General features: G+C 67.8%; 55 protein-coding genes and 1 pseudogene (2 of these 56 running past the window's edge). 14 read left to right on the top strand and 42 right to left on the bottom strand.

Annotation, left to right across the window (positions count from 1 at the left end):
- A protein-coding gene (gene gnd, locus ACAM42_RS11740) for a decarboxylating NADP(+)-dependent phosphogluconate dehydrogenase (RefSeq protein WP_369632110.1) crosses the window boundary here: on the bottom strand, positions 1-66 show its 5' portion. It extends 1356 nt beyond the left edge of the window; 66 of the gene's 1422 nt are visible here — the first part of the coding sequence; it begins with the start codon at positions 64-66; the stop codon falls past the left edge of the window.
- Positions 67-194: 128 nt separating this feature from the next.
- Between gnd and ACAM42_RS11745 the strand changes: the two genes are divergently transcribed.
- On the top strand, positions 195-1193 hold the full coding sequence (locus ACAM42_RS11745; RefSeq protein ID WP_369632111.1) for a helix-turn-helix domain-containing protein: 999 nt from the start codon (positions 195-197) through the stop codon (positions 1191-1193).
- Between the two features lie 7 nt (positions 1194-1200).
- Here the strand turns inward: ACAM42_RS11745 and ACAM42_RS11750 are convergent, their stop codons facing one another.
- From ACAM42_RS11750 to ACAM42_RS11775, 6 genes are read right to left on the bottom strand one after another with little or no spacing between them, the layout of a single operon-like run.
- Complete coding sequence (locus tag ACAM42_RS11750; protein WP_369632112.1) at positions 1201-1986, bottom strand: SDR family oxidoreductase; 786 nt, start codon at positions 1984-1986, stop codon at positions 1201-1203.
- The gene (locus tag ACAM42_RS11755; protein ID WP_369632113.1) at positions 1983-2576 is read right to left on the bottom strand and encodes a cysteine hydrolase family protein; all 594 of its coding nucleotides are present in this window, start codon (positions 2574-2576) and stop codon (positions 1983-1985) included. Before ACAM42_RS11755 ends, ACAM42_RS11750 begins: the two co-directional genes overlap by 4 nt.
- Entirely contained in the window at positions 2573-3058 is a 486-nt protein-coding gene (locus ACAM42_RS11760; RefSeq protein WP_369632114.1) for an aromatic-ring-hydroxylating dioxygenase subunit beta, read from the bottom strand. The genes ACAM42_RS11755 and ACAM42_RS11760 overlap by 4 nt, the downstream gene beginning before the upstream one ends.
- On the bottom strand, positions 3055-4410 hold the full coding sequence (locus tag ACAM42_RS11765) for an aromatic ring-hydroxylating dioxygenase subunit alpha (RefSeq protein ID WP_369632115.1): 1356 nt from the start codon (positions 4408-4410) through the stop codon (positions 3055-3057). Before ACAM42_RS11765 ends, ACAM42_RS11760 begins: the two co-directional genes overlap by 4 nt.
- A 23-nt stretch (positions 4411-4433) precedes the next feature.
- The gene (locus tag ACAM42_RS11770) at positions 4434-5399 is read right to left on the bottom strand and encodes a 2Fe-2S iron-sulfur cluster-binding protein (protein ID WP_369632116.1); all 966 of its coding nucleotides are present in this window, start codon (positions 5397-5399) and stop codon (positions 4434-4436) included.
- Positions 5396-6658, bottom strand: coding sequence for a dienelactone hydrolase family protein (locus ACAM42_RS11775; RefSeq protein WP_369632117.1), 1263 nt, complete (start codon positions 6656-6658; stop codon positions 5396-5398). The genes ACAM42_RS11770 and ACAM42_RS11775 overlap by 4 nt, the downstream gene beginning before the upstream one ends.
- 189 nt (positions 6659-6847) lie before the next feature.
- Here ACAM42_RS11775 and ACAM42_RS11780 point away from each other — a divergent pair, with 189 nt between their 5' ends.
- Positions 6848-8044 carry an ABC transporter substrate-binding protein gene (locus ACAM42_RS11780; protein WP_369632118.1) on the top strand — a complete coding sequence of 399 codons (1197 nt, stop codon included), beginning with the start codon at positions 6848-6850 and terminating at the stop codon, positions 8042-8044.
- Between the two features lie 10 nt (positions 8045-8054).
- On the opposite strand, the gene ACAM42_RS11785 is transcribed toward ACAM42_RS11780, so the two are convergent.
- The 5 genes from ACAM42_RS11785 to ACAM42_RS11805 all read right to left on the bottom strand — a co-directional run bounded on the left by ACAM42_RS11785 (position 8055) and on the right by ACAM42_RS11805 (position 12307).
- On the bottom strand, positions 8055-9080 hold the full coding sequence (locus ACAM42_RS11785; RefSeq protein WP_369632119.1) for an AraC family transcriptional regulator: 1026 nt from the start codon (positions 9078-9080) through the stop codon (positions 8055-8057).
- A 147-nt stretch (positions 9081-9227) separates the two neighbouring features.
- Complete coding sequence (gene arsH / locus ACAM42_RS11790; RefSeq protein WP_369632120.1) at positions 9228-9947, bottom strand: arsenical resistance protein ArsH; 720 nt, start codon at positions 9945-9947, stop codon at positions 9228-9230.
- Positions 9931-10362, bottom strand: a complete 432-nt coding sequence (gene arsC, locus ACAM42_RS11795) for an arsenate reductase (glutaredoxin) (protein ID WP_369632121.1) — start codon at positions 10360-10362, stop codon at positions 9931-9933. The genes arsH and arsC overlap by 17 nt, the downstream gene beginning before the upstream one ends.
- Before the next feature lie 36 nt (positions 10363-10398).
- Positions 10399-11685 carry an arsenic transporter gene (locus ACAM42_RS11800; RefSeq protein WP_369632122.1) on the bottom strand — a complete coding sequence of 429 codons (1287 nt, stop codon included), beginning with the start codon at positions 11683-11685 and terminating at the stop codon, positions 10399-10401.
- Positions 11686-11989: 304 nt separating this feature from the next.
- Positions 11990-12307: an ArsR/SmtB family transcription factor gene (locus tag ACAM42_RS11805; RefSeq protein ID WP_369632123.1), complete on the bottom strand. Its 318-nt coding sequence runs from the start codon at positions 12305-12307 to the stop codon at positions 11990-11992.
- A gap of 168 nt (positions 12308-12475) precedes the next feature.
- Here ACAM42_RS11805 and ACAM42_RS11810 point away from each other — a divergent pair, with 168 nt between their 5' ends.
- A complete protein-coding gene (locus tag ACAM42_RS11810) occupies positions 12476-13204 on the top strand; it encodes an alpha/beta fold hydrolase (protein ID WP_369632124.1) in 729 nt (242 codons plus the stop codon).
- 10 nt (positions 13205-13214) lie between these two features.
- On the opposite strand, the gene ACAM42_RS11815 is transcribed toward ACAM42_RS11810, so the two are convergent.
- From ACAM42_RS11815 to ACAM42_RS11860, 10 genes are read right to left on the bottom strand one after another with little or no spacing between them, the layout of a single operon-like run.
- Positions 13215-13835, bottom strand: a complete 621-nt coding sequence (locus ACAM42_RS11815; protein WP_369632125.1) for a 3'-5' exonuclease — start codon at positions 13833-13835, stop codon at positions 13215-13217.
- Positions 13832-14218: a TfoX/Sxy family protein gene (locus ACAM42_RS11820; RefSeq protein WP_369632126.1), complete on the bottom strand. Its 387-nt coding sequence runs from the start codon at positions 14216-14218 to the stop codon at positions 13832-13834. Before ACAM42_RS11820 ends, ACAM42_RS11815 begins: the two co-directional genes overlap by 4 nt.
- Positions 14215-14610, bottom strand: coding sequence for a VOC family protein (locus tag ACAM42_RS11825; RefSeq protein ID WP_235926677.1), 396 nt, complete (start codon positions 14608-14610; stop codon positions 14215-14217). The genes ACAM42_RS11820 and ACAM42_RS11825 overlap by 4 nt, the downstream gene beginning before the upstream one ends.
- 26 nt (positions 14611-14636) lie before the next feature.
- Positions 14637-15131: a GNAT family N-acetyltransferase gene (locus ACAM42_RS11830; protein WP_369632127.1), complete on the bottom strand. Its 495-nt coding sequence runs from the start codon at positions 15129-15131 to the stop codon at positions 14637-14639.
- 46 nt (positions 15132-15177) lie between these two features.
- Positions 15178-16056 carry an S-formylglutathione hydrolase gene (fghA, locus tag ACAM42_RS11835; protein ID WP_369632128.1) on the bottom strand — a complete coding sequence of 293 codons (879 nt, stop codon included), beginning with the start codon at positions 16054-16056 and terminating at the stop codon, positions 15178-15180.
- Positions 16053-16979: an alpha/beta fold hydrolase gene (locus tag ACAM42_RS11840; protein ID WP_369632129.1), complete on the bottom strand. Its 927-nt coding sequence runs from the start codon at positions 16977-16979 to the stop codon at positions 16053-16055. Before ACAM42_RS11840 ends, fghA begins: the two co-directional genes overlap by 4 nt.
- 19 nt (positions 16980-16998) lie before the next feature.
- Positions 16999-18105, bottom strand: coding sequence for an S-(hydroxymethyl)glutathione dehydrogenase/class III alcohol dehydrogenase (locus tag ACAM42_RS11845; protein WP_070059685.1), 1107 nt, complete (start codon positions 18103-18105; stop codon positions 16999-17001).
- 52 nt (positions 18106-18157) lie between these two features.
- Positions 18158-18808: a glutathione S-transferase family protein gene (locus ACAM42_RS11850; RefSeq protein WP_369632130.1), complete on the bottom strand. Its 651-nt coding sequence runs from the start codon at positions 18806-18808 to the stop codon at positions 18158-18160.
- Positions 18805-19650, bottom strand: a complete 846-nt coding sequence (locus ACAM42_RS11855) for an aromatic ring-hydroxylating dioxygenase subunit alpha (protein ID WP_369632131.1) — start codon at positions 19648-19650, stop codon at positions 18805-18807. Before ACAM42_RS11855 ends, ACAM42_RS11850 begins: the two co-directional genes overlap by 4 nt.
- Before the next feature lie 19 nt (positions 19651-19669).
- On the bottom strand, positions 19670-20344 hold the full coding sequence (locus ACAM42_RS11860) for a Rieske 2Fe-2S domain-containing protein (protein WP_369632132.1): 675 nt from the start codon (positions 20342-20344) through the stop codon (positions 19670-19672).
- 170 nt (positions 20345-20514) lie between these two features.
- Between ACAM42_RS11860 and ACAM42_RS11865 the strand changes: the two genes are divergently transcribed.
- Both ACAM42_RS11865 and aroQ read left to right on the top strand, forming a co-directional pair.
- Positions 20515-21507, top strand: coding sequence for a LysR family transcriptional regulator (locus ACAM42_RS11865; RefSeq protein WP_369632759.1), 993 nt, complete (start codon positions 20515-20517; stop codon positions 21505-21507).
- A 47-nt stretch (positions 21508-21554) separates the two neighbouring features.
- Positions 21555-21995 carry a type II 3-dehydroquinate dehydratase gene (gene aroQ / locus ACAM42_RS11870; RefSeq protein ID WP_062470706.1) on the top strand — a complete coding sequence of 147 codons (441 nt, stop codon included), beginning with the start codon at positions 21555-21557 and terminating at the stop codon, positions 21993-21995.
- Between the two features lie 164 nt (positions 21996-22159).
- Here aroQ and ACAM42_RS11875 read toward each other — a convergent pair whose 3' ends face one another.
- The 18 genes and pseudogenes from ACAM42_RS11875 to ACAM42_RS11960 form a co-directional block, all read right to left on the bottom strand.
- On the bottom strand, positions 22160-23737 hold the full coding sequence (locus tag ACAM42_RS11875; RefSeq protein ID WP_369632133.1) for a SpoVR family protein: 1578 nt from the start codon (positions 23735-23737) through the stop codon (positions 22160-22162).
- Positions 23734-25026, bottom strand: coding sequence for a YeaH/YhbH family protein (locus ACAM42_RS11880; RefSeq protein WP_070059680.1), 1293 nt, complete (start codon positions 25024-25026; stop codon positions 23734-23736). The genes ACAM42_RS11875 and ACAM42_RS11880 overlap by 4 nt, the downstream gene beginning before the upstream one ends.
- A gap of 81 nt (positions 25027-25107) precedes the next feature.
- Entirely contained in the window at positions 25108-27030 is a 1923-nt protein-coding gene (locus ACAM42_RS11885) for a PrkA family serine protein kinase (RefSeq protein WP_062470701.1), read from the bottom strand.
- A 656-nt stretch (positions 27031-27686) separates the two neighbouring features.
- Positions 27687-28823 (bottom strand): molecular chaperone DnaJ, encoded by a 1137-nt coding sequence (gene dnaJ / locus ACAM42_RS11890; protein WP_062470698.1) that lies wholly within the window; start codon positions 28821-28823, stop codon positions 27687-27689.
- 103 nt (positions 28824-28926) lie between these two features.
- Positions 28927-30864: a molecular chaperone DnaK gene (gene dnaK / locus ACAM42_RS11895; protein ID WP_369632134.1), complete on the bottom strand. Its 1938-nt coding sequence runs from the start codon at positions 30862-30864 to the stop codon at positions 28927-28929.
- A 114-nt stretch (positions 30865-30978) separates the two neighbouring features.
- Positions 30979-31515 carry a nucleotide exchange factor GrpE gene (grpE, locus tag ACAM42_RS11900; protein ID WP_062470693.1) on the bottom strand — a complete coding sequence of 179 codons (537 nt, stop codon included), beginning with the start codon at positions 31513-31515 and terminating at the stop codon, positions 30979-30981.
- Between the two features lie 259 nt (positions 31516-31774).
- Complete coding sequence (locus ACAM42_RS11905) at positions 31775-32125, bottom strand: FKBP-type peptidyl-prolyl cis-trans isomerase (RefSeq protein WP_101492111.1); 351 nt, start codon at positions 32123-32125, stop codon at positions 31775-31777.
- 213 nt (positions 32126-32338) lie between these two features.
- Positions 32339-32641: pseudogene (locus ACAM42_RS11910) on the bottom strand (winged helix-turn-helix transcriptional regulator); the annotation flags it as partial.
- 189 nt (positions 32642-32830) lie between these two features.
- The gene (asd, locus tag ACAM42_RS11915; RefSeq protein ID WP_070059678.1) at positions 32831-33676 is read right to left on the bottom strand and encodes an archaetidylserine decarboxylase; all 846 of its coding nucleotides are present in this window, start codon (positions 33674-33676) and stop codon (positions 32831-32833) included.
- A gap of 348 nt (positions 33677-34024) precedes the next feature.
- Entirely contained in the window at positions 34025-35020 is a 996-nt protein-coding gene (locus ACAM42_RS11920; RefSeq protein WP_369632135.1) for a Bug family tripartite tricarboxylate transporter substrate binding protein, read from the bottom strand.
- 26 nt (positions 35021-35046) lie between these two features.
- Positions 35047-36027, bottom strand: coding sequence for a tripartite tricarboxylate transporter substrate binding protein (locus ACAM42_RS11925; RefSeq protein WP_139706642.1), 981 nt, complete (start codon positions 36025-36027; stop codon positions 35047-35049).
- 53 nt (positions 36028-36080) lie between these two features.
- The gene (locus tag ACAM42_RS11930) at positions 36081-36842 is read right to left on the bottom strand and encodes an SDR family NAD(P)-dependent oxidoreductase (RefSeq protein ID WP_369632136.1); all 762 of its coding nucleotides are present in this window, start codon (positions 36840-36842) and stop codon (positions 36081-36083) included.
- Positions 36843-36868: 26 nt separating this feature from the next.
- Positions 36869-38440 (bottom strand): galactarate dehydratase, encoded by a 1572-nt coding sequence (gene garD, locus ACAM42_RS11935; protein WP_369632137.1) that lies wholly within the window; start codon positions 38438-38440, stop codon positions 36869-36871.
- A gap of 22 nt (positions 38441-38462) precedes the next feature.
- Positions 38463-39758 (bottom strand): TRAP transporter large permease, encoded by a 1296-nt coding sequence (locus ACAM42_RS11940; RefSeq protein WP_369632138.1) that lies wholly within the window; start codon positions 39756-39758, stop codon positions 38463-38465.
- Between the two features lie 8 nt (positions 39759-39766).
- The gene (locus ACAM42_RS11945) at positions 39767-40255 is read right to left on the bottom strand and encodes a TRAP transporter small permease (RefSeq protein ID WP_062470671.1); all 489 of its coding nucleotides are present in this window, start codon (positions 40253-40255) and stop codon (positions 39767-39769) included.
- A 96-nt stretch (positions 40256-40351) separates the two neighbouring features.
- A complete protein-coding gene (locus tag ACAM42_RS11950; protein WP_070059672.1) occupies positions 40352-41329 on the bottom strand; it encodes a TRAP transporter substrate-binding protein in 978 nt (325 codons plus the stop codon).
- 45 nt (positions 41330-41374) lie between these two features.
- Positions 41375-42265, bottom strand: coding sequence for an SMP-30/gluconolactonase/LRE family protein (locus ACAM42_RS11955; protein ID WP_369632139.1), 891 nt, complete (start codon positions 42263-42265; stop codon positions 41375-41377).
- A 14-nt stretch (positions 42266-42279) separates the two neighbouring features.
- Positions 42280-43104 (bottom strand): NAD-dependent epimerase/dehydratase family protein, encoded by an 825-nt coding sequence (locus ACAM42_RS11960; RefSeq protein WP_369632140.1) that lies wholly within the window; start codon positions 43102-43104, stop codon positions 42280-42282.
- Between the two features lie 108 nt (positions 43105-43212).
- Between ACAM42_RS11960 and ACAM42_RS11965 the strand changes: the two genes are divergently transcribed.
- The 8 genes from ACAM42_RS11965 to ACAM42_RS12000 all read left to right on the top strand — a co-directional run bounded on the left by ACAM42_RS11965 (position 43213) and on the right by ACAM42_RS12000 (position 51686).
- Positions 43213-44073, top strand: coding sequence for a FadR/GntR family transcriptional regulator (locus ACAM42_RS11965; RefSeq protein WP_062470783.1), 861 nt, complete (start codon positions 43213-43215; stop codon positions 44071-44073).
- Between the two features lie 123 nt (positions 44074-44196).
- Complete coding sequence (locus tag ACAM42_RS11970) at positions 44197-45186, top strand: tripartite tricarboxylate transporter substrate binding protein (RefSeq protein WP_307585986.1); 990 nt, start codon at positions 44197-44199, stop codon at positions 45184-45186.
- A gap of 58 nt (positions 45187-45244) precedes the next feature.
- Entirely contained in the window at positions 45245-46156 is a 912-nt protein-coding gene (gene kdgD / locus ACAM42_RS11975; protein WP_369632141.1) for a 5-dehydro-4-deoxyglucarate dehydratase, read from the top strand.
- Between the two features lie 52 nt (positions 46157-46208).
- Positions 46209-46667, top strand: coding sequence for a nuclear transport factor 2 family protein (locus ACAM42_RS11980; protein WP_139706626.1), 459 nt, complete (start codon positions 46209-46211; stop codon positions 46665-46667).
- A gap of 14 nt (positions 46668-46681) precedes the next feature.
- On the top strand, positions 46682-47671 hold the full coding sequence (locus ACAM42_RS11985) for a Bug family tripartite tricarboxylate transporter substrate binding protein (protein WP_369632142.1): 990 nt from the start codon (positions 46682-46684) through the stop codon (positions 47669-47671).
- Between the two features lie 16 nt (positions 47672-47687).
- Positions 47688-49049: a glucarate dehydratase gene (gene gudD / locus ACAM42_RS11990; RefSeq protein WP_369632143.1), complete on the top strand. Its 1362-nt coding sequence runs from the start codon at positions 47688-47690 to the stop codon at positions 49047-49049.
- 49 nt (positions 49050-49098) lie between these two features.
- Entirely contained in the window at positions 49099-50196 is a 1098-nt protein-coding gene (locus ACAM42_RS11995) for an SMP-30/gluconolactonase/LRE family protein (RefSeq protein WP_139706622.1), read from the top strand.
- 53 nt (positions 50197-50249) lie between these two features.
- On the top strand, positions 50250-51686 hold the full coding sequence (locus tag ACAM42_RS12000; protein ID WP_139706619.1) for an aldehyde dehydrogenase family protein: 1437 nt from the start codon (positions 50250-50252) through the stop codon (positions 51684-51686).
- Positions 51687-52004: 318 nt separating this feature from the next.
- Here the strand turns inward: ACAM42_RS12000 and ACAM42_RS12005 are convergent, their stop codons facing one another.
- Positions 52005-53546: a glycine betaine ABC transporter substrate-binding protein gene (locus ACAM42_RS12005; RefSeq protein WP_369632144.1), complete on the bottom strand. Its 1542-nt coding sequence runs from the start codon at positions 53544-53546 to the stop codon at positions 52005-52007.
- A gap of 110 nt (positions 53547-53656) precedes the next feature.
- Between ACAM42_RS12005 and ACAM42_RS12010 the strand changes: the two genes are divergently transcribed.
- Positions 53657-54715: an ROK family protein gene (locus ACAM42_RS12010; protein WP_369632145.1), complete on the top strand. Its 1059-nt coding sequence runs from the start codon at positions 53657-53659 to the stop codon at positions 54713-54715.
- A 13-nt stretch (positions 54716-54728) separates the two neighbouring features.
- On the opposite strand, the gene ACAM42_RS12015 is transcribed toward ACAM42_RS12010, so the two are convergent.
- Positions 54729-54937, bottom strand: partial view of an Ig-like domain-containing protein gene (locus ACAM42_RS12015; RefSeq protein WP_369632146.1) — the final stretch only. It continues 1555 nt past the right edge of the window; only the last 209 of its 1764 coding nucleotides appear in the window; its start codon lies off the right edge, out of view — the gene reads right to left on this strand; its stop codon occupies positions 54729-54731.

Raw genomic sequence — 54937 nt, forward strand, 5'->3', positions numbered from 1 at the left:
GTTCAGCACCAGGTTCTGTCCCATCACGGCCAGGCCGATCAATCCGAAATCGCTTTGCTTGCTCATGTGTGCCGGGCCCTTCGTGCGTGTGCGGTGAATGAAGCGGGCCATTGTGCCGGGCACCCGCGCGCCGCGGCGTCGGAGGGCGTCTATACCCGCTTGGCAAACGGGCCCGGGCTGGCTATGTTGGCGGGATGACTTCCGCCGCCATGCCCGCAGCCCCTGCTGCGATCCACACCTGGTCGACCGACACCGTGCCGCCGCCGCAGCGGCTGGACTACTGGATCGGCGCGGTCTGCGAAGGCTTTCTCGAGATGGACGTGACCAGCCCGCTGGCCGGTGGCTTCGGCGCCTCGCTCGAATCCGCGCCGCTGGGGCCGCTGCACGTGAACCGGGTGCGCGGCAGCGCACAGGACGTGTACCGCACGCGCCGCGCCATCGCCCACAGCCGCCACAACTTCTACTACCTGCTGTGCAAGGCCGACTCGCCCTGGGTCGCGGTGCAGGAAGAGCGCTCGGCGCGCCTGCTGCCCGGCGACGCGGTGCTGGTCGATTCGCGGCGCTGCTACGCCTTCCACCTGCAGCAGTCGGCCGACACGGTGTCGATCGAGCTGCCGACCGCGTGGGTCGAGTCGTGGCTGCCCGACGCCGGCGACCACGTGGCACGCCGCATCGACGGCCACAGCGGCTGGGGGGCGGCGCTCAGCGGCTTCGCGCAGGCGCTGTCGCCCGAGGTGGCCCTGCGGCCGCCGCTGCCGGCGGCGCTGCTGGCCGACCAGCTCGGCGGGCTGCTGGCCCTGGCGCTCGGCCCGACCGGCGGCGCGGCCATGCCCGACCCGTGTGGCCGCGCCGCCTTGCGCCAGCGCGTGCTCGACGCCACCCGCGAGCGCCATGCCGAGCCGGGCCTCACGGCCGCGGCCGTGGCGCAGGGGCTCGGCATCTCGGAGCGCAGCCTGCACCGCTGCCTGGCCGAAGGCGGCGGGGCAGGGCACAGCGCCACCACCTTCGCCAACGCGCTGGCCGCCTGCCGCATGCAGGTGGCGCAGCGCATGCTGGCCGATGCGCGCTTCGACCGCCTGAGCGTGGCGCAGATCGGCCTGCGCGTCGGGCTGGCCGACGCCTCGCATTTCGTGCGCCTGTGCCGCCGCCACCTGGGCGGCACGCCGGGCGCGCTGCGGCAGTCGCGCGGCTGAACGGCGGCTACGCCCCGAACCAGTCGCGCGCCGAGCGGCCCTGGTCGGGCCCCAGCATCGAGAAGCCGCCGTCGACCGGGATGTCGGCGCCGGTGACGAAGCGCGCCGCGTCCGAGCACAGGAACAGCACCACCTGCGCCACGTCGTCGCCGTCGCCCACGCGGCCCAGCGGGTGCATCGGCGCGCCGACGCGGTCGGCCCGTGCGCGGTCGCCGTTCGTCATGCGCGACAGCGCGTCCGACCAGGTCCAGCCCGGCGACACCGAGTTCACCCGCACGCCCCGCGGCGCCAGCGTGGCGGCCTGGTTGCGCGTGAGCTGCAGGATGGCGGCCTTGGCCGCGGGGTACAGTGCGCGGCCCGCCGCGCCGAACTTGCCGCCGACGCTGCCCATGTTCACGATGGCGCCGCCGTGCGCGGCCAGCGCGTCGGCGGTCTTCTGCACCAGCATCGCGCCGGAGACGAGGTTGATGTTCAGCGCGCCCAGCCAGTCGGCGCGCGCGGCGTTCAACCCCGCGTCGCCGTAGACCACGGCGTTGTTGATGAGAAAGTCGATGCGGCCTTCGGTGCGCAGCGTGCCGGCCACGAGCGCATCGAGCGCGTCGTCCGAGGCGATGTCGCAGGCGACGAAACGGCAGCCCGCGCCCACATCGGCAGCCAGTGCGGCGCCGCGCGCCGTGTCGATGTCGACCGCCACCACGCGCGCGCCGGCCTGCACGAAGGCCCGCACGATGGCGCTGCCCAGCAGCGCGGCGGCGCCGGTCACGATCGCGACCTGGCCTTGCAGCGTCGTCATGGCCGGCCTCCCATCTGCGCGACGGCGTCGTCCACGCGCACCACGTCCGCAAGCATCGCCAGGGTTTCCAGGCTCGCCGCCTGCAGGTGCGCCTGTGCGGTGCTGCAGGCGTCGGCGACCACGGCCACGTCGTAGCCCAGGTCGCTCGCATGGCGCGCGCCGTGTTCGACCACATGGTTGGTGGCGATCCCAGCCACGTACAGGCGGCTGGCGCCGGTGGCGCGCACCGCCTCTTCGAGCCCGCTGGCCCAGAAGGGGTTGTTGCGCTTGTGGGTGACCACGGCTTCGCCCGGCAAGGGTGCGAGCTCGTCGTAGAACCCGGCGCCCCAGCTGCCTTCCTGCACCGCGCCGCTTTCGGCCACGCGGCGGAACAGCGTGCAGTTGCGCAGGCAGTCGGCGTAGTCGGGCGCGAAGGCGATGCGCACGAAGATCACCGGCACGCCGTTCGCGCGCGCCCCGGCGATGAGCCGCGCGGCCGAGGCGATGAGGCGCGGGCGCGCCGGGTCGTCGGCGGCCACGCCCACGCGCACCTTGCCGTCGACGTGCAGCACGTCGTTCTGGTAGTGCATCGCCAGCAGCGCGGCCTTCACAGGAACACCTGCAGGGCTTCGTGCGGCGCGTCGCAGTTGACGAGGTCGATGCGCTTGGTCTGGATGCGCCAGCCGTCGTCGGCGCGGCGCAGCGTGTGCAGCACGCTGCCGCCGAAGGTGCGCTGCTCGGTCTTGCGCCACTCCAGCAGCAGGAAGGTCGAGCGCACGGTGCAGCCTACTTCGTCGCGTGCTTCGAGCGCGATGTTGCCCAGCACGTGCACGGTGCGCGTGGGCGGCTGCTGCGAGTAGGCGCGGGCCTGCTCGAGCCGCCGCGCGCGCATCGAGCGCAGCAGGGCGTCCTCGCAGAACAGCGACGCATGGTTGAGGTGGTCGGCCTGGCCGTGCACCAGCGGCACCCAGTACAGGCCGTCGGGCGTGAAGAGCTTCTGCCATTCGTCCCAGCGGTGCTCGTCGAGCAGGCGCGCCTCGTGGTGCAGGAACTGCGTGAGGTCCTGCTGTTCGTTCCAGTCGCGGAAGTTCATTCGGCGCTCCCGGTCTGTGCACCCGTGTCGACGCCCATGTACCCGGCCCACGCCGCGAACATGTTGCGCGAAGGCATCTCGCTGTTGCCGTTGGACGCGCGCCCGCCCGGCAGCGGCTGGTCGCGCTCGGCGGCGCGGTGCATGCTGACCCAGTCGCCGCCGTCCGAGCCCAGGCCTTCCTGCACGCGGTTGTAGGCCTCCAGGTCGTCGGGCATCACGTTCGACGAGGGCGAGTTGACGATGTTGGTGTACTTGAGCGTGCGCTGGAAGGTGGCCTCGGGCGCACCCTTCAGGCGGAAGCTGAAGATCTCGACCAGCGTGCGGTCCACCGACAGCGGCCGGATCACGCGGATCTGCTGGAACGAGGTGTGCGGCGAGCAGCTCGGGTACACGATGGTGTTGTGCCGGTTCACGCGCAGGATCGCGTCGGCCTCTTCGGCGCCCTTCGCGGCCTCGAGCGAGGCCACGTAGGCCAGGCTCACCGGGTCGGTGGGCGGCACGAAGATGCCTTCCATGAAGCCGTGGCCGTGGTCGTAGCCCTTGAGCTCCAGCTTCTCCCAGAACTCCAGCGGCTCGCCGTTGCCGTCGACGATCACCACCTCGAAGGGCTTGGGCGTGCCGGCCGGCATGGCCTCGTGCTCTTCCTTGGCCGCGCGCCACGACGACTCGTGCGTGGCCACGGCGTGGATGGTGTCGTGCAGGTTCTCGAAGAAGATCTTCCAGTTGTTGCGCTGGATCACGCGCTGAACGCCACCGGCCACTTCCACTTCGCCCTCGGGCGCACGGTCGCAGAAGTTGTCGAGCGACGTGGCCACGCCGCCCAGGAACTCCTTCAGCTCGGGCCCGTCTTCCGACAGGCTGGCGAACACGAAGCCGCGGTGCGTGGCCACGCGCGCCACCTTGCGCACGCCGTACTGCGGGTCCTTCAGGTCGAGCGCGGTGCATTCGTAGCCGCTGCGCAGCGGCACCGACAGCAGGCTGCCGTCGCACTTGAAGGTCCAGCCGTGGTACAGGCAGCGCAGGAACTTGCCGGCGCTGCCGCTGCCGTCGGGCACGAGCTTGGCGCCCTTGTGCGGGCAGCGGTTGAACATCACGTGCACCTGGCCGTCGGTGTGGCGCACCATCACCACGGGCTCGCGGCCCAGGCGGGTGGTGAAGTAGTCGCCGGGCTTGGGCACCTGGCTTTCGTGGCCGATGTAGATCCAGGCCTGGCCGAACACGCGGTCCATTTCCAGCTCGAAGATGGCGGGATCGGTGTAGACGCGCTTGTGCACGCGGTCGGGCTGCACGAGCGACTGGACGTCGATCGGGTTTGTCGCCGCGATGGGGATGATGGGGATCACGGAATTCATCGGGTGGGTCTCCTGAAACGTCATCAGATGTCGAGCACCAGGTGCGGCGTCTTCGCGCGCGACACGCAGGTGCACAGGGTCTTGCCGTCCGCCTTCTCGCGCGGACTGAGGTTGTGGTCGCGGTGGTCGGGCACGCCCTCGACCACGTCCACCACGCACACGCCGCAGTCGCCCTGGCGGCAGTCGTACAGCGGGTCCAGGCCGGCGGCGATGAGCACGTCGAGCAGGCTCTGGTCGGGCGCCACGGTCAGCGTCTTGCCCGAGCGCAGCGTGCGCACCTCGAAGGGCGCATCGCCTGCTTGCTCGATGGCACCCGCGAAGAGTTCGAAGTGCACGTGGTCCTCGGGCCAGCCGAGCGCGCGGGCGGTGTCGACCACGGCCTGCACCATGCCGCGCGGGCCGCACACATGCAGGTGGCGACCGGGCACGGGCGCGGCGAGCAGCGCGCGCAGGTCGATGCCGCGTGACGGGTCGCCACCGTCGTGCACCACCGTGCCGCCGAGCGCGCGCACCTCGTGCAGGTAGGCCGTGGCTTCTTCGCTGCGCGTGGCGTAGACGAACTCGAAGGGGCGCGCTTCGGCCGCGAGCGAGCGCGCCATGCACAGCAGCGGCGTGATGCCGATGCCGCCGGCGATGAGCAGCGGCGGCGCGCTGCCCGCATGCAGTGCGAAGTCGTTGCGCGGTGCGTGCGCGGCCAGCGCGGCGCCGGGTTGCAGCGCGTGCATCCAGGCCGAGCCACCCGCACCCTGCGGCTCGCACAGCACGGCGATCTCGCAGCGGTCGGAGCCGTCGTGCGGCCTGGCGAGCGAGTAGGCGCGTTGCCCCGGATGGCCGTTGGCCTGCACCACCTGCACGCCCAGGTGCGCGCCCGGCGTGAACGGCGGCAGGGGCTCGCTATTCGCCGAGCGCAGCACGAAGGCCTTGATGGCCGGTGTGAGCGGCGTGACCGAGTCCACGACCAACGCCAGCATGTCGGCGGCGCCGCTCATCCCAGGGGCAGCGCCGGGTCGGCGATGGTGAGCGCGGCCGATTTCTTCCAGCGCGGCATCAGCGTGTTCGACGGCTGTGTTTCGTCGACCAGCTTGCGCGCCGTCTCGGCGCCGGCCACGGGCAGGCCCTTCGGATCAAGCAGGCCGATCTGCACCAGCACGCTGGCCTGGTCCCAGTAGATGTGCTCGTGGTAGAGCTTGTCGCCGCGGAACTTCACGATGGCCACGAGCGGAATCTCCACCGGCTTGCCGGTGGGCGCGATGCCCGGCAGCAGCCAGTCGATCTCGACCGTGTGGGTGAAGCTGAACAGCATCTCGTCCACGATCTGCGTGGCGCCCACGGTGCGCGAGATGGGCGTGAGCCGCGTGTCGGGTGGCGTGCTCGGAATGAAGTGGTGCTTGTAGAAGCGCGACAGCTCCTTGGCGCCCACGCCGCCCGTCATGGTCGGGATGTGGTTCACGTAGGGCTCGCTCACCATCGTGGCCATGGTGGCGACCACGTCGCGCGTGGCGAATTCGTACTCGCAGTGCTTGTCCCACAGCGCCGAGAGGTCGTACACCGGGCCGATCGCCTCCTTGAACAGCGCCATCGAGCGCTGGTGCGCCATGAGCGTGGAGGGCTTGTCGAAATGGTCGCCGCCAGTGCGCGCAAACGCATGGTCGACGCCGGGGTAGACATGCATCTGCGCATCGGGCTGGCCGGCGAAGGCTTCGAGCACCTGGGCGCGGGCCTCGGGTGGGCAGAACTGGTCGAGCTCCGCAAAGTGCAGGGCGATCGGGCATTCGATTTGCGGCACGAGGTCGAGCGCGCCTTCGATGCCCACGCCGTAGTAGCCCACGGCCGCGTCCACGCCCGAATGCGCGGCGGCCAGGTAGGCCAGCTTGCCGCCGAGGCAGAAGCCCAGCGCGCCGACCTTGCCGGTGCAGGCCGGGTGCGCGCGCAGCGCCTTCACGCTCGCCGTGACGTCGGCCACGCCGGCCTCGATGTCGAACTTCTGGAAGAAGCCGAAGGCGCGCTGCCAGTCTTCGGGCGAATCGCCCAGCTCGACGCCGGGCTCCATGCGCCAGAACAGGTCGGGCGCGAGCACCACGTAGCCTTCCTGCGCATAGAGGTCGGCCACCTCGCGCACGTAGGCATTGACGCCGAAGATCTCCTGGCACAGCACGATGCCGGGGCCGCGCCCCGAAGCCGGCAGGGCCAGGTAGCCGCGAAAGGTCTGGGTGCCGTCGCCGGCCGGGATGTCGATGGTGTCGCTCATCGGTTCGTCTCTTGAAGTGGTGGGGTCGGCGGCGATTCTGGGGAGCGCGCCGGGGCGTTGTCTGTCCATTTCGTGCAGCGGCTTGCGCCGCACGAAACGGATAGCGGGGCGCCGCCACCGCACAGAGACTGCGCCCTGCATTTGCTGCAGCCCCCCACGTTCAACGAACTCACCCCGAGGAGACCTTTCATGTCGCAGGCCACGCCCCGATCCGTCTTGTGCGCGCTCACCGTCCTGGTGGGTGCGCTGGCTTTACCCGCGCAGGCGCAGACCGCGCAGACCGTGAAAGTCGGCCTGGCGATGGACCTGTCCGGCCCGTTTGCCGTCGGCGGCGCCGAGGCCAAGGCCGGCTTCGCCGTGGCGATGAAGCAGCTGAGCGGCAAGCTCGGCGGTGTGCCGGTGGAGTTCGTCGAGGCCGACACGGCCGGCAACCCCGAGATGGCACGGCAGGTGGTCGAGCGCATGCTGCTGCGCGACAAGATCGACCTGTTCACCGGGCCCGTCGGCTCGTCGGTCGCGCTGGCCGTCGGCCCGCCGCTCTTCGCCGCCAAGGTGCCTTATCTGTCGAGCAACACCGGCCCGAGCGACTATTCGGGCGCGCGCTGCAACCCGTACTTCTTCGGCGCCTCGTACCCGAACGACGCGTACTACGAGTCGGCCGGCAAGTTCGCGAGCGACAAGGGCTTCAAGAAGGTCGCGATGATCGCGCCCAGCTACCCGGGCGGCAAGGACGCCATCAACGGCTTCAAGCACACCTTCAAGGGCGCCGTGGGCGACGAGCTGTACACCAAGCTCGGGCAGCTGGACTACTCGGCGGAGCTGGCGCAGATCCGTGCGTCGAAGCCCGATGCGCTGTACTTCTTCCTGCCCGGCGCGATGGGCGTGAGCTTCATCAAGCAGTTCGTCGGTGCGGGGTTGTCGAAAGACGTGGCGCTGATCTCTACCGCCTTCTCGGCCGACGAGGACATGATCCCCGCCGTCGGCGAGCCGATGCTCGGCCTCTTCAACACCGCGCACTGGTCGTTCGACCTCGACAACCCGGCCAACCAGCGCTTCGTATCCGCGTTCCGTCAGCAGAACAACGGGCGCAACCCGTCGTTCTATGCCGGCCAGGCCTACGACGTGCTGATGGCGATGGATGCGGCCGTGCGCGACGTCGGCGGCAAGGTGGCCGACAAGCCCGCGCTGCTCAAGGCGATCAAGGCGGCCAACTACAAGTCGGTGCGGGGCGATTTCCGCTACGGCCCCAACAACTTCCCGATCCAGAACTACTACCTGCGCGTGGTCGCCAAGGACGGCAGCGGGCGCATCGCCAACAAGGTGATCGGTACCGTGCTGGAGCGCTACCAGGACCGCACCGCCGTGCAGTGCGCGATGAAGTCCTGAGGATGTGTGTTCAGTGCCGCGCGGCAGGCAGCCGCGCGGGGTCGCGCGAGGTGTCGCGCGGCAGCTGCCCGAAGCGCTCGCGGTAGCAGGCGGCAAAGCGGCTCAGGTGCGAGAAGCCGCAGTTCAGCGCCACCTCGGTGACGCTGGCGCCGTCGTGCCGCGTCAGCAGCGCGTGCGCGGCATCGAGCCGCATGTTGCGCAGCACCTCGCCGGGCGACAGGTCGCGGTGGCGCCTGAAGAGCAGGGCGAGGCCACGGCGCGTGACGCCCGCGGCCTGCGCCACGTCTTCGAGCGAGAGCAGCGAGTCGAGCCGCTCGCGCATGAACTCTTCGGCCCGGCGCAGCTGCCGCAGGCTGGTTTCTTCGGTGCCGCGCTGCGCGTCGGCATGCCGCTGCAGCACCGAATTCGGCCGGTGGCACAGCAGGTAGAGCATGAGGTTGTCTTCGCAGTGCGCGAGCCAGCGCGGGTCGTAGCGCTCGAACTCGGTGGGCGGCAGCAGCGAAGCCAGGCTTGCCACCATGCGGCACCACTGCGTGCCCGCCGCATCGTCGAGCTGAAGGGGCATGTCGAAATCGATCTCCCCGACGGTGTCGCCACCGCGCAGCGCGAAGGCATGGCGCGCCACCTCCTGCAGGCGGCTGAGCTCGATCTTCAGCATCAGCTGCTCGCAGTCGGCATGCCAGCGCAGGCGCACCGGCTTGTGGGCCGAAATGATGGCGCCCTGGCCGGGGTGGATCTGCAGCGTCTGTCCGCCGGTGTGAATGTCGGCACGGCCGCGCAGCGGCATCTGCACCAGCACGAAGTTGCCGAGCGCGTCGGGCTCGATGTCGACATCGCAGCCATAGCGCAGGATGCACAGCGACAGTGCGCTCATCTCGGCGCGGCAGAAGATCGCGTCGACATCGCCCGAGCGCCACACGCTGCGGTGCGGCTTCAGCTCATGGGCCACGCGCGCGTGCGTCTCTTCGGCCTCGCGCGAGCGGAAGACCTCGCGCCTGTACAGCGGGGACAGTTGCTGACTCGACCATGCGTCCATGGACACTCCTGCGGGGCCAAAGTGGGGAAAGCGACGGAAACGGACGCTTTTTTCTACGCTGGAATCTACGTGGGTGCGCCGCGCGCCGCCATGGGAGTTGCCCGGGCAACGGGCGTCCCCGTTGCAAGAAGCTTGCCGGCCCTGTGTCTAAATGCTGCGCAGGTTGACCCGCTTGGACAGGGCCTCCGCGCTCTCGCGCCGCTCGCTGTAGCGGTCGACCAGGTGGTCCGCGCAGTCGCGCGTGAGCAGCGTGAACTTCACCAGCTCTTCCATCACGTCCACCACGCGCTCGTAGTAGGGCGAGGGCTTCATGCGGCCCGCATCGTCGAACTCGAGAAAGGCCTTGGCCACCGACGACTGGTTGGGGATGGTGATCATGCGCATCCATCGGCCCAGCACGCGCAGCTGGTTCACCGCGTTGAACGACTGCGAGCCGCCCGACACTTCCATCACCGCGAGAGTCTTGCCCTGCGTGGGCCGCACCGAGCCGACGGCCAGCGGAATCCAGTCGATCTGCGCCTTCATGATCCCGGTCATTGCGCCGTGGCGCTCCGGCGAGGTCCACACCATGCCCTCGGCCCACTGCGCGAGATCGCGCAGCTCCTGCACTTTCGGATGGTTTTCGGGTTCGCCGTCGGGCAGCGGCAGGCCGCGCGGGTCGTAGATGCGGGGCTCGGCGCCCATCGCGCGCAGCAGGCGCGCGGCTTCTTCGGTCAGCAGGCGGCTGTAGGAGCGCTCGCGCAGCGAGCCGTACAGCAGCAGGATGCGTGGTGCATGGGTGGCGCGTGCCGTGGGAAGCAACTCCTGCAGGCGGGGGACACGGAACGCGTCGGCGTCGAGCTGCGGGAGATCAGGGCTTGACGACACGCTGGCCTTTCGCGTCGATCACGGCTTCGCCGTCTTCCTTGGCGAACGCGCCTTGCTGCGGCTTGGGCAGGATGTTGAGCACGGCCTCCGAAGGGCGGCACAGGCGCGTGCCCAGCGGCGTGACGACGATGGGGCGGTTGATGAGGATCGGGTGCTGCAGCATGAAGTCGATGAGCTGTTCGTCGCGCCACTTGGGATCGCCCAGGCCCAGTTCGTCGTACGGCGTGCCTTTCTGGCGCAGCACCTCGCGCACGGGCACGCCCATCGCCGCGATCAGCTGCGCGAGCGTGGCGCGGTCGGGCGGGGTCTTCAGGTACTCGATGACGGTGGGCTCGTCGCCCGTGTTGCGGATCAGCGCGAGCACGTTGCGCGAGGTGCCGCAGGCGGGGTTGTGATAGATCGTGATGTCGCTCATGGCAGGCTCGTTGAGAGAAGAAGAAAGAAGAATGGATCAGCCCAGGCTGAGGCGCAGCGCCAGCGCGGCGAGCGTCGCGGCCAGCACGGGCAGGGTCAGCACGATGCCGATGCGGAAGTAGTGGCCCCAGGTGATGGTCATGCCCTTCTTCGCGAGCACGTGCAGCCACAGCAGCGTGGCGAGGCTGCCGATGGGCGTGATCTTCGGGCCGAGGTCGCAGCCGATCACGTTGGCATAGACCATGGCCTCCTTCACGAGGCCCACCGCGCCCGAGGCCTCGATCGACAGCGCACCGACCAGCACGGTCGGCATGTTGTTCATGACCGAGGAGAGCACCGCCGCGAGAAAGCCGGTGCCCATGGCCGCGCCCCAGACGCCGCCTTGCGCGAACAGGTTCAGCAGCGTGGCGATCTGGCCGGTGAGCCCGGCGTTGCGCAGCCCGTAGACCACGAGGTACATGCCCAGCGAGAAGACGACGATCTGCCAGGGCGCGCCGCGCAGCACCTGGCGCGTGCCGATCACCGGGCCGCGCGCCGCCACCGCGAGCAGGATCACGGCGCCAAAGGCGGCCACCGCGCTCACCGGCACGCCCAGCGGCTCCAGGCCGAAGAAGCCCACGAGCAGCAGCGCGAGCACGACCCAGCCGGCGCGGAAGGTGTCGCGGTCGCGGATCGCGTCGGCGGGTTGCTTGAGGCGGGCCATGTCGTAGTGCGCGGGAATGTCGCGCCGGAAGCACCACAGCAGCACGCCCAGGCTCGCGAGCACGGCCGCGACGTTGACCGGCACCATCACCGAGGCGTATGCGTTGAAGCCGATGCCGAAGAAGTCGGCCGACACGATGTTCACGAGGTTCGACACGATCAGCGGCAGGCTGGCCGTGTCGGCGATGAAGCCCGCCGCCATGACGAAGGCCAGGGTGGTCGCCGGCGTGAAGCCGAGCGCCACGAGCATCGCCATCACGATGGGCGTGAGGATCAGCGCCGCGCCGTCGTTGGCAAAGAGGGCCGAGACCGCGGCGCCCAGCAGCACGATGAAGGCGAACAGCCGCCGGCCGTTGCCGCGCCCCCAACGGGCCACGTGCAGCGCGGCCCACTCGAAGAAGCCGGCCTCGTCGAGCAGCAGGCTGATGAGGATGACCGCGATGAAGGTCGCGGTGGCGTTCCAGACGATGGCCCAGACGACGGGGATGTCGGTGAGCTGCACCACGCCGAAGAGCAGGGCGATGACGGCGCCCAGGGAGGCGCTCCAGCCGATGCCGAGGCCGCGGGGTTGCCAGATGACGAGCAGCAATGTGCCGGCGAAGATGAGGAGGGCGGTGGTCATGTTCTTCTGTTCAGGGCGTGTGCACAGGCCACCGGGTACTTCCCTCCGCGAATGTCCCCCGGCCTGCGGCCTCCTCCTTGATTTCGCTGCGGGAAGCACCCAGTGTCCTGCGCACGGGACGCGGCGGTTGTGTGCAGGCGATCAACGACCGCTCTGAACACGCTCACGTCGATGGGGTGCCTTGCGCAGCGAAATAAAGGAGGAGGGGCGAAGCCCCGGGGGACATTCGCGGAGCAAGGTGCCCCGTCGGCGGGAGCACGCCAGAGCACACGCGCCCGGCGTGCAACAGCACAAGCTTTCATGGTCAGCAGTCGCAGGTGGTCGCCGGAAGACAGGGCTCGCCTTGGCAGCAGTTCTCGGTGAGGTAGCCGAGCAGGCCGTTCATCCGGTCGAACGACGCGCGGTAGATGAGGTTGCGCCCCTGGCGCTCCTGCGAGACGAGGCTCGCGTTCACCAGCTCCTTGAGGTGAAAGGACAGCCCCGTCGCCGAGACCGCCAGCGCTTCGGTCAGCGCACCCGGCGTCAGCCCGTCGGGCCCCGCCACCACCAAGGCGCGGAACACCCGCAGGCGCACGGGTTGCGCGAGTGCGCCCAAGGCGCGGACCACATCGTTTTCTTCCATTATTCAAGTATCTTTGAATTATTGAATCGAGGCAACCCGCGACCACAAAAGACCGGTGGCACGAATCGGCCATCGCCCTGGCAGGCAGCGGCCATCCGCGACGCAACGCTTTTTCTACAGTCGCCCTCGGTCCATCCCCCAACGCAGCATCCAACGAAGGAGACACCCATGTCCGACACCTATGTTCTGGTTCACGGCGCCTGGCACACCGGCGCCGAAATGGAGGCCGTGGCCGACGGCCTGCGCGCGGCCGGCCACACCGTGCATTGCCCTACCGTGGCAGGCAATAACCCCGGCGACGACCGCGCGGGCACCGGCCTGGCCGAGGCCATCGCGTCGGTGGTCCGTTTCATCGAGGGCAAGGACCTCACCCAGGTGCGGCTCGTGGGCCACAGCTACGGCGGCATGGTGATCTCGGGTGTGGCCGACCGCATCGCGGCGCGGCTGCGGCGGCTGGTCTACATCAACGCCTTCGTGCCGCTCGATGGCGAGGCGCTCAACGACATGGTGCCGCCGCATTACGTGACCATGTTCGACGCGGTGGCGGCCGCCAACAAGAACGCCGTGATGCTGCCCTTCGAGATCTGGCGCGAGGCCTTCATCAACGACGCCGACCTCGCCCTGGCGCAGTCCGCCTACGACAAGCTCAACCCGCACCCGTACCGCACCTTCACCGACAAGATCCAGCTGAAGCAGCCGCTGGCGGCGCTAGCGCTGGGCAAGTCGTACGTCAACTGCCAGCAGGACACGGCGCTGCCGCACAGCCTGCCGTGGCATCCGCGGCTGTCGGAGCGGCTGGGGTTGTTCCGGCTCGTGGAGTGCCCCGGCAGCCACGAGATGTTCTTCTCGAACCCGCAGCGGCTCGCGCAGGCGATCCTCGAAGCGGGGCGCGACTGAGGGCGGAGGTTCAGTCGTTCGGGAAGAGCGCGTCGAACACGCGCAGCGACGTATAGGCGTCGTTGGCCGCGTAGCGGATCTGCGACTCGGTGAGCTGCTTGTGCGCCCAGTTCGAGGTGGTCGCCTTGCGCGACTTGGCGAAGCGGCGGTTGAACATCAGCGCCACCGCCGTCTTCACGCCCACCGAGCGGCGGTAGCCGCGCCGGCGGAATTCGTCGTCGATGTCGAACACGGCCTGCGGCGCAATCGCCAGCCGCAGGCGGATCAGCGACAGGTCGCTCGAGAGCCCGAAGCCGACCTTGCGCAGTTCGGTGGACGCGAGCAGGCCCGCGACCACGGGGTTGCATTCGTCGCGGTGCAGCTGGAACAGCCAGGCCGTGTCGCGCGTGGCGAACTGCACGACGTGCGGGCCGGTCGAGACTTCGTTCTTTGCAAAGGTGGGGCGCGACTCGGTGTCGAAGCCCGCCACGCCGGCGTCGAGCAATTCGTCCGCGGCGCGCTCGGCTTCGGCGAGCGAGCTGACGACCACGATGTCTTTCAGGTCGAGGCTGTCGAAGGGGTCGAGCAGCGCGATCTGTTCGCGCTCGGGAAGCGGAGGGAGCCGGTGGCTGTTGTTGTGGGGGGCGTTCACCGGGTCTTCGCTTTCGCGGCCTTGGGGGTTGTTTGGGGTTTGGGCTTCTTCGGCTTCGGCGGCTGGCCCGAACGCAGCGCAGCCTCGTAGGCCAGGCGGCCCCAGCGCGCGGCTTCCTCGCGGTCTTCGAACAGGTCGGCCGGCGCCAGGCGGTACGACATCGGCATCTCCTTGCCTTCGCGCACGTAGGTGAAGGGCGGCAGGTTGAGTGCATCGAAGTGCGCGGCGCTGCCGGCATCGGACTTGAGGTACAGCGTGTCCTTGGCGACGAGCGCGATCATGCGGCCCTCGTGCCACACGCCGTGGCCGCCGAACATGCGACGGGTCTCGATGCGGCCGAGGCGTTCGAAGGTCTCGTGCAGGCTTTGGACGAAGGCGCTCATGAAGTGATCTCGATGCGGTTGCCGTCCGGGTCGAGCACCACGCTCTCGTAGTAGCCGTCGCCGGTGCGGCGCGGGCCGTCGAGCAGCGGGTAGCCGTCGGCCTTCAGCCGCTGCGTGAGCGCATCGACCTCGGCGTCGGAGCCGACCGAGATTGCCAGGTGCGTCCAGCCCATGCGCTGCGCGCCGGCCTCGGCGACCACGGGCGAGAGCGTGCTCGTGGTCATGGCCTCGATGCGCGCGCCGTCGCCCAGGCTCAGGAAGCACGAGGCGAAGCCCTTGGCCGGGTTGACGTAGCCGGCGCCGGCGGTGGCGCCGAAGTAGTCGACGTAGAAGCGCTTGCAGCGTTCGAGGTCGGTGGTCCAGAGGGCGATGTGGTCGATGCGGATGCGCATGGGGCAGGAAGGAAGTGCGGAGGGTGTCAGCCCGTGCGCCAGGGCGCGCGGGCAGGCGACCAATGGTAGGCGATGCGTTCGCGCCCGCTGCCCGGATGCCGGTCGACCACGCCGCGCACGAGGCCGTAGCGTTCGTAGAAGCGCTGCGCCTCGGTGTTGGTGACGGCCACGTGCAGCCGCCAGCCGTGCGGCATGCGCACGCAGGCCTCGTCGAGCAGCGCCTTGCCCAGGCCCTGGCTGCGCAGGTGCGGCTCGACGAACAGTTGGGCCACGTACTCGCGTGCCGTGAGCAGCACCATGAAGGCCAGCACCTGGCCGTCGCGCTCGGCCAGCACCACGTCGGCGGGCGGGATGAATTCGGTCTGCACGCGCCGCAGCCAGTGGCCGATGGGCTCGACGTGGACGGCGCTGCGGTTGGCCGACACCCAGGCGCGACGCCAGATGCCCGCGAGCACCATGTTCTCCTCGGCGCCGCCATCGCGCGAGCGCAGCTGGAAGGCAGGAATCTGGGCGGCGGACATGCGGACCATGATAGCCACGCCGGGTGCGGACCGCACCCCTTTGTGCTCAGCCGTTCAGCGTCTGCGCATGGTGCGCGATGTGGTCCGCCATGAAGCTCTGGATGAAGTAGTAGCCGTGGTCGTAGCCCGCGTGGCGGCGCAGCGTGAGCGGCTGGCCGGCGGCGAAGCAGGCGGCCTCGAAGGCTTCGGGGTGCAGCTGCTCGGCGAGGAATTTGTCGGCCAGGCCCTGGTCGATGAGGATGCCCTGCGGATAGGGAGCCACGGTCTGCGACTGCATCAGCGCGCTGGCGTCGTGCGCGAGCCACTGCGCACGGTCGTCGCCCGGTTCGCCCAGGTAGCCGGCGAAGGCCTTCTGGCCCCACGGGCACTGGGTGGGTGCGCAGATCGGCGCGAAGGCCGAGAGCGACTTGAAGCGCCCCGGGTGCCGCAGCGCCAGCGTGAGCGCGCCGTGGCCGCCCATCGAGTGGCCGAAGATGCCGATGCGCTCGCCGTCGACGGGAAAGTGGCGGGCCACCAGTGGCAGCAGCTCGTGCACGATCCAGCTTTCCATGCGCCAGTGCGTGGCCCAGGGCTCGGCGGTGGCGTCGAGGTAGAAGCCGGCGCCGATGCCGAAGTCCCAGCTGTCTTTCGCGCCCGGCAGGCCTTCGGGCCCGGCGCCGCGCGGGCTGGTGTCGGGCGCGATGAGCGCAACGCCCAGGCTCGCGGCCATGCGCTGCGCGCCAGCCTTCACCGCGAAGGTCTCTTCGTTGCAGGTCAGGCCGGCAAGGTAGAGCAGGGCGGGCACGCGCGTGTGCGCGGCCTGCGGGGGCAGGTAGACCGAGAAGCGCATCGGCAGGCCGACCTCGTGCGAGGGGTGCTCGACGAAGCGTTGCACGCCGCCGAAGGCGTGGTGTTCGGAAAGGAGTGTGGGGATGGTGTCGGTCATGAAGAGGTCGTCTGGCTGCGCAGCGCGGGCACGAGTTCAAGCACGGCGTCGGCGAAGGTGCGCGGTGCTTCCTGCGGCAGGTTGTGGCCTGCGCCGGGCACGAGGCGGTGCGAACGCGGTCCGCTGAAGCGGTGCGCATGGGCCGAGGCATCGGCGGGCGGTCGCACGCCGTCGTCGATGCCGTCGAAGGTGATGGCGGGCACGGTGATCGTCGGCTGCGCGGCAAGGCGGCGTTCGATGTCGGCATAGGCCGGGTCGCCGGGCACGAGGCCGAAGCGGTGGCGGTACGAATGGATCACCACGTCCACGAAGTCGGGGTGGTCGAAGGCGGCGGCGCTGCGATCGAAGGTGGCGTCGTCGAACCGCCACGTCGGCGACCACAGCTGCCACAGCAGTTTCGTGAGGGCCTTGCGGTCCTTCGCGAGGCCGGCGCGGCCGCGCTCGCTGTGGAAGTAGTACTGGTACCAGAGGCTGTGCTCATTCTCGGCCGTGTCCGGCTCCATCGCCTTCGCGATGTTCTGGATGTTGTAGCTGTTGAGCGAGACCAGCCCCGCGCAGCGTTCGGGCCACAGCGCCGCCACCACGCAGGCGGCGCGGCCGCCCCAGTCGTAGCCGGCGAGCACGGCACGCTCGATCTTCAGCGCGTCGAGCAGCGCGAGCAGGTCGGCGCCGAAGGCCGCTTGTTCGCCCGAGCGCGGCGTGGCGTCGGCGAGGAAGCGTGTGGCGCCGTAGCCGCGCATGTACGGCACGATCACACGGCAGCCTTGATCGGCCAGCATCGGCGCGACCTCGGCGTAAGTGTGAATGTCGTACGGAAAGCCGTGCATCAGCAGCACGGGTGGGCCGTCGGCTGGGCCGGCTTCGTAATAGGCGATCTCGAGGACGCCCGCTTCGATGGTGCGCAAGGGTTCCATGCGGTTCATGGCGGGCGCCTCCTCGGGCTCAGTACAGAACGACGCCGCGGATGGACTCACCGCGCTTCATGAGATCGAAGCCCTTGTTGATGTCTTCCAGCGGCATGGTGTGCGTGATCAGGTCGTCGATGTTGATCTTGCCTTCCATGTACCAGTCGACGATCTTCGGCACGTCGGTGCGGCCGCGCGCGCCGCCGAAGGCCGAGCCTTCCCACTTGCGGCCGGTGACCAGTTGGAACGGGCGCGTGCTGATCTCGGCGCCGGCCTCGGCCACGCCGATGATGATGCTGCGGCCCCAGCCCTTGTGCGTGCACTCGAGCGCCTGGCGCATCACCTGCGTGTTGCCGATGCACTCGAAGCTGTAGTCGGCGCCGCCGTCGGTCAGCTGCACGATGGCATCGACCACGTTCTCGGTGGTCTTGGGGTTGATGAAGTGCGTCATGCCGAACTGGCGGGCCATCGCTTCGCGCTCGGGGTTCAGGTCCACGCCGATGATCTTGTCGGCGCCCACCATCTTGGCGCCCTGGATCACGTTCAGGCCGATGCCGCCCAGGCCGAACACCACGACGTTCGCGCCGGCTTCGACCTTGGCCGTGAAGATCACCGCGCCGATGCCGGTGGTGACGCCGCAGCCGATGTAGCAGACCTTGTCGAAGGGCGCGTCTTCGCGGATCTTGGCCAGCGAGATTTCGGGCGCGACCGTGTAGTTGCTGAAGGTGCTGGTGCCCATGTAGTGGAAGATGGGCTTGCCGTCGAGGCTGAAGCGGCTGGTGGCGTCGGGCATGAGGCCCTTGCCCTGCGTGCCGCGGATCAGCTGGCACAGGTTGGTCTTGCGGCTCAGGCAGAACTTGCACTGGCGGCATTCGGGCGTGTACAGCGGAATGACGTGGTCGCCCTTTTTCAGCGTGGTGACGCCGGGGCCGACGTCGACCACGATGCCCGCGCCTTCGTGGCCCAGGATGGCGGGGAAGATGCCTTCGGGGTCGGCGCCCGAGAGCGTGTAGTAGTCGGTGTGGCAGATGCCGGTGGCCTTGATCTCGACCAGCACTTCACCGAACTTGGGGCCTTGGAGGTCCACGGTTTCGATGGTCAGGGGTTGGCCTGCTTGCCAGGCGACGGCGGCTTTGGTTTTCATGGGATTCGGTTCTTCAGAGAGCGGAAGGGGACAAGGATACTCAGGCGAGCCTTCAGGCGGGGCCAGCCGGGAAGATACCCGACATGCCCACAAAGCCCGGCAGGTGACGAAAGTCCCAGACCCAGCGGCGCAGCGCGGGAAACTCGTCGAGCGAGACGCCGCCTTCGCCCGCCAGCGCCACGTACGGAAAGCAGGCGAGGTCGGCAATGGTCGGCTCGGGCGCGGCCACGAGCCAGCGCAGGCCGGTGGCGGCGTGCTGTTCGGCCAGGTGGTCGTCGAGCACGCGGAAGGCCGCGCGCGCGCCGCGCCGGCAGGCGGCGATGTCCAGGTGCGCGTAGCCCAGCGCGTCGTGCAGCCGGGCGGCCGAGGCGGTGCGCGTGATCTCGTCGGCCATGGCGAGCCACATCGCGACCTGGCCGCGCAGCTTCGGGTCGGCGGGGTACCAGCGCTGCCGTGCGTCGTCGTAGCGGCTCGCGAGGTAGACCAGGATGGCCTGCGCGTCGCGCAGCACGAAGCCTTTGTCGTCGATCACCGGGAGCTGGCCGAGCGGGTTGACCTGTTCGAGGAATCTTGCGGACTTGTGTTCGCGGCCCGGGTGGAAATCGACCGGCACGCTCGCGTGGTCCACGCCGAGCCACAGCAGCATCTGGCGCACCTTGAAGCAGTTGCCCGAGAGCGGGTAGTCGTAGAGCTGGACAGTCATGCGGCGGCCCTCGTGGTGCCGAAGCGCATGCCGCGCTCGCGCAGCCATCGGCGGTAGGTGACGGAGGTGGTGTCGCCGCGCGTGGGCGTCTCGGCGCGGCCCTCGAGGGGCATGCGTTTGAAGGCGTGGTTCTCCAGGATCGGCTTGTCCTGCCCGAAGATCGTGTGCTGGAAGGCGATGAGCTCGGCGTCGCTCGACACGTCGTCGAAGTAGGCCAGCAGCGTGTGGGCGATGACGTGCTCGTCGTCCACCGGCTGCAGGAACAGGCCGATGGCGTCGAGCTTGTCGGGCCGGTGGCTCGACTTGTAGAGCATGGCCGAGAAGGGCTGCATCACGCGGTACTTGTAGAACACCTCGCTGCCCGTGTCGTGGGCGGCCGAGGCGCGCGGTTGCCAGAAGCGGCAGTCGGTGGCCCAGATCTCGTCGGTGGCGGCGTCGACCTCGACGTTGTACTTCGCCACTTCGGTGTGCGGCACCTTGCCGAGGTAGTCGGGGTGCACGAAGGGAAAGTGCGCCATGTCCAGGAAGTTCTCGATCACGCGCAGGCCCGACACGGCCACGCCGAGCCCGCCGCAATCGACGATGCGGCGGCCGGGTTCGTCGTACTCGGGGAAGGCGAACAGCGGGCGCGCGGGGCAGCCGCTGGGGCAGACCCAGAGGAAGCCGTAGCGCGATTGCACGGTCAGCGCGTCGGTGCCGAGCCGGGCGTGCGGTGTGCCGTCGGCGTCGGTGTGCAGGTGCAGGGTCTCGCCGAGCAGCTGTGTCATGCGTGGCAAGCCGCTGGCGGGGCCGACGACGAGCCAGTCGTCGAGCATGTTGGGATCGTCGGTGACGAAGGGCATGTTGCTTCTTTCTTCCTGTTCAGTGCGAGGCGGCGGCTTCGATGTCGCTGCGCAGCTGGCGCGCCGCGCGGTGCACCCGGGCCATCGCGTCGGAGGCGGGGGCTGCGTCGGTCCACAGGTGCAGGAAGCTCAGCTGCGGCTGGGCGTCGAGCAGCAGGGCGGCGACAGGCGATTCGCCGAGCGTGCCTTGCCATGCATCGGGCGTTCCTGTCGGTGCGAAGCCATGCGGCGCGAGCGCAGCGCGCACCTCGGACGCGGCCACGCGCAGCGTCAGCGTGCGGGCGAGGTGCCAGCCGGCGGGCACGGCGTCGGCCAGCTCGGGCGGCGCATCTGCGCCGTCGGCCGCGAGGCGCACCCACAGCATGCCCGCGGCGTCCGCCGTGGCGAACACCTTCGCGCAGACGTTGCGCGGCGCTTGCATGGCCGGGTGCGCCGGGATGCGCACGCACGCGCCGCTGCCGGCCTCGTACTGCCAGCCGTGGTACGCGCAGGCCAGGCGGTCGCCGCCGGTCACCTGGCCGAGGGTGAAGCGCACGCTGCGGTGCGGGCAGCGGTTCTCCCAGGCCTGCGGGGAGCCATCGGCCGCGCGCCACAGCGCGAGCTCCTGGCCTTGCGCAAAGCCGGCGACGATGTTGGCGCCGGCGCGCACCTCGGCGGAGGGCGTGACGGGGTGCCAGGTGGCGGAAGGATTCATGGGTCTTGATCGTGGGGCAGCGGGAAAGGGCGCCGCGAATCGGCATAGCATCGGCCATGCCCTTGTCGGCGGTGCCGCCTACCGTAGCGTGTCCGCCGCACCGATGAAAGCCCCATGCCACGACGCTCCTTTTCATTCCTGCAACGACGGCCCGCGCGGCGGTGGCGTCCATGACGGCGGGGCGCATCGACCTCGCGCTGGTCGAGGCCTTCGTGCTCGTGATGAAGAGCGGCAGCCTCACCAAGGCCGAGAGCCTGTCGGGCGTGTCGAAGGCGACGCTGAGCCGGCAGCTCACGCGGCTGGAGGAACTGCTGGGCGCCCAGCTGCTGCTGCGCAGCTCGCGCCGCATCGCGCCCACGGAGGCCGGGCGTGCGTTCTTCGCACGCTGCGAAGGGTTGCTCGGCGAGGTGAGCGGCCGGCTGGAAACGGCGCGCACCGAGGTGCAGGAGCTCACGGGCGGGGTGTCGGGGCGGCTCACGCTGCTGTCCGATACGCAGTTCAGCACCTCCTTCGTCTGTCATGTGGTGCGGATCTTTCTCGAATCGCACCCGAACGTGCGCTGTCAGCTCGACGTGGCGAACGGCGCGCAGGCCCCGCGGATCGGCGAGGTCGACTGCTACGTGGGCTCGGCGCCGCCCGACCTGCCGGACCTGGTCGCCAAGCTGCTGGGTCGGCTGGCCTACGGCCTGTACGCCAGCCCGCAGTACCTGGCGCGGCACGGCACGCCGCAGGCGCCCGAGGCGCTGGCGCAGCACCGGATGATCGCGATGCGCGAGCCCTCGGGCCCGCCGTCGCCGCTGCGGCTGGTGTCGCAGGCCTCGGGGCGCCATGTGGTGCGCACGGAGCCGGCCTTCGAGACCAACGACCACTGGGTGATGAAGACCTTCTGCATCGACGGCCTGGGCATCGCGCCGCTGCCGGTGTTCTTTGCCGGGCCCGAGGTGGCGCAGGGCGTGCTGGTGCCGGTGCTGCCGCAGTGGCCGCCGGAGGCGCGGCGGCTGTACTGCGCCTACCAGCGGCAGCGCTACATGGGGCAGAAGCTGCGCGCGTTCGTCGACCTGATGGCGCGCTGCGTGGCGGACATCGGGTCGTACAACCATTACGTGGGGTCGACGGCGGCGTCGTCACCTGCACGGCGGGCGCGCTCGGCGGCGCGACCATAATCGGCTTTCTTCTTCCTGCATCCGCCAGCTTCCTTCACCGATCCATCATGAAGAAAATCCTCGTCCTCAACGGCCCCAACCTCAACCTGCTCGGCACGCGCGAGCCCGAACAGTACGGCCGCGACACGCTCGCCGACGTCGAACGCCTGTGCAAGGAGACGGGCGCGAAGCTCGGTGTCGAGATCGAGTGCCGCCAGTCGAACCACGAAGGCGTGCTGATCGACTGGGTCCAGGAGGCGGGCCGCGAAGTGGCGGCCGGCAACATGCTGGGCGTGGTGATGAATCCGGGCGCCTACACCCACACGTCGATCGCGCTGCACGACGCCATCAAGGGCGCGAGCGTGCCGCTGATCGAGCTGCACATCTCCAACGTGCATGCGCGTGAGGAGTTCCGCCACCACTCGTACATCTCGCCTGCGGCGCGCGGGATCATCGTGGGGCTGGGGGTGAAGGGGTACACGCTGGCGATTGCTGCGCTGGTTCCCTGAACCTTTCCGGGTGCGTGCGCAGGACACCGGGTACTTCCCTCCGCGAATGTCCCCCGGCCTGCGGCCTCCTCCTTGATTTCGCTGCGGGAAGCACCCAGTGCCCTGCGCACGGGGGCACGCTTCGGGCGAACGGCTGATCAAGAGCCGCTCTGTATCGCAGCGTCTCAGTAGGTCTGCTTGGGCGCGGCAGCCTTCCAGCTGCGGCTGACCCGGCCTGCGCTGTCGACGCTTTCCAGGTGCACGTCGAAGCCCCAGAGCCTTGCGACGTGCTTCAGCACCTCTTCGGCGTTGTCGTTCAGCGGCAGGTTGTTGCGCTGCGTATGGCGCAGCGTGAGCGAGCGGTCGCCGCGCGTGGCCACGCTCCAGACCTGGATGTCGGGCTCGCGGTTGCCGATGTCGTACTGGCGTGAGAGCGATTCGCGCAGCGCCTGGTAGCCGCTGTCGTCATGGATGGCCGACACCTCGAGTTCCGATTCGCTCTGGTAGTCGCGGATCGAGAACAGGCGGAAATCGCGCATCGTCTTCGGGCTCAGGAACTGGCCGACGAAGCTCTCGTCCTTGAAGTTGCGCATCGCGTAGTCGAGCGTCTTGACCCAGTCGGTGCCCGCGAAGTCGGGGAACCAGCGGCGGTCTTCTTCCGTCGGCTTTTCGCAGACGCGGCGCAGGTCGGTGAACATCTTGAAGCCCAGCGCATAGGGGTTGATGCCGCTGTAGGCGCGGTGGCCCACGGGCGGCTGGAACACCACGCTGGTGTGCGAGCTGAGCCATTCCATCATGAAGCCGTCGTCCAGCTGGCCGCGGTCGTACATGGTGTTGAGCAGCGTGTAGTGCCAGAAGGTGGCCCAGCCTTCGTTCATGACCTGGGTCTGGCGCTGCGGGTAGAAGTACTGCGCGATCTTGCGCACGATGCGCACCACCTCGCGCTGCCACGGCTCGAGCAGGGCGGCGTTCTTCTCGATGAAATAGAGCAGGTTCTCCTGCGGCTCGGGCGGAAAGCGGCGCGCGGCTTCCGACTCGGCCGCCTGTTCGCTCTTGCGTGGCAGCGTGCGCCACAGGTCGTTCACCTGCTGCTGCATGTGGCGCTCGCGGTCGGTGCGCTGCGCACTCTCTTGGGCCAGCGAGCGCTTCTGCGGACGGCGGTAGCGGTCGACGCCGTAGTTCATGAGCGCGTGGCAGGAGTCGAGCAGGTCTTCCACCGCGTCGAGGCCGTGGCGTTCCTCGCACTCGGCGATGTAGTGCCGCGCGTAGACGAGGTAGTCGATGATCGACGACGCGTCGGTCCACATGCGGAACAGGTAGTTGCCCTTGAAGAAGCTGTTGTGGCCGTAGGCCGCGTGCGCGATCACCAGGGCCTGCATGGCCATGGTGTTTTCTTCCATGAGGTAGGCAATGCACGGATCGGAGTTGATGACGATCTCGTAGGCCAGCCCCATGTGGCCGCGCTTGTAGTTCTTCTCGGTGGAAATGAACTGCTTGCCGTACGACCAGTGCCTGTAGATCATGGGCATGCCCACGCTGGCGTAGGCGTCCATCATCTGCTCGGCCGTGATCACCTCGAGCTGGTTCGGGTAGGTGTCCAGGCCGAAGCTCTTCGCGGTCTTCGCGATCTCGGTGTGGTACGTCTCGATGAGCTCGAAGGTCCAGTCGGACGGGCTGGGCAGGCGCTCGAGGCGGGAGGTGGGGAGGTCGGTGCTGCGCGGCAGGACAGGCGCCCCGGGCGCGCGTTCGGTGGTGGTGATCATGCGGGCACCCCTTCCTTCTTGAACAGGTCGCGGAACACCGGGTAGATGTCCTGCGCGTCCGATACCTTGCGCATCGCAAAGTTGGGCGCCACGCCTTCGAGCTGCTGGTACTCCTGCCACAGGTTCTGCTCGGTCTCGGCCACCTGCACGTAGGCGTAGTAGCGCACCACCGGCAGGATGTTGTCGACCAGCAGTTCGCGGCAGCGTCCGCTGTCCTGGTGCCAGTTGTCGCCGTCGCTGGCCTGGGCGCCGTACACGTTCCATTCGCCGCTGGCGTAGCGGGCCTTGATGATCTCGTCCATGAGCACCAGTGCGCTCGACACCACGGTGCCGCCGGTTTCTGTGGCGTGGAAGAACTCTTCTTCGGTCACTTCCTGCGCCTGCGTGTGGTGGCGCAAGAACACGAGGTCGATGCGCTCGTAGTGCCGCGTGAGGAACAGGTACAGCAGCATGAAGAAGCGCTTGGCCATGTCCTTGCGCGCCTCGTCCATCGAGCCCGACACGTCCATGAGGCAGAACATCACGGCCTTGGCGCTGGGCACGGGCGTCTTCACGCGGTTGCGGTAGCGCAGGTCGATCGGGTCGATGTAGGGCACGTGCCGCATGGTGCGGCGCAGCTCGGCGATGAGATCCTCGGTTTCGCGGATTTCCTTCTGGATCAGCGCGGTCTCGACCTGTGGATGCGCTTTCAGGACCAGGAGGTGCGCTTCCAGGCGCTTGAGCTCCTTGCGCGGTTCGCCGCCCAGCGCAATGCGCCGCGCCAGCGCGCCGCGCATGGAGCGCACCACGTGCAGGTTATTGGGCGAACCGTCGCTGGTGAAGCCGGCGCGGTGGCTCTTCCACTCGGGCACTTCGGCGATCTGGGTGCGCACGAGGTGGGGCAGCGCAAGGTCGTCGAAGAAGACGCGCATGAACTCCTCGCGCGTGAGGCGGAAGACGAAGTCGTCCTCGCCTTCGCCGCTGTCGCTGGCCTCGCCGCTGCCCGAGCCACCGCCGCCCTGGCCCTCGGGGCGCGCGATGCGATCGCCCTTGAGGTATTCCTGGTTGCCGGGGTGCACGTACTCGCGGTCACCGCCGCGCGCGTGGCCGAACACCGGCTCGGAGACATCGTGGCGCGGCAGGGTCACGTCTTCGCCTTGCTCCAGCTCGCGGATGTTGCGCCCGCTGACCGCGCGCCGCACCGCCTCCTGGATCTGCCCCTTGTAGCGCCGAAGGAAGCGCTCGCGGTTGCCGATGGACTTGTTCTTGCCCGAGAGCCGGCGATCGATGATCTGCTGCAGGATGGCCACGATGTTTTCAAAGCTCCTTGCAAAACGGTGGACGGTGCGCTGGTTAGGTCCTTCGCACGCGTCCGTTGTTCCCGCTGTCCGCTATGAACTCTTGCGCACCCGCAGGTACCACTCGCACAGAAGCCGGACCTGCTTGGCGGTGTAGCCCTTCTCGACCATGCGGGTCACGAAGTCCTCGTGCTTCTTCTGCTCGTCGGCGCTGCTCTTGGTGTTGAAACTGATCACCGGCAGCAGTTCTTCGGTGTTGGAGAACATCTTCTTCTCGATGACTGCGCGCAGCTTCTCGTAGCTGGTCCACGCCGGGTTGCGCCCCGCGTTGCCGGCCCGTGCGCGCAGCACGAAGTTGACGATCTCGTTGCGGAAGTCCTTCGGGTTGCCGATGCCGGCGGGCCGCTCGATCTTCTCGAGTTCGCCGTTGAGCGAGGCGCGGTCGAACACTTCACCGGTGTCCACGTCGCGGAACTCTTGGTCCTGGATCCAGTAGTCGGCGTAGGTCACGTAGCGATCGAAGATGTTCTGGCCGTACTCGCTGTAGCTTTCCAGGTAGGCGGTCTGGATTTCCTTACCGATGAACTCGGCATAGCGCGGCGCCAGCAGCTCCTTGATGTAGCTGATGTACTTCTGCTCGGTTTCCGGCGGAAACTGCTCGCGCTCGATCTGCTGTTCGAGCACATACATCAGGTGCACCGGGTTGGCGGCCACCTCGGTGCTGTCGAAGTTGAAGACCTTGGAGATGATCTTGAAGGCGAAGCGCGTGGAGACGCCGCTCATGCCCTCGTCGACGCCCGCGTAGTCGCGGTACTCCTGGATCGACTTGGCCTTGGGGTCGGTGTCCTTCAGGTTTTCGCCGTCGTACACCTGCATCTTGCTGAAGGTGCTGGAGTTCTCGGGCTCCTTCAGGCGCGTGAGCACAGACAGCTGCGCCATCATGCGCAAGGTGCCGGGCGCGCAGGGGGCCTTGGCCAGCGAAGAATTGCGCACCAGCTTCTCGTAGATCTTGATCTCTTCGGAGGCACGCAGGCAGTACGGCACCTTCACGATGTAGATCCGGTCGAGGAAAGCCTCGTTGTTCTTGTTGTTGCGGAACGCCTTCCACTCGCTCTCGTTGCTGTGGGCCAGCACGATGCCGTCGAAGGGAATGGCGCCGAAGCCTTCGGTGCCCTTGAAGTTGCTTTCCTGCGTGGCCGTGAGCAGCGGGTGCAGCACCTTGATGGGCGCCTTGAACATTTCCACGAACTCGAGCAGGCCCTGGTTCGCCAGGCACAGACCGCCGGAGTAGGCGTACGCGTCGGGGTCGTCCTGGGCGTAGGTTTCGAGCTTGCGGATGTCGACCTTGCCGACCAGCGAAGAGATGTCCTGGTTGTTCTCGTCGCCCGGCTCGGTCTTGGCGACCGCGATCTGGCGCAGCACCGAGGGGTAGCGCTTGACCACCTTGAACTGGCGGATGTCGCCGCCGTACTCCTCGAGCCGCTTCACGGCCCAGGGCGACAGGATGCGGTTCAGGTAGCGCACGGGGATGCCGTACTCTTTTTCGAGGATCTCGCCGTCTTCGAGGGTGTCGAACAGCCCGAGGGGCGATTCGTTCACCGGGGAGCCGTGGATCGCATAGAAGGGCACGTGCTCCATGAGCTGCTTCAGGCGCTCCGCGATCGAGCTCTTGCCGCCGCCGACGGGCCCCAGCAGGTAAAGGATTTGCTTCTTTTCTTCGAGTCCCTGCGCGGCGTGGCGGAAATAGGACACCACCTGCTCGATGGCATCTTCCATGCCATAGAACTCCTTGAACGCCGGATAGATCTTGATGACCTTGTTCGCGAAGATGCGCGAAAGACGGGGGTCATTGCGGGTATCTACCAGTTCCGGCTCGCCAATGGCCTGGAGCATTCGTTCGGAGGCCGTTGCATATGCCGTCGGATCGCGTTTGCAGATATCCAGATATTCCTGCAGCGAGAGAACTTCCTCGCGGGTGCGTTCGTAGCGGGCTGCAAAGTTGCTGATCACGTCCATGGTCGCGCCTCCTTCAGGTCGGCGGGGCTTTTGACCCCGATGCCTACAGCCAGAGACTGCGTCGCTCCTCTTGGAAGAGGGGCCCCGCCCATGGCCGTATGCCGTGGAAAACTCCCTTACACACTATCTACACAATCGGTTCAATCAGCATAAAGCAAAGAAAGAACCAGGCAAATGTTTTATTTATTCTGAACCCCTCTGCCGAGTAAAGTTCCTCGGAAAACAAGGAACTTCTATTCGTGTTTCTGTTAAATTGAAAAGCTCGCGCTTGCGTAATTGTCCCCGGATGAAATGACTATGCCGAATGGCTATCGTCCTCATTGAAATTCTGTGGCGAACACCTTTCCTAATTGAACCCGGGTTCAATAAAGCCGATGCCTTTCAGCAATAACGCGCGACCTGTCGTTTGGTTTATTGCATATCCAAAAAAACATTAAAGCAATCCCCGCGCCACTCCTGTGGCGAGTGGCTGGCGCATGGCAACGTGGGAAGACAACGCGGGCGCCGGTCGGCGGCGTTCCGCAACGGTGCGGGGAGCACCGTTCGCGTGCCTGGCGCGCCGCCACAGGGCGGTGGCGGCCGAAAGAGGGCACGCTTCGGGCCGACAGGGCGTCGGCCCGGCGCTGACGAAGGCCGTCAGCGCGTCAGCATCATCATCAGCTGAAGAATTCCTTGGCCTTGTCGAACCAGCCCTTGTCGGTCGGGCTGTGCTTCTCGCCACCCTTCTTGAGCGATTCGTCGAGCTCCTTGAGCAGCTTGCGCTGGTGCTCGGTGAGCTTCACGGGCGTTTCCACGCGCACGTGGCAGTACAGGTCGCCCGGGTAGCTCGAACGCACGCCCTTGATGCCCTTGCCGCGCAGGCGGAACTGCTTGCCGCTTTGCGTGCCGTCGGGAATGTCGATGGCGGCCGCGCCCTTGAGCGTGGGCACGTTGATCTCGCCGCCGAGCGCCGCGGTGGTGACGCTCACGGGCACCACGCAGTGCAGGTCGTCGCCGTCGCGCTCGAACAGGTCGTGCTTCTTGAGGCGGATCTCGATGTACAGGTCGCCGGGCGGCCCGCCGTTGGTGCCGGGCTCGCCGTTGCCGGTGCTGCGGATGCGCATGCCGTCGTCGATGCCGGCCGGAATCTTCACTTCCAGCGTCTTGTTGTTCTTGATCTTGCCCTGGCCGTGGCACACGGTGCAGGGCTCGGGAACGATCTTGCCGCTGCCGTGGCAGGTCGGGCAGGTCTGCTGCACGCTGAAGAAGCCCTGGCGCATCTGCACGGCGCCCGCACCGTGGCAGGTGGTGCAGGTGATGGGCTTGGTACCGGGCTTGGCGCCGGAGCCGTGGCAGGTGCCGCAGTCGTCCCAGCTCGGGATGCGGATCTGTGCGTCCTTGCCGTCGGCGGCTTCCTCGAGCGTGACTTCCATCGCGTAGCTCAGGTCGCTGCCGCGGAACACTTGGCGCCCGCCGCTGGTGCGGCCGCGGCCGCCGCCGAACACGTCGCCGAAGATGTCGCCGAAGGCCTCCGCGAAGCCGCCGAAGCCTTCCGCACCGGGGCCACCGCGCATGTTGGGGTCGACGCCGGCATGGCCGTACTGGTCGTAGGCCGCGCGCTTCTGGCCGTCCGACAGCATTTCGTACGCTTCCTTCACCTCCTTGAACTTGGCCTCGGCGTCCTTGCTGGTGTCGCCGTGGTTGCGGTCGGGGTGGTGCTTCATCGCAAGCTTGCGATAAGCCTTCTTGATTTCTTCCTCGCTCGCGTTCTTGGGAACGCCGAGGGTTTCGTAGTAGTCGCGTTTGGTGGCCATGGCAGCAGATTCGGTCGGGCGGCGGGAACTCGTCGGGGAACTGGAAGCGAGAAAGGCTGGAGCACCTGTTCAGGTGTTCCAGCCTTGCATGAAGGGCAGGGGATCAGCCCTTCTTCACTTCCTTGACTTCGGCGTCGACCACGTTGTCGTCGGCCTGCGCGCTGGCGGAAGCTTCCGCGCCTGCCGGGCCGCTGGCGGCCGAGGCGTTGGCCGCAGCCTGCGATTCGGCATACATCTTCTCGCCGAGCTTCTGGCTCGCGGTCATCAGCGTGTTGGTCTTTTCCTCGATCACGGTCTTGTCTTCACCCTTGAGGGCTTCTTCCAGGTCCTTGATCGCGGCTTCGATCGCGTCCTTCTCGGCGGCTTCGAGGCTGGCGCCATGCTCGCCGAGCGACTTCTTCACGCTGTGCACCATGGCTTCGCCCTGGTTGCGCGCCTGCACGATCTCGAGCTTCTTCTTGTCGTCTTCGGCGTTGAGCTCGGCGTCCTTGACCATCTTCTGGATCTCGTCTTCGCTCAAGCCCGAGTTCGCCTTGATGGTGATCTTGTTTTCCTTGCCGGTGCCCTTGTCCTTGGCGCCCACGTGCAGGATGCCGTTGGCGTCGATGTCGAAGCTCACCTCGATCTGCGGCGTGCCGCGCGATGCCGGCGGAATGCCTTCCAGGTTGAACTCGCCCAGCAGCTTGTTGCCCGAGGCGATCTCGCGCTCGCCCTGGAACACCTTGATGGTCACGGCCGGCTGGTTGTCCTCGGCGGTCGAGAAGGTCTGCGCGAACTTCGTCGGGATCGTGGTGTTCTTCGTGATCATCTTGGTCATCACGCCACCCATGGTCTCGATGCCCAGCGACAGCGGGGTCACGTCCAGCAGCAGCACGTCCTTGCGGTCGCCCGAGAGCACCTGGCCTTGAATAGCGGCGCCGACAGCCACGGCTTCGTCGGGGTTCACGTCCTTGCGCGGTTCCTTGCCGAAGAAGGCCTTCACCTTTTCCTGCACCTTGGGCATGCGGGTCATGCCGCCGACCAGGATCACGTCGTTGATGTCGCTCACGCTGATGCCGGCGTCCTTGATGGCCAAGCGGCAGGGCGCGATGGTGCGCTCGACCAGCTCGTCGACCAGGCTTTCCAGCTTGGCGCGGGTGAGCTTGATGTTCAGGTGCTTCGGACCGGTGGCATCGGCCGTGATGTACGGCAGGTTGATGTCGGTCTGCGCGCTGTTCGACAGCTCGATCTTGGCCTTTTCAGCGGCTTCCTTCAGGCGCTGCAGGGCCAGCACGTCCTTGCTCAGGTCGACGCCTTGTTCCTTTTTGAACTCGCCGATGATGTAGTCGATGATGCGCTGGTCGAAGTCTTCGCCGCCCAGGAAGGTGTCGCCGTTGGTCGACAGCACTTCGAACTGCTTCTCGCCGTCGACGTCCGCGATCTCGATGATCGACACGTCGAAGGTGCCGCCGCCCAGGTCATACACGGCGATCTTGCGGTCGGCCTTGTCCTGCTTGTCCAGGCCGAAGGCCAGGGCAGCAGCGGTGGGTTCGTTGATGATGCGCTTGACGTCCAGGCCCGCGATGCGGCCGGCGTCCTTGGTGGCTTGGCGCTGTGCGTCGTTGAAGTAGGCCGGCACCGTGATCACGGCTTCGGTCACGGCTTCGCCGAGGTAGTCTTCGGCGGTCTTCTTCATCTTGCGCAGGATGTCGGCGCTGACCTGCTGCGGGGCCATCTTCTTGCCGCGCACTTCCACCCATGCGTCGCCGTTGTCGGCCTTGGCGATGGTGTAGGGCATCAGGTCGATGTCCTTCTGGACTTCCTTTTCCTCGAACTTGCGGCCGATCAGGCGCTTGATCGCGTACAGCGTGTTCTTGGGGTTGGTGACGGCCTGGCGCTTGGCCGAGGCACCGACCAAGACTTCACCGTCTTCCTGGTACGCGACGATCGACGGCGTGGTGCGCGCACCTTCCGAGTTCTCGATCACACGCGTGGTGTTGCCTTCCATGATCGACACGCACGAGTTGGTGGTGCCGAGGTCGATGCCGATGATCTTTGCCATGTTCTTACTCCTGAAATTCGGAAAAATATGTTGTTATGAACTTGTGGATAACCCGGTGCGATTCAAGGGACGACGCGGGGATTTCCTGTGGGAATCTTGTGGGGCAGTGCCGATTTACTTCGGGGCGGCCACGGTGACCAGCGCCGGGCGCAGCACGCGCTCGTTGATCGTGTAGCCCTTTTGCAGCAGGCCCACCACGGTGTTGGCGTCCTGGTCGGCGGGCACCATCGAGATGGCCTGGTGCAGGTGCGGGTCGAACTTGTCGCCGGCAGCGGGGGCCACTTCGATCACCTTGTTGCGTTCGAGCGCGCTCTTGAGCTGGCGCAGCGTGGCTTCGGCGCCTTCACGGATCTGCTCGGGCGTGGCGTCCTTGACGGCCAGGCCGGCTTCGAGGCTGTCGGTCACCGGCAGCAGGCTCTCAGCAAAGGCTTCGACCGCGAACTTGCGGGCCTTGGTGATCTCGTCGTCGGCGCGGCGGCGGGCGTTCTGCACGTCGGCCTGGGCGCGCAGGTACTGGTCGGCCAACTCGGCATTCTTGGTCTGAAGGGCAGCCAGTTCGCCTTGCGCCACGGCCAGGGCGTCGAGCGCCTCGGCTTCGTTGGCGGCTTGCGCGGCCTCCAGTTCTTCGGGACTGGGCTCGCCTTGCAGCATTTGAGAATTCTGTGCGGATTGTTGCGGGTCAGACATTTTTCAAAGAACCGGCGTGCGCCGGAAAACAAACACAGCCAGCCACTTGGGGCTGCTCTAGGGCTTTTCAAGCGTAAAAATGCGGCCAAAGCGGCCGCAAGAGGGGGGCGAAGTGGCTTTCGCGAGAGACACCGAGGAACCGGCTTCGCCGGGCCTCAGGTGTCGCCCCCGGTAGGGGGTTGGCGAAGCGGACACGAAGTGCCGCGCAGCCTGGGGGCGAGCCTCAGTGTGCGTCGAGGAGCTCGACGTCGAACTTCAGGGTGGCGTTCGGGGGGATCACGCCGCCGGCGCCGCGGGCACCGTAGCCCAGCGCGGCGGGGATGATCAGCGTGCGCTTGCCGCCGATCTTCATGCCGGCGACGCCTTCGTCCCAGCCCTTGATGACCTGGCCGGCGCCCAGCGAGAACGCGAAGGGGTCGTTGCGGTCGCGGCTGGAGTCGAACTTGGCGCCTTGCACGCCGTCGTTGAAGAGCCAGCCCGTGTAGTGCACGTGCACGTGGTGGCCGGCCTTGGCTTCGGCGCCGGTGCCGACTTCGGTGTCTTCGTATTGCAGGCCGGAGGGGGTGGTGGGCATGGGAAACGCTCCTTGCGTCGATGAAATGGGAGAGGAATCGGAGGCGCGGAGTTTACCGAGGCCCGGCGGACCCCCGCTTCAGCCCTGGCTGTCGGAGCCGGGCGGCGTGGTTGCGGGAGGTGCTGTGTCGGGGGCGGAAGGCGCCGGCGCAGCGGGTGCCGCGGGCGAGGATGCCTCGGCCGATGCGGGCTGCGCGGCGGCGGGCCCCGCGGCCTTCTTGCTCTGCCCCAGCTGCCATTTGGCGGCGAAGGCCTGCAGGTCGGACAGGCGCTTGAGCAGGTCTTGTCCGCTCAGCGTGAGGCAATAGCCGTCGCTGCCGTGGCTCACGACGCCGGCTTCGCGCAGCTCCTTGATGCGGGTGTTGAGGGTGTTGGGAGTGATGCCGCCGACGCTGTCCTGCAGCAGCCGGAAGGTCTGGGCATGGCCGTCGCGCAAGGCCCACAGCACACGCAGCGCATAGCGGGCTTCGAGCAGGGCGAGCAACTGGCTGATGGCTGCGTTTTCCTTGGTACTCATCGACATCATCTCCTCGAAGCTGGGCGGACCGTCGGCCGGGGGCGGGCCGGGGCGGCGCACTCTTGTTTGTGATTGGTCGTCATGGACCGTCTGGCTGGCCGACGACTATAGCGCGAAGGATCAGGATGCTACTGGTTTTATAGCTGTACAGGCATGCAGCATGCGGGTTTCGAGACAAAGCTTCACAAATCAGGCGTAGTTGGCCATGGCTTCGCCCAGGCGGATCGCGCGGGTGGGCGACCAGTCCGGGTTGAAGGCCAGCGCGGGCGCCGGAAACAGCATGACGACGGTGGAGCCGAGCAAGAACCGGCCCATCTCGTCGCCCTTCTTGATGTCGATCTGCTGGTCGTTGTAGTGCCACTCGCGCAGCTCGCCCACGCGCGGCGGATTGACCACGCCGTGCCACACGGTGGCCATGCTGCCGACGATGGTGGCGCCCACCAGCACGAGCACGAAGGGGCCGTTGGCCGATTCGAAGACGCACACCACGCGTTCGTTGCGTGCGAACAGGCCGGGCACGCCGCGCGCGGTGGTCGGGTTGACCGAGAACAGGTCGCCGGGCACGTGGATCATGCGCACCAGCCGTCCGTCGCAGGGCATGTGGATGCGGTGGTAGTCCTTGGGGCTCAGGTACAGCGTGGCAAAGCTGCCGTGCGCGAACTTGGCGGCCAGCGCGGCGTCGCCGCCGACCAGCGCGGTGGTCGTGTAGTTGTGGCCCTTGGCCTGGAAGATCTGGTCGCCCTCGATGGCACCGAACTGGCTGATGGCGCCGTCCACGGGGCACACGAGGTCGGCCTGTGCGAGCGGGCGCATGCCGGGCTTGAGGGCGCGCGTGAAGAACTGGTTGAAGCTCTTGTAGTGATGGATGTCGGACTCGAGCGCTTCGCCCATGTCGACGTTGTACTTGGCAACGAAGCGGCGAATGATCCAGGTGGTGACCGCGCCTCGTTCCTTGCCTGCGACCCAGCCGGCGAAATTGGTCAGGGCCTGCTTGGGGAACAGGTATTGGGGCAGAACTGCGGAGCGATCGGACACGTTGTGAAAGGCCTGGAATGCGGAATCGGACGGGCATTCTATAAAGCGCTTCTTCTCGGGGGCGTAGGCAGCTTCCCTTGGTTCGAGAGGACGGGCGCTCTTTGCGGGCACGCGCCCGGCGGGCGGCGCGGCGCGGGCGGCCCCACTGTGCCGGCCGCTTCGCGGCTGCCCTGCGGTGCTCGCGTTTCGCGGGGGCTCGCAGAACTCGCTTCGCTCAAACAGCTGCGAGCCCTGATCCGCGAAACGCTGTGCGCCTCGGCGGCACAGAGGGGCCGCCCGCACCACACCGCCCACCAGGCGCTTGTCGGGGTGTGGAGGCTGTCGGGTGCCGTCGCTGCTGGGGGGAGGTCAGTCGGCCTTGATGCCCGCGGCCTTGATCACTTGCGCCCACTTCTCCACTTCCGTTTTCTGGAAGGCGGCGATCTGCGCGGTCGTCATATCGGCGGGTTCCATCCCGAAGCCCTTGAGCTTGTCCTGCATCTCGGGCGTCGCGAGGATCTTGCGGATCTCGGTGTGCAGGCGCTCGACCACGGGAGCGGGCACGCCGGCGGGCACGAAGATCGCCTGCCACGACACTACTTCAAAGTCCTGCAGGCCGGGCACGCCCGATTCGGCGACCGTGGGCACGTCGGGCATCGAGGCCAGGCGCTTGGCCGAGGTGACCGCGATGGCGCGCAGCTTGCCGCTCTGGATGTGCGGGCCGGCCACCACGGTGGTGTCGAACATCATGTCGACCTGGCCGCCGATCACGTCCTGGATCGCCGGGCCGCTGCCCTTGTAAGGGATGTGCGTGAACTTCACGCCCGACTTGTAGCCCATCAGCTCCAGCGCCAGGTGCTGCGAGGTGCCCGTGCCCGCCGAGGCCGACGAGAGGCCGCCGGCCTTGGCCTTGCTCGCGGCGATCACGTCCTTCAGCGTCTTGTAGGGGCTGGCCTGGTTCACGACCAGCACCACGGGGTTGGTGCCGATGAGCGTCACAGGCGCGAACGACTTCTGCGGGTCGTAGGCGAGCTTGGGGTACAGGCTCACGTTGATCGCGTGCGAGCTGATCGTGCCGCCCACCAGCGTGAAGCCGTCGGGCGCGGCGCGTGCGCCGATCTCGGAGCCCACGCTGCCGCCGGCGCCGCCCTTGTTGTCGATGATCACGCTCGTGCCCAGCACGGTGCCGAGCTTCTGCCCGATGAGCCGGCCCAGCACGTCGGTGGTGCCGCCCGCGGGAAAGGGCACGAGGTAGGTGATGGCCTTGCCCGTAGGCCAGGTGGTGCCGCCTTGTGCGAAGGCGGCAGGCAGGGCCGCCGCCAGCGAGGCGGCGAGGGCGGACTGGATCAATGTGCGACGTTGCATGGCGGTGTCTCCTTGTCGTGTCGCGTTCACGGCTTGATGTTCAGCTTGGTGATCAGCGCCTTGAAGTAGGCGTTGTCCTTGGCCAGCGTTTCCTTGAACACCGCGCCGTCGGTGTAGACGTAGCCCAGGTTCTGCTTGTCCATCACCTCGTGCATGAGCGGCTCGGCGGCGGTCTTGGCGGTGATCTCGCGCAGCTTGGCCATCACTTCGGGCGGCGTGTTCTTCGGCGCGCCCAGGCCGCGCCACGTGCCGATCGACAGGTCGATGCCGCGCTCCTTCGCGGTCGGGATCTTCTCGAAGCCCTTCACGCGCTTGTCGGCCATCACCATCAGCACCTTGAGCTTGCCGCCCTGCACGTGCGTCGTGACTTCGGCGGGGCTCACGGCCACCGCCTCGATGTGGCCGCCCAGCAGCGCCAGCACGGCGGGCGCGGCGCCCTGGAACGGGATGTGGCCGAACTTGGTGCCGGTCTTGTCTTCGAGCGCGGCGGCGGCCAGGTGCCAGATCGAGCCGTTGCCCGAGTTGCCCACGCGGATGCTCTCGGGCGACTTCTTTGCGGCGGCGAGGAACTCTTCGATGGTGTTCCACGGCGCATCGGCCTTCACGGTGATCGCGGCCGGGTCGGCGTTGAGCTGCGCAATGGGCTGGAAGTCGTCGTAGTTGAACTTGGCCAGGCCCAGGTGCGGCAGCGTGAGCAGTTCCACGGTGAGCACCGCGAGCTTGTAGCCGTCGGGCTTGGCGTTGATCACCTCGGTCCAGCCGATGGCGCCGCCCGCGCCGGGGCGGTTGACGATCACGATGCTCTGCGAGATGTGCTTTCGGCTCGCCTCCGAGAACGCGCGCGCCAGCCCGTCGGTGCCGCCGCCGGGTTGGTAGGGCACGAGCAGCTCGATGGTGCGGTTCGGGAAGTCGTTGGCTTGCGCCGCGGCGGGCGCGGCCAGGCCGAGCGAGAGGGCGGCGGTGGCCGAAAGGGCGGCAAGGCCGCGGACGAACTGGCTTCTTTGCATGGTGTCTCTGTCTCCGTTGTTGATCTGTTGTGCCGAGAAGGCGGGGGAGTGCGTCAGGGCATGTACTGCCCGCCGTTCACTTCGAGCACCTGCCCGGTCACGTAGCCCGAGAGCTGCTCGGAGGCGAGGTACAGGAAGGCGCCCACGCATTCGTCGGCCGTGCCCAGGCGCCCCATCGGGATGCCGGTCCTGAAGGTCTCGAGCATCGCGGGCGTCGAGAAGCGGTCCTGGAACGGCGTCTGGATCACGCCCGGCGCCACTGCGTTCACGCGGATGCGGTCGCCCACGAGTTCCCGTGCCAGGCCGTGTGTCGCGGTGCTCACGAAGCCCTTGGCGCCCGCATACAGGTAGGCGCCGGGCCCGCCGCCGGTGCGCGCGGCCACCGAGGTCACGTTGATGATGGCGCCGCCGCCTTGCTTGCGCATCTGCGGCACGGCCTCGCGGCAGAAGGCCAGCACCGAGCGCGCGTTGATGTGCATCACCTCGTCGAACAGCGCATCGTCGAACTCGGCGATGGGCATGCGCTTGACCAGGCTGCCGGCGTTGTTCACCAGCACGTCGATACGGCCGAACTGCGCCGTGGTTTCCTGCACGCAGGCGCGGATCGCGGCGGTGTCGCGCACGTCGGCCTGCAGCGCGAAGGCCGTGCCGCCGGCGGCGCGGATGGTGTCGACCACGCGGGTCGCCGCCTCGGCCGAGCTGTTGTAGTGCACGGCCACGCGCATGCCGCGCGCGGCAAAGGCGATGGCCACCGCGGCGCCGATGCCGGTGCTGGCGCCGGTGACGAGGGCGGTCTTGTCCTTGAGGTCTTCCATGGCTGTGCTCCGTGAGGGTGGTTCGATCAGGTGACCGGTGCCGGGTTGAACAGCACCAGCGCGTTGTGCAGCTTCCAGTGCTCGGCCCAGGTCTTCTTGCGGCCGCTGGCCACGTCGAGCATCAGGCGGAACATCTCCCAGCCGATGTCCTCGATGCTGGCCTCGCCGTCGGCGATGCGGCCCGCGTTCACGTCCATCAGGTCGTGCCAGCGGCGCGCGAGGTCGCTGCGCGTGGCGACCTTGATCACCGGCACCTCGGCCAGCCCGTAGGGCGTGCCGCGGCCGGTGGTGAACACGTGCAGGTTCATGCCGGCCGCCAGCTGCAGCGTGCCGCAGATGAAGTCGCTGGCCGGTGTGGCGGCGTAGATCAGGCCCTTCTGCTTTACCTTCTCGCCGGGCGCGAGCACGCCGGTGATCGGCGCCGAGCCCGACTTGACGATCGAGCCCATCGCCTTCTCGACGATGTTCGACAGCCCGCCTTTCTTGTTGCCCGGCGTGGTGTTGGCGCTGCGGTCGACGCGGCCCTTGTCGAGGTAGGCGTCGTACCAGGCCATCTCGCGGATCATGGCGTCGGCCACTTCGGGCGTGGCCGCGCGCGAGGTGAGCTGGTCGATGCCGTCGCGCACCTCGGTGACTTCCGAGAACATCACGGTGGCGCCTGCGCGCACCAGCAGGTCGGTGCAAAAGCCCACGGCCGGGTTGGCGGTGACGCCCGAGAAGGCGTCGCTGCCGCCGCACTGCACGCCCACGACGAGTTCGCTCGCGGGCACGGTTTCTCGCCGGCGTTTGTTGAGGCGCGTGAGGTGCGTCTCGGCCTGGCGCATCACCGAATCGATCATCGACATGAAGCCGACGTGCGCGTCGTCCTGCAGGCAGACCACGTCGAGGTCGTCGGCGGGCGCACCGCGCTGGTCGGCGATGGGGATGGTGCCGGGCGGCAGCAGCCGCTCGGGCTGCAGCTTCTCGCAGCCCAGGCTCACCACCATCACCTCGCCGCCGAAATTCGGGTTGAGGCTAATGTTGCGCAAGGTGCGGATCGGCACGATGGCGTCGGGCGCGTCGATGGCGACGCCGCAGCCGTAGCTGTGCTCGAGCGCCACCACGTCGTCGACATTCGGGTACTTCGGCAGCAGCTCGGCCTTGATGCGCTGCACGGCGAACTCGGTCACGCCCGCCACGCACTGCACGGTCTGCGTGATCGCGAGGATGTTGCGCGTGCCCACCGAGCCGTCGGCGTTGCGGTAGCCCTCGAAGGTGTAGCCCTCGAGCGGCGGCAGGGCAGGGGGCTTGACCGTGGCGATGGGCAGGCCGTCGAGCTCGGGTGCGACCGGCATGCGCATCACGCGCTCGTGCACCCAGCTGCCGCGCGGCAGCGCCTTGAGCGCGTAGCCGATCACCACGTTGTAGCGGCGGATGGCGTCGCCTTCGGCCAGGTCGGCGAGCGCGACCTTGTGGCCCTGGGGCACGGTGTCGACCAGCACCAGGCCGTCGTCGAAGGCCGTGCGGGCCTTCAGGCCGCCGTCGTTCGCAACGATGGCGACGTTGTCGGCCGCGTGGATGCGGATGTACAGCGGCGGTCGGGTGTTCGCATCGGCCATCGGGAGGCCCTTTCTTCTGTCTTTACTTCACGACCATGAACAGGCCGGGCAGCCAGGTGGAAAACGCGGGAACAAAGGTAACGACCCCGAGCGCAAAGATCAATGCGCCATAGAAGGGCCAGATCGTGCGCATCACCGTGCCCACCGACACCCCGCCGATGGCACAGCCGACGAACTGCGTGGTGCCCACCGGCGGCGTGTTCAGGCCGAGCGCGCAGTTGATGAGCATCACCACGCCGAACTGCACCGAGGTCATGCCGTACTGCTGTGCAATGGGCAGGAAGATCGGCGTGCACAGCAGGATCGTCGCGGCCATGTCCAGGAAGGTGCCCAGCACGAACAGGATGATGTTGATGAGCAGGAAGATCATCCACGGCGTGGTCGTCACCTGCGACAGCATCTGGCCCGTGAGTTCGGCCACGCCGTACAGGCTGATGAGGTAGCCGAAGGTGCTCGAGATGCCGATGAGCAGCAGGATCACGCCCGTGGTGCGCACAGCCTTCGAGGCGGCCTTGATGAAGTGCTCCCACTTCAGCGTGCGGTACACGAAGATCGTGAGTGCCAGCGCATAGAGCACCGCCACCGCCGCCGATTCGGTCGCCGTGAAGATGCCCGACAGGATGCCGCCGAGGATCAGCACCACGATGAACAGGCCCGGCAGCGCCGCTGCGAACGAACGCGCCACGATCTCCCAGCCGGGAAACTTGCCGGCGGGGTAGCCGCGCTTCACGGCCACGAGGTAGGCCGCCGCGAGGTTGCTGATGGTGAGCACGGCCGCCGGCAGCAGCGCCGCCAGGATCAGCGCCGCAATCGACACCTTGCCGCCCGCTGCGAGCGAATAGATGATGAGGTTGTGGCTCGTCGGCATGAGCGCACCGACCAGGGCCGCGTGCGTCGTCACGTTGACCGCGTAGTCGGCGTGGTAGCCCTCCTTCTTCATCATCGGGATCATCACGGCGCCCATGGCCGAGACGTCCGCCACGGGCGAGCCCGAGACGCCGCCGAACAGGGTGCAGGCCACCACGTTCGACATGCCGAGGCCGCCGCGCACGTGGCCCACGAGGTTGCGCGCGAAGTTGACGATGCGGTCCGCGATGCCGCCGTAGAGCATGAGCTCGCCGGCGAAGATGAAGAAGGGAATGGCCAGGAACGAGAAGATGCCCATGCCCGAGGTCATCTGCTGGAAGCCCACCGCGAGCGGCAGGCCTTCGTACAGCAGCGTGGCCAGGGCCGACAGGCCGATCGAGAACGCCACCGGCACGCCGAGCAGCAGGAACAGCGTGAACGAGAGGCAGAGAATGAGAAGAGGGGTCGTCATGATGAGGTTCAGCCCCAGGCGGGTTCGACTTCGCGGCCTTGGGCGAGCGCGATGATGTGTTCGATGGAGAACATCACGATGAGGACGCCCGACACGGCGGCGGGCACGTACTTCCAGCCTTCGGAAATCCACAGCGTGGGCAGGCGGTAGTCCCACACCGATTCGGCGAGCGAGGCGCAGTTCCAGGCCATGGCCAGGCCGAACAGCAGGATCAGCGCGTGGATGAGGTATTCCATCTTCAGGCGCAGCCAGTCGGGCGCGAGCACGAGGAACGATTCGAGTCCGATGTGGCCCGCATCGCGCACGCCCACGGCCACGCCCAGCATGGTCACGTAGAGCACCAGCAGCAGCGCGAGGCTCTCGGCCCAGGTGGGGGTGTTGTTGAGCACGTAGCGGCCGAACACCTGCCAGCTCACGGCGCAGATCACCGCGACGAGACCGAGGATGCCCAACCACATGCAGGCACGGGCGAGCGTGCGGCAAAGTTTGGTGTACATATTTCCAGCGCGAAAAATGGAGAGGCTCCGCCCCTTCGTGGCCCCCGGCAGGGGCGCAGGGTCACGAAGTGCGCGAAGCCTGGGGGCGAGCCCTGTTTACTTCGTGTCCTGGACGCGCTTCACGAGGTCCTTGAGCTTCGCGTCCGTGATGAACTTGTCGTACACCGGCTTCATCGCGGCCTGGAACGGGGCCTTGTCGACGTCGATGATCTCGGCGCCGCCGGCCTTCACCGTGGCCAGCGACTTCACTTCACGCTCCTGCCACTGCTTGCGCATGTAGGGCACCGATTCCTTGGCGGCCTGGCGCAGCCAGCCTTGCTCTTCGGCGGAGAGCTTGTCCCACGCGCGCTTGGAGAACAGCAGCATCTCGGGCGCCATCGAGTGCTCGGTCTTGCTGTAGTACTTGGCGACCTCGAAGGCGCGCGCGCTTTCGTAGGTGGGGTAGTTGTTTTCGGCGGCGTCGATGAGGCCGGTCTTCAGGCCCGTGTAGACCTCGCCCATCGGCATCGGCGTGGCGTTGGCGCCCATGGCCTCGAGCATCGACACCCACAGGTCGGACTGCTGCACGCGCACCTTCAGGCCCTTCATGTCGGCGAAGTTGCGCACCGGCTTCTTGGCCGTGAACATCGAGCGCGCGCCGCTGTCGTAGTAGGCCAGACCCACGAAGCCCTGCTTCTCGCACGACTTCAAAATCTCTTCGCCGACCGGGCCGTCGAGCACCTTGTGCAGGTGTTCGACCGAACGGAACAGGAAGGGCATGGTCGGCACCTGCGTTTCGGGGCAGATGTTGTTCATGGGCGCGATGTTCACGCGCACCATCTGCAGCGCGCCGATCTTGGTCTGCTCGATCGTGTCCTTCTCGTTGCCGAGCGCGCTGTTGTTGAAGACCTTGATGCTGTGCTTGCCCCCGGACAGCGCCTTGAGCCGTTCGCTCATGAACTTCACGGCGGTCACGGTGGGGTAGTCGTCGGGGTGGATGTCGGCCGAGCGGAACTCGGTGGCGCCGGCAGCCAGCGTGGTCAACGCGGCCGCCGCGCCGGCAGCAAGTGCGATGAGTGTCTTGTAGAGCTTCATTTGTCTCGTCCTCTTGGTGGTTGTCGTCAATAAAAAAGAAAAGGGTCAGCCGCCGAAGGCCGGCTCGGGCACGCCCGCCACGCCGGGGCGCAGCGCGAACACGCCGCCGGCCAGCGGCTGGTCCGACAGGTCGATGCCGCTGGGGCGGATCGAGGTGACGAACAGCGTGTCGAGGTTCGCGCCGCCGAAGGCGCACATGGCGGGCTTCTTCACCGGCACGGCGAGCGAGCGGTCGAGCCGGCCGTCGGGCGTGAAGCGGTGCACCAGGCCGGCGTCGTTGCCGCAGATCCAGTAGCAGCCGTCGACGTCCATCGCCGCGCCGTCGGGGCGGCCGGGCAGGGGATTCATGTCGACGAACAGGCGCCGGTTGCTCGGCGTGCCGGTGTCGGTGTCGTAGTCGAAGGCCCAGACGGCCTGCACGCTCGGGTGCGAGTCCGACAGGTACATCGTGCGGCCGTCGGGGCTGAAGGCCAGGCCGTTGGGCACGATCAGGTCGTCCAGCTGCAAGGCCGCGCCGTCGTCGCCGGGGCCGTGGCGGTACAGGCGGCCGACGCGCGCGCCCGCGGCCATGTCCAGCAACATCGTGCCGGCCCAGAAGCGGCCCTGCCGGTCGCAGCGGCCGTCGTTGAAGCGCATGCCCGGCGCGGCGTGCGCCACCGGGGCGAGCGGCGTGGCCGCGAGCGTGCCGTCGGTGCGCTCGCGCAGCGAGAACAGGCCGCTTTCCATGCCGGCGATCCATTCGCCGGGCCGGTCGGCGCGCGGTGCGATGCAGGCGATCATTTCGTCGGCGCGCCACTGCGCATGGCCTTCGCCGGCGTGCCAGCGGTTGAGCGTGCGCGCGGGAATGTCGACCCAGTACAGCGCCTGCTGCGCGGCCAGCCACACCGGGCTTTCGCCCGTGCCGTTGCGCGCGTCGAGAACGAGTTCGGCTTGCATGCGGTGCGGCCCGTTCAGTCGCCGAACGGGCCTTGTGCGGTGAAGGCGCCGCCCTGGTAGATGGCGTTCGGATCGGTGGGCGCCACCTTCGGCTGTGCCTCGACCTTGTCGCGGAACACCTCGGAGCTGTCTTGTGGCACGAAGCCCAGGTGCGCGGCGGCGGCGTTGTCCCACCACAGGTCGCGGTTGGCCGACATGCCGTAGACCACCGTGTGCTTCACGTCGGGCGTGAAGAGCGACTTCTGGATCAGCGTCGTGAGGTCGCGGTAGCTGAGCCAGGTGCTCATCATGCGGCGGTTGAGCGGCTCGGGGAACGACGAGCCGATGCGGATGCTCACCGTCTCGATGCCCCAGCGGTCGAAGTAGAACTGCGCCATGTCCTCGCCGAAGGATTTCGACAGGCCGTAGTAGCCGTCGGGCCGGCGCGCGGCGTGCGCGTCGATGTGCTCGTCCTGCTTGTAGAAGCCGATCACGTGGTTCGAGCTGGCGAACACCACGCGCTTCACGCCGTGGCGGCGCGCGGCTTCATACAGGTTGAACACGCCCTTGATGTTGGCTTCGAGCACTTCTTCGAAAGGGCGCTCGACCGACACGCCGCCGAAATGGGCGATGGCGTCGCAGCCGGCGACCAGCGCATCGACCGCGGCCTTGTCGGACAGGTCGCAGGGCACGACTTCTTCATGCGCGCCCGTGGTCGGCGCGATGTCGGCGATGTCGGAAAGGCGGATCACGTTCGCAAAAGGCGCGAGCCGTTCGCGCAGCACGCGGCCCAGGCCGCCGGCGGCGCCGGTCAGCAGCAGGCGGCCGAGCTGGGGGGAGGGGGCTTCAGGCGTCGACATGTCTTCGGATGTGTGAGGGGAAGCAGAGGAGGTGGACAACGTCGTCACCGTTTTTAGGTGATAAGTTATCTGTTGTCGTACAACTGTGAGGGGATTATGATCGTCGTCATGGCCTCAACGACTGCGGGTAATCCCGAAGTTCAGACAACGACCGCTGACAACCCGGCGGGCAACGCCGCTTTCGTGGGGCGGCCGCGCCAGCGCGCGCGCGGCCTGGCGAACGGGCTGGTGGAAGACCTGGGCGAGAAGATCCGCAGCCAGTCGCTGCGCCCCGGCGACAAGCTGCCGACCGAGTCGGCCATCATGCAGGCCTACGGCGTGAGCCGCACCGTGGTGCGCGAGGCGCTGTCCAAGCTGCAGGCGGGCGGGCTGGTCGAGACGCTGCACGGCGTGGGCACCTTCGTGCTGCAGCCGCGCCCGGGCGGCATGGGCGGGGTGTTCCGCCTCGATCCCGGCGAGATCGCGACCTCGGTCGACGTGCTCGCCGTGCTCGAGCTGCGCATCAGCCTGGAGACCGAATCCGCCGGGCTGGCCGCGAGCCGGCGCACCGACGAGCAGCTGGTCGCGATGCGCCAGGCGCTCGACGCGTTCGAGCAGAACGTCAAGGTGGGCGGCGACACCGTGGGACCCGACTTCGCCTTCCACCTGGAGATCGCGCAGTCGACCGGCAACCCCTACTTCGCCGACATCATGCGGCACCTGGGCACGACGATCATCCCGCGCACGCGCATCAGCGCGATCCGCGTGCAGGACGGCAGCTACCTGAGCCGCGTGAACCGCGAGCACGAGGAAATCTACGCGGCCATCGCGCGCCGCGACCCCGAGTCGGCACGTGCCGCGATGCGCATTCACCTGACCAACAGCCGCGAGCGGCTGCGCATGGCGCAGGAAGCCGCGCAACAACAGAAAGCCAGGGCGGAAGCGGCCGGCCACGGCACCGCCTCGTCCGACAACACCCCTTCGCGCTGAGTTCGCCCCGGGTTTTCGGGGCTCAAGTCTGGACAAGCTGATTTTCTAGTTGTACGATGACTGATAACATGCAGCGCCATCGCGGCCCCGCATGCCTGCATCGAACCTCAGGAGACAGCCCCCATGACCGTCAACCGACGCGGCGCGCTCGGCGCCGCCCTCGCCACCACACTGGCCGCCAGCCTGCCCTTGCACGCGTTTGCGCAAGGGGCGGGCGGCACCTGGCCTTCCAAGCCCATCCGTCTCATCGTGCCGTACCCGCCGGGCGGCTCGTCGGACATCATTGCGCGCGCCATCGGCCAGCCGCTGTCCGAGGCGCTGGGCCAGCCCGTGGTCATCGAGAACCGTGCGGGCGCCAACGGCAACCTCGGCGCCGACATGCTGGCCAAGGCGCCGGCCGACGGCCACACGCTCATGCTGTGCGACCTCGGCGCGCTGGCCATCAGCCCGTCGCTGTACCCCAAGCTGCCGTTCGATCCGTCGAAGGACCTGCGCAGCGTGGCCATGCTGGCGTACTCGCCGCACCTGCTGGTGGTGCACCCGTCGGTGCAGGCCAACACGCTGAAGGAGCTGGTCGAGTTGTCGAAGAAGAGCGACCTCAACTTCGCCGTCACTGCCAGCGGCAGCACCGCGCACCTGGCCGGCGTCGAGTTGCAGCGCAAGAGCGGCGCCAAGTGGGAGTACGTGCCCTACAAGGGCGGCGTGCAGGCCGTGCTCGACACCGTCGCGGGCCAGACGCAGGTGCTCATGAACGGCATGCTGGCCACCTACCCGCATGTGCAAAGCGGCAAGCTCAAGCTCATCGCCGTGTCGAAGTCGACGCGCATGCCGCTGATCGGCAGCGTGCCGACCATCGCGGAGCAGGGCGTTCCCGGCTACGAGTCGGGCACATGGCAGGGCATGGTCGCGGCGCGCGGCACCCCTGACGCGGTGATCGCCCGGCTCAACAAGGAACTGGTCCGCATCATCCGCACGCCCGACATCCGGGCGCGCCTTGCGGGGCAGGGCGCCGAGGTCGTGACCATGACCGCGCCCGAGCAGGACCAGTTCTTCGCCAAGGAGCGCGCGCGCTGGGCGCAAGTGATCCAGCAGGCCAATCTCAAGCTCGACTGAGCGGCCCCTTCTTCTTTTCTCTTTTCCTCATTTCTCTTTTTTCACTGGACGACTTCCGATGAACCCGCAAGAACTCAAGACCATCATGGGCTCCGGCCTGCTCTCGTTCCCGCTGACCGACTTCGACGGCAACGGCGACTTCAACAAGAAGGGCTACATCGAGCGCCTCGAATGGCTGGCGCCCTACGGTGCGAGCGCGCTGTTTGCTGCCGGCGGCACGGGCGAATTCTTCTCGCTGACCGGTGACGAGTACCCCGGCATCATCCAGACCGCGGTCGACACCTGCCGCGGCGTGGTGCCGATCATTGCCGGCGCCGGCGGCCCGACGCGCTTCGCCATTCAATGCGCGCAAGCGGCAGAGAAGGCCGGCGCGCACGGCATCCTGCTGCTGCCGCACTACCTCACCGAAGCCGGCCAGGAAGGCCTGGCCGCGCACGTCGAGGCCGTGTGCAAGAGCGTGAAGTTCGGCGTGATCGTCTACAACCGCGCCTCGAGCCGCCTCAAGCCCGACACGCTGGCCCGCCTGGCCGAGCGCAACCCGAACCTCGTCGGCTTCAAGGACGGCGTGGGCGACATCGAGGCGATGGTCGCGATCTTCCAGAAGATGGGCGACCGTTTCGCCTACCTGGGCGGTCTGCCCACGGCCGAGGTCTATGCCGCCGCCTACAAGGCAATGGGCACGCCCGTGTACTCGTCGGCGGTCTTCAACTTCATCCCGAAGACGGCGATGGACTTCTATCACGCGGTCGCGAACGACGACATGGCCACCCAGCACCGCCTGCTGAAGAACTTCTTCATGCCCTACCTGGAACTGCGCAACCGCGTGCCCGGCTATGCCGTGAGCATCGTGAAGGCGGGCGCCAAGCTCGTCGGCCACGACGCCGGCCCCGTGCGCGCGCCGCTGACCGACCTGAAGCCCGACGAGATGGACGCACTGAAGGCGCTCATCGACACGCTCGGCCCGCAGTAAGCCGGCACTGATCGCAGTCGACCGCACCACAAAACAAACAGGAGACAACGACATGCTCATCAGAAAATTCCTGCTCGCCGCCGCAGCGACCGCCGTGTTCGCGGGTTGTGCCGCCAGCGGTGGCAGCAGCAGCGGCGCAGCGGCCGAACCCGCAGTTGCGGCGGCCGCCGAGCGGCTGCGCGTCGCCATGGTCGACCCGACGCCCGCCGCGCTGCGCGCACTGGTGGCCGACGACCTGAGCTACGGCCATTCGGGCGGCAAGGTCGACACGCAGGCCAGCTTCATCGCCGACCTGCTCGACCGCAAGTCGGACTTCGTGACCATCGCGATCACCGACCAGACCATCAAGGTCGTCGACGGAAACACCGCCATCGTGCGCCACACGCTCACGGCCGACACCAACGACTCAGGCAAGCCCGGCAAGGTCGCGCTGAAGATCCTTGGCGTCTGGCAGAAGCAGGGCGGCGAATGGAAGCTGCTCGCGCGCCAGGCTGTGCGCCTTCCTTCCTGATCGGACCACCGCGCATGAAGAGAACGCAATTCCTGGCGACGGGCCTCGCGCTCGCCGCCACCGCGCTGCTGTCGCCGCTGCACGCTTCGGCCCAGGCCGATGCATGGCCGCAGCAGAAACCCGTGACGATCATCGTGCCGTTCCCGGCCGGCGGCTCCACCGACATGGTGGCGCGCGCGCTGGCGCAGCAGCTGCAGGGCAAGCTCGGCGGCAGCTTCGTGGTCGACAACCGGCCCGGTGCCACCGGCACCATCGGCACCGGCTTCGTGAAGCGCGCACTGCCCGACGGCTACACGCTGCTGGTGTCGTCGCTCGGCGCCTTCGTCGTCACACCGCATCTGCAAAAGGGCGTGCCCTACGACGCCACCAAGGACTTCGACTACATCAGCGTGCCCGTGCAGGCGCCCAACGTGCTCGTGGCGAATGTCGCGCGGCCCGAGCGCAGCGTGGCCGACGTGCTCGCGCTGTTGCGCAAGACGCCCGGCAAGGTCTCGTTCGCGAGTTCGGGCAACGGCTCGTCCGACCACCTGTCGGCCGAACTCTTCTGGCAGCAATCGAAGACCGAAGGCGTGCACGTGCCCTACAAGGGCGGCGCGCCGGCGGTGAACGACCTGCTGGGCAACCAGGTCGATTTCTCGTTCCAGAACGTGAACGCTGTGCTGCCGCACATCCGCGCCGGCAAGCTGCGCGCGATTGCCGTCACCGGCGACAAGCGCTCGCCCGTGCTGCCCGACGTGCCCACGCTCGCCGAAGCCGGCGTGAAGGGCGCCGAGGTCTATTCGTGGCAAGGCATGGCCGCACCGAAGGGCCTGCCACCCGCCACGAAGAAGAAGCTGAGCGATGCGGTCATCGCCGCCATGCAGGACCCCGAGACCAAGAAGCGCATGCTCGACCAGGGCCTGGAAATCGTCGCCAGCACGCCCGAGGACTTCACCGCCTTCCAGTTGCGCGAGTGGGCGCGATGGAAGACATTGATCGACACCCGCCACATCACCGCAGACTGAGCCACCGAGCCCGAAGATGACCTCTCCTGAATCCGCTGCCTCCTCCGTCGTGTCGGGCGCGCCCGTCGTCACCGCCATGCGCGTCGTGCCCGTTGCGGGCCACGACAGCATGCTGATGAACCTCAGCGGCGCGCACGGCCCGTTCTTCACGCGCAACCTGCTGATCCTCACCGACAGCGCTGGCCACACCGGCGTGGGCGAAGTGCCGGGCGGCGAGAAGATCCGCCAGACGCTTGAAGACGCGCGCGACCTCATCGTGGGCCAGCCCATCGGCAACCACAACGCCGTGCTCAACCGCATGCGCAGCGCCTTTGCCGCGCGCGACAGCGGCGGGCGCGGCCTGCAGACCTTCGACCTGCGCGTGACCATCCATGCCGTGACCGCCGCCGAAGCCGCGCTGCTCGACCTGCTGGGCCAGCACCTGGGCGTGCCCGTGGCCGCGCTGCTCGGCGAAGGCCAGCAGCGCGATGCGGTGCAGATGCTCGGCTACCTCTTCTACGTGGGCGACCGCACCAAGACCGACCTGCCATACGAGACCGACCCCGGCGCCGACAACGACTGGTTCCGCCTGCGCCACGAAGAGGCCATGACCCCTGAGGCCATCGTGCGACTGGCCGAGGCCACGCATGCGCGCTACGGTTTCACCGACTTCAAGCTCAAGGGCGGCGTGCTGCGCGGCGAGGAAGAGGTCGAGGCGATCCGCGCGCTGCACGCGCGCTTTCCGCAGGCGCGCGTCACGCTCGACCCCAACGGCGGCTGGCTGCTGGCCGACGCCATCCGCCTGTGCCGCGACCTGCATGGCGTGATGGCCTATGCCGAAGACCCATGCGGCGCCGAGGGCGTGTTCTCGGGCCGCGAGGTGATGGCCGAGTTCCGCCGCGCCACGGGCCTGCCCACCGCCACCAACATGGTCGCCACCGACTGGCGCGAGATGGTGCACAGCCTGTCGCTGCAGTCGGTCGACATTCCGCTGGCCGACCCGCACTTCTGGACCATGCAGGGCTCGGTGCGCGTGGCGCAGCTGTGCCAGGCCTGGGGCCTGACCTGGGGCTCGCATTCGAACAACCACTTCGACGTGTCACTCGCGATGTTCACGCACGTGGCTGCGGCGGCCCCCGGCAAGGTCACGGCCATCGACACGCACTGGATCTGGCAGGACGGCCAGCGCCTCACGAAGTCGCCGCTGCAGATCGAGGGCGGCCTCGTGCAGGTGCCCACGCGCGGCGGCCTGGGCATCGAGCTCGACATGGCCGAGGTCGAGAAGGCGCACCAGCTGTACCTGAAACACGGCCTGGGCGCGCGCAACGATGCGCAGGCAATGCAGTTCCTCATTCCGAACTGGACCTTCGACAACAAGCGCCCCTGCATGGTCCGCTGAGCGCCCGGTGCCTTCGTGCGCTGACGGCTGAAACATCCAAGGAGACTGAATGAACAAGCACATGGATCGCCGTCGCCTGCTGCAAGCGGCTGCCGGCTCGGCACTCGGCGCCGTGGCCGCCGCCGCGGGCGCCCAGTCGTTTCCCTACAAGCCGCAGCAGCGGTATCCCGACCCGTCAGTGCTGATCCTCGACCCCAGCTTTGCGAAGTACCGCATCTACAGCAGCACGCTCGAGCAGGTCGGCACCGGCATGCGCTGGGCCGAGGGCCCGGTGTACCTGCCGCGCGAGGGCTACCTCGTGTGCAGCGACATCCCGAACAACAGGCTGATGCGCTACGAGGAGAAGACCGGCGAGTTCAAGGTCCATAAGGCGAACGCCGGCTACTGCAACGGCAACACGCGCGACCGGCAGGGCCGCCTCATCAGCTGCGAGCACTCGGTGACGCGGCGCGTGGTGCGCACCGAATCCGACGGGCGCGTGACCGTGCTGGCCGACCGCTACCAGGGCAAGCGCATGAACTCGCCGAACGACGTGGTCGTGAAATCGGACGACACCGTGTGGTTCACCGACCCGCTCTTCGGCATCTCGGGCACGTGGGAAGGCGAGAAGGCCGCGTCCGAGCAGGCGACGACCAACGTGTACCGCCTCACGCCCGACGGCCAGCTCTCGGCGGTGATCACCGACCTCGTGAACCCGAACGGCCTGGCCTTCTCGCCGGACGAGAAGAAGCTCTACGTTGTCGAATGGAAGGGCACGCCCAACCGCAGCCTCTGGAGCTACGACGTGGGGGCCGATGGCAGCGTGTCGAACAAGCTGAAGCTCATCGACGGCACGGGCGCCGCGGCGCTCGATGGCTTTCGCGTCGACCGCGACGGCAATCTCTGGATGGGCTGGGGCTGGAACGGCGCCGTCGCTCCCGAACCCATCGATGCCGGCAACGGCATGAAGGTCTATCAGCCGCAGGCGAAATCCGAAGACCTCGATGGCGTCAAGATCTTCAATGCGCAAGGCAAGCCCATCGGTTTCATCCGCCTGCCCGAACGCTGTGCAAACCTCACCTTCGGCGGCCCCAAGAACAACCGCCTCTACATGGCGGCCAGCCATTCGCTGTACGCCCTCTACGTGGAGTCCGAAGGCGCCACCTAGCCTTGGGACTTTTCCAACCTCCTCACCGCAACACGCACACAAGGACATCGACGATGACTGAATTCAACAACCTCATCAACGGCGAATGGCTGGCCGGCCAAAGCTACAGCCCCAACATCAACCCCAGCAACCTGGCCGACGTGCTGGGCCAGTACACGCAGGGCGACAAGGGCCAGGTCGATGCGGCCGTGGCCGCCGCCACCGCCGCTTTCCCCGCCTGGGCGATGGGCAGCATCCAGGCGCGCTCCGATGCGCTCGACAAGATCGGCACCGAGATCCTGGCGCGCAAGGAAGAGCTGGGCACGCTGCTGGCGCGCGAAGAAGGAAAGACCAAGGCCGAAGGCATCGGCGAGGCCACGCGCGCGGGGCAGATCTTCAAGTTCTTCGCGGGCGAGTGCCTGCGCCTGTCGGGCGAGGTGCTGCCGTCAGTGCGGCCGAACATCGGCGTGGAGATCACGCGCGAGCCGGTGGGCGTGGTCGGGCTCATCACGCCGTGGAACTTCCCCATCGCCATTCCCGCCTGGAAGATCGCGCCCGCATTGGCTTTTGGCAACTGCGTGGTGCTCAAGCCCGCCGACCTCGTGCCGGGCTGCGCCTGGGCGCTGGCTGAGATCATCAGCCGCTCGGGCATTCCGGCCGGCGTGTTCAACCTCGTGATGGGGCGCGGCAGCGTGATCGGCGATGCGCTGGTCAACCATCCCGGCATCCACGCGATCAGCTTCACGGGCTCGGTGGGCGTGGGCCGCAACATCGCGATCCAGTGCGTCACCAACCACAAGAAGGTGCAGCTCGAAATGGGCGGCAAGAACCCGCAGGTGGTGCTCGACGACGCCGACCTCGCGCAGGCCGTGGAGCTCAGCGTGCAGAGCGCGTTCTACTCGACCGGCCAGCGCTGCACGGCGTCGAGCCGCCTCATCGTGACCGAAGGCATCTATCCGAAGTTCATCGAGGCGATGAAGGCGCGCATGGCGAAGATCAAGGTCGGCGATGCGCTGGCGCAGGGCACGGACGTGGGGCCGGTCTCGTCGAAGTCACAGCTCGACCAGGACATGGAATACGTCGCCATCGGCAAGGGCGAGGGCGCCACGCTGGCGGCCGGCGGCGAACTGCTGAAGCTGGAGACGGACGGCTACTACATGTCGCCGGCGCTGTTCAGCGAGTCCGCCGCGAACATGCGCATCAACCGCGAGGAGGTATTCGGGCCGGTGGCGAGCGTGATCCGTGTGAAGAACTACGAAGAAGCGCTGGCGACGGCGAACGACACCGAGTTTGGTCTCTCGGCCGGCATTGCGACGACCTCGCTGAAGTACGCGACGCACTTCAAGCGGCACAGCCAGGCGGGCATGGTGATGGTGAACCTGCCGACGGCGGGGGTGGACTATCACGTGCCGTTCGGTGGTCGCAAGGGATCGAGCTATGGACCGAGAGAGCAGGGCAAGTACGCGCAGGAGTTCTTCACGACGGTGAAGACGGCTTACACGTTGGCCTAACGCCTCTTTCTGAATTGTTGGAAGCCCCCAGTCGGGGGCTTTTTTACGCCTGTGTTTTTCGGGGCGCGTGCGCAGGCCACCGGGTACTTCCCTCCGCGAATGTCCCCCGGCCTTCGGCCTCCTCCTTGATTTCGCTGCGGGAAGCACCCAGTGTCCTGCGCACGGGAAGCGGCGGTGGTGCGCAGCCCATCAACGACCGCACTGAACACGCTCACGTCGATGCGGTGCCTTGCGCAGCGAAATCAAGGAGGAGGGCGAAGCCCGGGGGACATTCGCGGAGCAAGGTACCGCGTCGGCGGGAGCGTCGCCCTGAACAGCTCAGGCCAATGGCGCCCTGCGGCTGCGACGCATCAGGAACTCGATCAGCTCGAAGATGCCTTCGCTGATCAGCGCCATGGCCGCAGCCGGCAGCGCGCCGGCCATCAACAGCTCGCGGTCGTTGAGCGCGAGTCCTGTCACGATGCGCTCACCGAAACCACCCGCGCCGATGAAAGCCGCGATGGTGGCCGTGCCGATGGCAATGGCTGTCGCGGTGCGAACGCCCGCCAGCAGCGTGGGCAACGCGAGAGGCAGCAGCACCAACTGAAGGCTCTGCGGCGGCGTCATGCCCAGCGCGGTGCCGGCCAGCCGAAGTCCATTCGGCACTTCGGCCAGCCCGGTCACGGTGTTGCGCATGATCGGCAGCAGCGAGTACAGCGTGAGCGCGATGAGCGCGGGCAGGGCGCCGATGGCGCCAAGCAAAGAGATCAGCACCGCGAGCAGCGCGAGAGACGGCACGGTCTGCATCACGCTCGCAAAGCCCAGCACCACGGCGCGCAGTCGCAGGTGCGGAAACACGAGGATCGCGAGCGGCACGCCGATGAGGATGGCCACGCCGACCGACACCGCCACCAGCAGCAGGTGCTGGCGCGCGAGCGGCCACAGGTCGGGACCGAAGAGCTTGGCGGTGAAGCCGCGCGTGGCGTTCGGTGGCGTCTTGCCGTCTTTGGCGGCGCCGGCGAGGAAGTCGCGCGCGATGGTGTCGAAGCGCACGCCTTGCAGTTCGGCGCGCGCGTTCATCGCGATCATGGCGTGCTCGTCGATCTTGCCTTCGAGCGCCTGCAATGCGGCCCAGGCCTTCGGCAGCCGCGCGGGCAGGTCGAGCTTGTAGAGCACCACCGCGTCGTAGCGCGGAAAGTACTGCTTGTCGTCCACGAGCACGCGCAGGCCGAGGTGGTCGATCTTGGCGTCGGTGGTGTAGATGTCGATGGCGTCGATCTGCTTGGCCGTCATCGCTTCGTAGGCCAGGCCGTGGTCGAGCCCGGTGGGCGTCTGCGTGAAACCGTACCGCGCAGCCAGGCCCTTCCAGCCGTCGGCGCGGCCGATGAATTCGTTCGACAGCCCGATGCGCAGTTCGGGGTGCCGGGCCAGGTCGCTCAGCGTGCGCAGCTCGAGCTTGTCGGCATCGGCGGCGCGCACGGCCAGCGCGTAGCCGTCGTTGAAGCCCAGCGGAATCGCCACGCCGAGGCCGAGCGGTGCGAGCGCGGCGTTCATCGCCTCGCGCGTGTCAGCGGGCGAGCCCTTGAGGATCTCGAGTGCGATGGTGCCGGTGTATTCGGCGTACAGGTCGATGGCGCCGGAGCGAAGCGCCTCGTACACGATGGCCGTGTTGCCCAGCCCCTGCCGCACGACGGGCGGCGAGGCGGTGTGCGGCGCGGCGGTCTGCGCCAGCACCTCGGCCAGGATGTACGACTCGGTGAAGCGCTTCGAGCCGACGCGCAGCGTCTCGTCGGCGGCCTGCGCGCGGGGCGCGGCGGCGGCCAGCCAGAGCATCGCGAAAAGCCACAGGGCGGGGTGCCAGAAGCTGCGAGGCAGGTGCATCCGGATCAGTGTATCGGCATCGCCGCGCCCGCCGTACCCGTCCGTCTCCTACACGCCGTGGTGCGCGAAGCCGATGCGCCACGGGCGCGCAGCGGCCCATAGTGGCCGTCATGAAAAAAACCAGGCACGCGCCCCCCGGTCCCGACATCCACGGCCTGCGCGAGCTGCCCGGCCTGCGCGTGGACGGCTACAGCCTGCAGCTGCGCGACAAGGACGGCTTCGTCGGCGATCAAGCCAGCCAGACGGCGTTTCGCGAACTGCTCGAGCGCTGGCGCAAGCGACGCCGCAAGAGCGGCCGCGACCCGCTGGGCGCGGCCCACTCGCGCGACCTGAGCAAGAAGCAGCTCGACCGCGCGCTGCAGGGAAAGACCGCCACGGCGGCCGGCGACGTGATGCACGGCGCCATCGAGGAATTCGCGCAAGAGCTGGCCTTCGTGGTCCAGCGCTTCGTGCGCCAGCCCTCGTGGCGCAAGGTGCAGCGCGTCGTGGTTGGCGGCGGCTTTCCCGAGAGCGACGTGGGCGAGCGCGCGATCCTGGAGGCGGGCGCGATGCTTGAAGATCTGGCCGTGCACGTGCAGCTGGGCCGGCTGTCGCACAACGTGGACGACGGCGGGCTGATCGGCTGGGCGCACCTGACGCCGCCGCCGCTGCTGAAGGGGCACGACGCCATCCTGGCCGTGGACATCGGCGGCACCAACGTGCGCTGCGGCATCGTGAAGACGCGCCACCGCAAGGCGCCCGACTTCTCGCGCGCGAAAGTGGTCAAGCGCGAGAAGTGGCGCCACGCCGACGACGGCCCGAACCGCAGCCACATGGTCGAGCGCATCGCCGACATGCTCGAGGACATGGTGATCTACGCCGAGCGCCGCAAGATCAGGCTCGCGCCTTTCATCGGCATCGGCTGCCCGGGGCTGATCCGCTCCGACGGCTCGATCGCGCGTGGGGCGCAGAACCTGCCGGGCGATTGGGAGAGCCGCGCCTTCCACCTGCCGGCCGCACTGTGGCGGCGCCTGCCGATCATCGGCTCGGGCGCGACGCTGGTGCTCATGCACAACGACGCGGTGGTGCAGGGCCTGAGCGAGTTGCCCTTCATGCGCGACGTGCGGCACTGGGGCGTGCTGACCATCGGCACCGGGCTGGGCAACGCCAGCTTCACGAACCGGCGTTGAGCTGCTCTACCCCTTACAGGTCTTCGGGCCGCAGTTCCGCGCCGACGCGCGCGGTGGCCGAGGTGGTGGCGACGTTGCCCGCCGCATCGGTGGCGCGCAGCTCGATGTTCGCCAGGCCCGCGCGCGCGGGCGTCCAGCTGCAGGTGTAGGGCGCGGCGCGCAGCGCGCAGACGGTCTTGCCGTCGACGATGAAGGCCAGCTCGGCCACGCCGACATCGTCGG

This window comes from Variovorax sp. V35, assembly GCF_041154465.1.
GTDB classification, from domain to species: Bacteria; Pseudomonadota; Gammaproteobacteria; order Burkholderiales; family Burkholderiaceae_C; genus Variovorax; species Variovorax boronicumulans.

Coding starts and splice junctions, on each gene's coding strand:
- ACAM42_RS11745 (WP_369632111.1), top strand. CDS start 195: ATGACTTCCGCCGCCATGCCCGCAGCCCCTGCTGCGATCCACACCTGG.
- ACAM42_RS11750 (WP_369632112.1), bottom strand. CDS start 1,986: ATGACGACGCTGCAAGGCCAGGTCGCGATCGTGACCGGCGCCGCCGCG.
- ACAM42_RS11760 (WP_369632114.1), bottom strand. CDS start 3,058: ATGAACTTCCGCGACTGGAACGAACAGCAGGACCTCACGCAGTTCCTG.
- ACAM42_RS11765 (WP_369632115.1), bottom strand. CDS start 4,410: ATGAATTCCGTGATCCCCATCATCCCCATCGCGGCGACAAACCCGATC.
- ACAM42_RS11770 (WP_369632116.1), bottom strand. CDS start 5,399: ATGAGCGGCGCCGCCGACATGCTGGCGTTGGTCGTGGACTCGGTCACG.
- ACAM42_RS11775 (WP_369632117.1), bottom strand. CDS start 6,658: ATGAGCGACACCATCGACATCCCGGCCGGCGACGGCACCCAGACCTTT.
- ACAM42_RS11780 (WP_369632118.1), top strand. CDS start 6,848: ATGTCGCAGGCCACGCCCCGATCCGTCTTGTGCGCGCTCACCGTCCTG.
- ACAM42_RS11785 (WP_369632119.1), bottom strand. CDS start 9,080: ATGGACGCATGGTCGAGTCAGCAACTGTCCCCGCTGTACAGGCGCGAG.
- arsC (WP_369632121.1), bottom strand. CDS start 10,362: ATGAGCGACATCACGATCTATCACAACCCCGCCTGCGGCACCTCGCGC.
- ACAM42_RS11800 (WP_369632122.1), bottom strand. CDS start 11,685: ATGACCACCGCCCTCCTCATCTTCGCCGGCACATTGCTGCTCGTCATC.
- ACAM42_RS11805 (WP_369632123.1), bottom strand. CDS start 12,307: ATGGAAGAAAACGATGTGGTCCGCGCCTTGGGCGCACTCGCGCAACCC.
- ACAM42_RS11810 (WP_369632124.1), top strand. CDS start 12,476: ATGTCCGACACCTATGTTCTGGTTCACGGCGCCTGGCACACCGGCGCC.
- ACAM42_RS11820 (WP_369632126.1), bottom strand. CDS start 14,218: ATGAGCGCCTTCGTCCAAAGCCTGCACGAGACCTTCGAACGCCTCGGC.
- ACAM42_RS11825 (WP_235926677.1), bottom strand. CDS start 14,610: ATGCGCATCCGCATCGACCACATCGCCCTCTGGACCACCGACCTCGAA.
- ACAM42_RS11830 (WP_369632127.1), bottom strand. CDS start 15,131: ATGTCCGCCGCCCAGATTCCTGCCTTCCAGCTGCGCTCGCGCGATGGC.
- fghA (WP_369632128.1), bottom strand. CDS start 16,056: ATGACCGACACCATCCCCACACTCCTTTCCGAACACCACGCCTTCGGC.
- ACAM42_RS11840 (WP_369632129.1), bottom strand. CDS start 16,979: ATGAACCGCATGGAACCCTTGCGCACCATCGAAGCGGGCGTCCTCGAG.
- ACAM42_RS11845 (WP_070059685.1), bottom strand. CDS start 18,105: ATGAAAACCAAAGCCGCCGTCGCCTGGCAAGCAGGCCAACCCCTGACC.
- ACAM42_RS11850 (WP_369632130.1), bottom strand. CDS start 18,808: ATGACTGTCCAGCTCTACGACTACCCGCTCTCGGGCAACTGCTTCAAG.
- ACAM42_RS11855 (WP_369632131.1), bottom strand. CDS start 19,650: ATGCCCTTCGTCACCGACGATCCCAACATGCTCGACGACTGGCTCGTC.
- ACAM42_RS11860 (WP_369632132.1), bottom strand. CDS start 20,344: ATGAATCCTTCCGCCACCTGGCACCCCGTCACGCCCTCCGCCGAGGTG.
- ACAM42_RS11865 (WP_369632759.1), top strand. CDS start 20,515: ATGACGGCGGGGCGCATCGACCTCGCGCTGGTCGAGGCCTTCGTGCTC.
- aroQ (WP_062470706.1), top strand. CDS start 21,555: ATGAAGAAAATCCTCGTCCTCAACGGCCCCAACCTCAACCTGCTCGGC.
- ACAM42_RS11875 (WP_369632133.1), bottom strand. CDS start 23,737: ATGATCACCACCACCGAACGCGCGCCCGGGGCGCCTGTCCTGCCGCGC.
- ACAM42_RS11885 (WP_062470701.1), bottom strand. CDS start 27,030: ATGGACGTGATCAGCAACTTTGCAGCCCGCTACGAACGCACCCGCGAG.
- dnaJ (WP_062470698.1), bottom strand. CDS start 28,823: ATGGCCACCAAACGCGACTACTACGAAACCCTCGGCGTTCCCAAGAAC.
- dnaK (WP_369632134.1), bottom strand. CDS start 30,864: ATGGCAAAGATCATCGGCATCGACCTCGGCACCACCAACTCGTGCGTG.
- grpE (WP_062470693.1), bottom strand. CDS start 31,515: ATGCTGCAAGGCGAGCCCAGTCCCGAAGAACTGGAGGCCGCGCAAGCC.
- ACAM42_RS11905 (WP_101492111.1), bottom strand. CDS start 32,125: ATGCCCACCACCCCCTCCGGCCTGCAATACGAAGACACCGAAGTCGGC.
- ACAM42_RS11920 (WP_369632135.1), bottom strand. CDS start 35,020: ATGCAACGTCGCACATTGATCCAGTCCGCCCTCGCCGCCTCGCTGGCG.
- ACAM42_RS11925 (WP_139706642.1), bottom strand. CDS start 36,027: ATGCAAAGAAGCCAGTTCGTCCGCGGCCTTGCCGCCCTTTCGGCCACC.
- ACAM42_RS11930 (WP_369632136.1), bottom strand. CDS start 36,842: ATGGAAGACCTCAAGGACAAGACCGCCCTCGTCACCGGCGCCAGCACC.
- garD (WP_369632137.1), bottom strand. CDS start 38,440: ATGGCCGATGCGAACACCCGACCGCCGCTGTACATCCGCATCCACGCG.
- ACAM42_RS11940 (WP_369632138.1), bottom strand. CDS start 39,758: ATGACGACCCCTCTTCTCATTCTCTGCCTCTCGTTCACGCTGTTCCTG.
- ACAM42_RS11945 (WP_062470671.1), bottom strand. CDS start 40,255: ATGTACACCAAACTTTGCCGCACGCTCGCCCGTGCCTGCATGTGGTTG.
- ACAM42_RS11950 (WP_070059672.1), bottom strand. CDS start 41,329: ATGAAGCTCTACAAGACACTCATCGCACTTGCTGCCGGCGCGGCGGCC.
- ACAM42_RS11955 (WP_369632139.1), bottom strand. CDS start 42,265: ATGCAAGCCGAACTCGTTCTCGACGCGCGCAACGGCACGGGCGAAAGC.
- ACAM42_RS11960 (WP_369632140.1), bottom strand. CDS start 43,104: ATGTCGACGCCTGAAGCCCCCTCCCCCCAGCTCGGCCGCCTGCTGCTG.
- ACAM42_RS11965 (WP_062470783.1), top strand. CDS start 43,213: ATGGCCTCAACGACTGCGGGTAATCCCGAAGTTCAGACAACGACCGCT.
- ACAM42_RS11970 (WP_307585986.1), top strand. CDS start 44,197: ATGACCGTCAACCGACGCGGCGCGCTCGGCGCCGCCCTCGCCACCACA.
- kdgD (WP_369632141.1), top strand. CDS start 45,245: ATGAACCCGCAAGAACTCAAGACCATCATGGGCTCCGGCCTGCTCTCG.
- ACAM42_RS11980 (WP_139706626.1), top strand. CDS start 46,209: ATGCTCATCAGAAAATTCCTGCTCGCCGCCGCAGCGACCGCCGTGTTC.
- ACAM42_RS11985 (WP_369632142.1), top strand. CDS start 46,682: ATGAAGAGAACGCAATTCCTGGCGACGGGCCTCGCGCTCGCCGCCACC.
- gudD (WP_369632143.1), top strand. CDS start 47,688: ATGACCTCTCCTGAATCCGCTGCCTCCTCCGTCGTGTCGGGCGCGCCC.
- ACAM42_RS11995 (WP_139706622.1), top strand. CDS start 49,099: ATGAACAAGCACATGGATCGCCGTCGCCTGCTGCAAGCGGCTGCCGGC.
- ACAM42_RS12000 (WP_139706619.1), top strand. CDS start 50,250: ATGACTGAATTCAACAACCTCATCAACGGCGAATGGCTGGCCGGCCAA.
- ACAM42_RS12005 (WP_369632144.1), bottom strand. CDS start 53,546: ATGCACCTGCCTCGCAGCTTCTGGCACCCCGCCCTGTGGCTTTTCGCG.
- ACAM42_RS12010 (WP_369632145.1), top strand. CDS start 53,657: ATGAAAAAAACCAGGCACGCGCCCCCCGGTCCCGACATCCACGGCCTG.